Source organism: Marinomonas vulgaris (genome assembly GCF_018145875.1).
Classification (GTDB): Bacteria; Pseudomonadota; Gammaproteobacteria; order Pseudomonadales; family Marinomonadaceae; genus Marinomonas; species Marinomonas vulgaris.
Genome location: NZ_JAGSSV010000019.1, coordinates 1 through 53,027 on the forward strand (window position 1 = coordinate 1; position 53,027 = coordinate 53,027).

The window sequence follows — 53,027 nt, forward strand, 5'->3', positions numbered from 1 at the left end:
GGGCTATCGCCACAGAAGGCTGAAGAAGAGTTCTTTAAAACTTATAACGAGGTGGCCAGTTTTAGTTGACCACCACAATGTGGTTAAATTGGTTGCCACCAAAGCTGTTTGGGTAAATGTCACCGTGGTTATTTTGTCGACGACCATCAACAAGGATTAGAGTGTAATCCGATCCCATGCCACGCATAGAGATAGTACCTTGCCCTGTCTTGTCACGTGTCTCCCCAACATCAACCCCCTCAAGGTCACTCACTGCATCTAAAAGAGTCGTATAAGGTCGAGAAGCTATTTTTTCTTTTGTAATAACCGAAATACTTGCAGGCGCATCAGTTAGTTTTTGCTCAAATCCTGCAGCGGTAACAACTAGTGTCTCTAAAGAAGCCATGTCGACAGTTTCTTCAGCCGATACAGCAGCAGAATAACCGGAAGAACTGATCATGATAGCCAGAGCGGTACGTTTAAAGTGATGTTGGTAAGGGCGCATTATGTGTTTTCTCCATTTTTAATTGAACCTTTCAACTATAAATATGTCTTTAAAAAGTAATGATAATACTTATTGTTTGCATTATCTGGCAAAAACGATCCCATTTGTTGGCACATGTCGTTCCTCTTTGTGCAACAAGCACAAAGAGGAACGATCCAATGCTGTTGAATTGTTTCTAAATAATTGATTTTTATATATTTATTTTTACTCTTGAGAAGAGGGAAAGGAATGTACGATCTGAACGAAGTCAGAATGTTTGTCTCTGTCATGGAAACGGGAAATTTAAAAGAGAGTGCGTTGCGCTTAGGGGTATCAAAATCCACATTAAGTCGACGAATCAGCCATTTGGAACAAGCACTGAGCCAACCTTTACTGCGTCGACAAGCGAATAGGTTGATTGCGAATGAAGCGGGAGTAAGGTTTTTACCCTTTGCGCAGAAATTATTGCGCACCGCCGATGAAGGTCACAAAGCTGTAGAAACTTTGAAAGAAGAAGTTAGTGGTTCGATTGTGATGTATGTGCATACTAGCTTGGCACAAAGCTGGTTTTCGAAGTTAGTTGGAGATTTTTTAGTGGCTTTTCCACATATTCATTTAGACATTCGTGTTGGTCAGCAACCTTTAAGAGAAGTAAAACACCACAATCTCTGTCTTTGGGTTGGAGACGGCGTTCATGATCAACTAAAGTCGGAAAAAATCGCCACAATGAGTCAGAGTTTATACGCCGGGGCGAGTTATTTCGAGCGTATAGGATCGATTAAAGACCTTAATACTCTGAAGCGCTGCTCCTGGGTAAACAGCTTTCATGGCCATCAAGATGAGGTCCTTTTAGAGCATGCTGAGCTGGGCCGCGTATTGATCCCATTGCCACCTTCTCGGCTATTGGTGAATCAATATGAACTCTACGTGGAAGACATTATTCAAGGCAGGGGGGTTGGTTTATTGCCAAATTATTTCGTCACACGACTGCTACAGCAGCGGCCTGGAGCCGTCTTACCGGTATTGTCAGAATGGACTGCGAATCCGTTGCCCGTGTATTTGCAGTATCCTTTTGGCAGCATGTCGAAAAAACTGCACACTTTTATTCAGTACTTAAGGCGTCATGCACAAGCCTTGGGTTAACAATCGTCGAGGGTAACTAAAGCTTTACCATATGAGTTAAAAGTCGCAGTAGAGAGTGTCTTATTGGTGGTCAACATAACGTTACCATTAGCGATTTCGGAGCCTGACACGCGAATGTTGCCGTACTCACTTTTTACCAAGGTATCGTCTACATCTATAGTGAAACTGACCGAACCCTTAGGATCTATGGTCTCAATCATCAATGAAAGGCTGGAGTCACCATCTTGGATATTGCTTGCAGACAAAAGTGTTAATTCCCCCTTTCTGACTTCAAATGGCTGAAAAACTTCCACACCAGCGCCGGTTGCGGTGGTATCGAAAATTAACCGACCAACACTGTTTGATAAATCCAGAGTCAATTCCACATTATTCAGCACGCATTCGCCCATATTGGTGATGACGAATCTGTCCTTGGGTGCACTGTCGACAAAACTCACCTCAATATCCGCGTGTGCCGCTTGCGCTGCTAATAAAATAACAGACGCCGTAATAGGGGCTAACAATTTGAACATGGTGATTTCCTCGAAAAGTGGGGCGGGTGAGCGCGGTTGTTAAGAATTAAACGTATTCAACTTGGTTTTCAGATCATAAAAAAGCCTTCTTGGTAAAAGAAGGCCCTTGGTATGGGCATAAAACGGATATTTACGGCCAAATTAACCCGTTCGACCATAAAAGGTTTTGCTTGCCGCTGCTGAAAGCGCAATGCCAGGCTGTGAGTTGTAAGCTAAAACGGCGAGCATGCGAGTGGTGTTGCCTTCGGTCGGTGTGACTCTATGGATGGCGTTGCGTCCCCGAAACATAACCAAGGCGCCTGGGTCCATGGTTAATTCTTTAACAGCTCTGTTGCCTGCAAGTACCTCGCTGACGCCTTGATAATTCATTTCCCCTGCATCCGCATCACGCATGTTTTCTATGTATTCAAATACGCCGCCCGCGTCGGGCTTTTGAATCAAAAGAGTAATGGCAAAAGAGGAGTTGTCAAAATGCCAACCTAGTTCTTGGCCTTCACTGGCGTAATGCAAATTGATCGACGACAGGGTGTCGGCGTAATTGTAAAGCGCTTCTTCTTCTAGAACACTGGCGAGAAAAGCTCGAAAGTCAGCGTCGTCGTAAAGCTGTCTTAACGGGGAATCAGCGCCGATACAATCGTCAGTAATGCAGCCTTTAGACGACTGTACTTGTTGGTTTCTTGCATGATCTGGGGCGAAATGGTCGTCTTTGTCGGTTAAGTAAACATTATGGGTAGACTGGGTATACCAAGCCAATGACTGCTTCGCTTCCCCTTCTTCAATAATGGCTTGAATAGCGGCTTTGTTGAGAAAATTCGGCAAAACCAAGGCACCATTCTCAGTCAGTGTTTTTTTGCATTGAGCTCTAAAATCAGCAGAGCTGATAGGGTAAGCAGTATCATCAATCAAGTGTGACAGTGGCATGGACGTTTCCTTTGGTGTCATCTTTTTGTCGTATCGACGATAGTAATCATATTCACAGGGTGATTGAAGTCTCTAGATCAATGAATCTTATGGGGTTGCATATCAGTAAGGGTTCTCTTGTGGCATAACGTGTAGAAATTTTTACCTAAATGGCTTTTTAATACTGTTTAAGCGCATAAAAATACACATCGCTGATGTGACATTTTTATGCTAATTGTCATTAAAATACGTTAAAAGTGTTGAAAAAGGCAACAATGGTCATTGTGTCTGTGGGGCGTTGTCTTGTAGATTTTTTGCCTCTACCATGGGTTCCTTACTTAGACGCTTTTAGATCTAAATGTATCGCTGATTAAGGACAATATAGCAATAGGCTTTGATCATGATATGAAGGCATTTATTAACCAATGTAGTTTTAAGGTAATGCGTTCATGAATGAGAATTTGGTCGTACCTCGTGAGAAGTTGGAGTGGAGTTTATTTGGGCTTCGCTTAGGTGTGTTCACTGTGTTGATAATGTGGACACTGGATAAGTTTATTAACCCAGATCACGCTGCGCTTGTGATGAAAGTGTTTTATTCGATTCCAGCCTTAAGTTCAGGTGTTTCTTACTTGTTGGGCGGGTTGCAGCTGATTTTGATCGTGAGCTTTTTAGTTGGCTTTCAGAAACGTTGGGTGACTCTGATTATTTTGGTCATGCATTTTGGCTCCACTTTAGTTTCCTTCGGTCGTTATATGGACCCTTGGAGTGGATCAAACCTGTTGTTTTTTGCCGCTTGGCCTATGTTGGCCGCCATTGTTACCTTGTATTTACTGCGTGATTTAGATCGCAAGTGGTCGTTAAGTAAGTAATTTGTTATTCCCCTTTATTTTGGTGGTGTCTCTTCATTGAGGCGCCATTTTTTTTGCTTTTCTGTTTGTGCCTTTAAATCATGTCTAAAAGCTCGTCATAAAAAAAGCAGAACAAGACTCTGTTCTGCTTTGTATTACTTCGTTGTTATAGTCTGTTGAATAATGACTTAAACGAGTTCGCCACGAGCTGGGTAGTTTTTTGTCACGGCGAATTCAATTGCACCAAGCACTTCTTTAAAGTGTGGGCGGGCAAACGGCATTGTGCTGATGTTGCTCCAGTATAGTGTGCCGTCTGGACGAACAAGGAACAAACCTGGTTCGGTGAACTCTGCTGGTTCTTCAATGCCTATGCTGGTTACACCACGGCCAGCGCTGCGGTGCAATCCCCACGCTTGCGATTGCTCCACACTTAGGCCGTAGCCCATGGTTAGATTGCTGATTTCCCATTCGGTCGACGCGTGTTCGGCTCTTTCTTTAGTATCAGAACTTAGCACAAGTACATTGACACCTTTTGCGGTGAAATCGTCAGCCAGTCGGCTCAATTCTTTCAAGTAGTTTTTACAGATTGGGCAATGTAAGCCACGGTACACCACGATCATGGTGAAGTTTTCAGGAGTTTGCTCTGTGAGTGACCAAGCACCTTGTAGGGTGTCAATATTTAACTCTGGCGTGGCGATTCTAGGTTTTAAAACGACCATAAGACTGTCCTTTATATAGTTGAGTTGTGTTCAGTAGAGACAGTGTATGATATAAAATGATACGATTGATGATAATTAATATCTAAAATATTGCAGATCGTATCAAAAGGAGTGCTATCTTATGGATCGACTTTCCTCCGTGTTAAATGCGTTTCGCCCTAAAACGTCTTCGGTAGATTGTCTTTGCTTAGACGACTTGAGTAGTGGCTTATTTTTGTCTGCTGAGTTTAGTTATTGGGTGTATATCGTCTCTGGTGATGTCACCCTTTGCTCTAAAGAAAACGGAGACATCCGGTTATATAAAGGTGATGGGGTTTGGTTAGCCACAGGTCAAAAATTGGATGTACTGATCACACCGGATCATCAACAGCAAGTAAGTTTATTATTGTGTGAGTATGACTTCGGTACTAAAGCCTTAAATCCCTTGCTTGATTTAGAATGGCAATGGGTGCTGGTGAGCCACGATGATGTGATCGCTCAGCAGTTAGCACCGCTGAATACGTTGTTATTAGGAGAAAGTTTGCAGCCTCGTTGCGGCTCCCAAGCCGTAGTGGAGCGATTAGCCGAAGCTTACCTAGTGCAATTGTTACGCTTATTTTTACAAACTCAAAAAATTCAGCTGGGACTGATGGCAGGCCTAAGCGACATCAGATTAGCCAAAGCTATTGTCGCCATACACGAACAACCGCAACAAGCTTGGCAGGTAGCCAGTCTTGCTGAGAAAGCCGGAATGTCACGATCTGTATTCAGTGGTGCCTTTAAAGCGACTATGGGAATGACGCCAATGGCGTATTTGACCTCATGGCGCATGCGCTTAGCCGCCCAAAGGATTAAAAATGGCGATAAAAATATTGCCATGTTAAGCGATCAGCTTGGTTACCAAAGTGAAGCGGCTTTTAGACGAACTTTTAAAAAAGTTATCGGTGTTGCGCCTGGGGGGATGAACGAGTAAATAAAAAGCATCGACTTCTTGGCAACACTCCCGCATACCTATATAATTCACTCCGCTTTTAGGGCCTGTAGCTCAGTTGGTTAGAGCATCCGACTCATAATCGGCAGGTCCCCAGTTCAAGTCTGGGCAGGCCCACCATATAAAATAAGCCTCTAGAGTGTTAGTGAATGCTAACGTCTAGGGGCTTTTTTATTGTCTGATATTTCCTCTATGTTGTTTTCTTCTTTTCTCGAATAAATTCTGTGGTTTACCTCGTCGCAATAGGTAAAATGGTTCTCATTTACTTTTGTGCGCTATGGCATTTTGCTATTACGCACTAAATTTATATGAGGAACATTATGACAAGCATTCCGGCAGGTGTGTGTTCGCTAAGCGATTATGAACATCGTGCACAGCAGGTGTTAAGCGAGTCTGTTTGGGCGTATTTATCGGGTGCGGCGATGGATGGTCATACCCACCGACGTAATCGTCAAAAGCTAGACGATGTTTTATTGCAGCAGCGTATTTTATGCGAAGGCATGGGGCAAGGAAGTTGTCAGCAAACCTTGTTTGGTCGTACCTTGGCTTTGCCTCTACTGATTGCTCCTTTGGCGTATCAAAAATTAGCACACCCTATGGGGGAGTTGGCGTCGGTACAAGCCGCCGCGGCTCAGGGTGTTGGCTTTTGTTTGTCGACTTTGGCTAGTAGCACGATTGAACAAGTGGCTGAGGTTTCTGGTCAAGCGGAGCGTTGGTTTCAACTGTATTGTCAGCCGAGTCGCGAAGAGACGTTACGCTTGGTGCGTCGAGCCGAAGCAGCCGGATACAGTGCGATTATCGTCACGGCGGATGCACCCATTAATGGCGTGCGAAATGCAGAGCAGCGAGCAGGATTTGCCTTGCCAGAGGGTGTGTCGGCGGTCAATTTGGACGCTTTGGCCAAGCCACAACAGGGGGACTCGGTATTTGCCTGTTGGATGGGGCAAGCGCCAGATTGGCAAACATTAGAGTGGCTGCGCGGGCAAACCGACCTGCCTTTATTATTGAAAGGAGTGATGCACCCAGACGATGCCATTCGAGCTATTGCCCTGGGAATCGACGGTTTGGTGGTGTCCAATCATGGCGGACGAGTACTGGATAGCCAGCCTTCTACTATTGAGGTGTTGCCACGCATTCGACAAGCTATAGGGCCAAACTTACCGATTTTGCTAGACAGTGGCATTCGTCGTGGTAGCGATATTTTCAAAGCCATCGCGCTTGGTGCCGATGCCGTTTTGTTAGGGCGTCCGGTGTTTTATGCTTTGGCTGTTGCGGGCCCTTTAGGTATCGCCCATTGTTTGCGTATTTTACGCGATGAATTAGAAGCGACCATGGCTTTGTGCGGTTGCGCTAGTATCACTGACATTGGACGCCACACACTTTTCCACAATGATTAAGCCGCTAGTTGGTTTCTGACCATTGGCGGAGCAGGTTGTGATACACCCAAATCAAGTTTTGTACCCGCTCGTCATCGGGCAAATCCTGCCTTAAGGCTTGAATGCTCTGATCCAGTTGATGCAGGGTTCGGCGTTGTTCATTGTCTTTTACTAAACTTTGTAACCAAAAAAACGCACTGACTCTGGCACCTTTTGTCACCGGAGTGACCTTGTGTAGGCTGGTAGATGGGTACAACACCATATCGCCAGCGGGCAGTTTGATTTTTTGCTGACCGAAAGTGTCTTCTATGACCAATTCACCGCCTTCGTATTCATCCGGATCACTGAAAAAAATGGTCATTGATAGGTCGGTACGAATCTTAACCGGTGTGTTGGGGACTTGTCTGATGGCGTTATCCACATGAAAACCAAACGCACCGCCACCTTGATAACGATTAAACATGGGTGGAAAAATTTTTGCGGGTAGCGCCGAACTCATAAAATCTTCACGTTGACCAAGGGTTTGTAAAATATAATCTCCCAACTTAATCGCCAATGGATCGTCTTGGGTTAGCTGTTGATTGGTTTTTTGATCTCTAGAGGCATTGCCAGCGGTGAGCTTGCCATCTGTCCACCTTGCTGTATCTAGATGTTCTCGAATGCTTTTTACTTGCTCAGGCGTGAACACTTGTTTTAGGTGTAATAGCATGTGTTTCCTTATCTTAACGAGTTCAATTTCTGCTGGCTAAACCAAAAAGAAAGCAGCCATGGAGTATACATAGCTGCTTTTGGAGTGCGAAGAAAAGGGAATAACTTCGCAACGAACCTAGCTTGAGTAATTAGAAATCGTATTTAACAGTTGCTTTAGCGTTACGACCGTAACCTGGTAGGAAGTGGCCTTTGGCACTGTAATCAGTGATATAGGTTTCATCAGTTAGGTTGCTAATGTTCAGCTGTGCCGATAGGTTCTCAGTAAACTGATAGCTGGCCATGGCGTTGAATAAAGTAACTGAATCAGTTGTGAAATAGGCTTTACTTTGTCTCCAGTAGGTGATGCCAGAATTGTATTCTGCGCCTATGCCCAGGCCAAGTTTTTCTTTGTTGTAGGCAAACCATAGAGCCGCAGACTTTTCTGGTGCTGAGCTTAAGCCATCGCCTTCATTATCAGCGTCGTAGTCTTCTGTAACTTCTGTGTCTTGTTTGGTGAAGCTAGCAGTCACGCTGATGGTCTCTGTTAGCTGGCCTGTCGTCGATAGCTCAATACCGGTGCTTTGCTCCTCACCGAAAATCAGATTGTCATCATCATCAGAATCATAAGTATCTGTTTTTGTGTCAAATATAGCGGCGCTAAGTAATAAGCGATCGTTAAAGAAGTTCCATTTTGTACCTACTTCGGCCGTGGTCGACTCTAATGGGTCTAAGCTAATATACTCTTGAACTTGTGCAACGGAACTACCATTTAGTGATAAATCATCACCATTAGGTGATTGGTTATTTGCGTAGGCCAAATAAATACTGCCATTTTTAGCAGGCTTAAAGTTAATCCCTGTATTCCAACTAATTAGATCAGCATCTGATTTCTCAGAGACATCGGCTATAAAAGTGCCGCGACTCGTTAGTGTTTGATCAGCATCCAAGCGGTATTTCTCCAAACGAAGCCCGCCACTTAATTGCACTTTATCGTTTAACGTAGCTGTGTCACTAAAATATGCAGCCAAACCTGTTGCTGTAGCGTCTTTGGAGTAACCATCTGTCGTGTAAGAACCCGTGATTGTGTTTGTTGATGGGTCTAGAGGATCATAAGTTGCAGTGCTATCAGAATAAGTAACTGTTACATCGGGGGTTTTTTGAGTTTCTTGATAAATTTCTGCCCCTATAACTAGGTTATGTCGAACTGCTCCTGTGTAAAGTTCACCAATGAAATCAAATTGTGAAACGATCAGTTCGTTTTCGCTAAAGTCTGTTTTAGCGTTGTTGCTATCAAATGTACCATCCCCATTATCATATGGGCGTGAAATGATACTTTTTACATTTGTTTTTCCAAAACGAGTTTGGTTGCGAAAAGCCCATTCATCGTTAATTTGATGGTTTAGGATGGCAGTAATGGTAGTGGCTTCCACTTCTTCAAAGTCAAGGCCTTCAACGCCGTAGTAATCGTCCCAATATGATTCACCGATAGGTCCTGCAGATACTCCAAGTATTGCAGCTGATGCTTCGCCAATATAAGGCAAGCCGATCACTGGGGTGTTGTCTTGCTGCATGTGCATGAAGTTAACCGTCAGGTCTGTTTTCTCACTGAGTTTATCAAAGTAAGAAATAGCGATGGCTTCGGTTTCGTAGTTTTCTTCGCCATTGTCCCAGTAATCACCGCCAGTTTGTCCAACGATGTTTAATCGAATCGCGCTGTCTTCTGTTAATACCTTGTTGAAATCGCCGGTGATACGAGTCATGTCTGCCTCATCATAAGACGCGGTCACACTGTTTTTATCACCGCGAAGGTGAGCGGTTTTAGTCACTAAGTTGACCGAGCCGCCCGCAGAGCCTTTACCAGAAATCGTGCCATTAGCGCCTTTGGCAACCTCGATGGATTCGGTATTAAACGTATCGCGGCTGTAACCTGCTACATCGCGAATACCATCGGTATAAATACTGCCGTTGGCATCAAAACCACGAATCGTTACGTTGTCGGCTGTATTGATATTACCGCCGCCTTCACCGGCACCAAATGTGGAGACACCGGAGACATTTCGCAGAGCGTCTTCTAGGGAAGTGACACCCTGATCTTCCAGTACCGCTTCGTTAATCACGTTTACGGTTTTAGGGGTATCAACTAATTTTTGTGTGTATTTAGGGCTGGATAGGTTATCTACCGTGTAGCTTGCTTCGGCTGAGTCAACGATTTCAATTTGCTCTAACTCAATATTAGCGTCTTCAGCAATGGCAGGCTGTGCCATCAATACAAGAGCGGAACTGATCGCTAATGTGAGTGGGGCAAGGGGGAAACGAAACGAGTGAGTGTTGTGTGTGTGAGCCATCTTTAAACCTTTATTGAGTGATTAGCAGCAAATTCAATTGTGTGTATTGAGATGCAGATGGTAAATGATAATTGTTATTATTCAAGTGTTAATTAGTTTTTTTTATCCATTATTTTTACGGCGGGGTGACATATTGGTGAGCTGATCGGGTGGTTTTTATGCGTTATATAAGAAAAATATTTTGCAAACACACAAAATAACAGAGCCTTATCTTATGTGTTTGCGATAATTTAAAAGCTATTGCAGTGAAATAAGGTTATTTAAATTTTGTTGCCAACGATCAATAAACTCTGTTTTTTTATGGCGTGAGAAATCATCTATAAGCCATTGGTTTTTATTGTTTTTTGTACTGACGATGAGCGTATTAAGCGGCATTGTCCCTGTTATTTCTTCTAGTGTGTATGTTGGTAACAGCAAGCCTTTGGTAAAAGGCTCAGTGCTGTCGTTGGCATTTTGTAATCCTTCATAGCCTGACATGAGTAGGGTATCGTCAATAGTGAGTGCTATTTGACGCAAAGATTGACTTACTACTTGATACCTTATTGTGATGTCCTTCTCATACTCGGGCCATAGTAAGGACAGGTCACGTTTAAGAATACCTAGCATCATGAGGGCGTTATTGGGGTTGAGCCAAAAATATTCACTGGGCTCTTGTACGGCAACGCGTTCTCCGCCGGGAAGCAGGGCCTCAGCAATGTCGATAGGAACGGCGCGAATGTTGGTGCTGCGTACTGAAGTATAAAAGGCCAGATCTGGTCGCAGCGCACTGATGTTCACAATGGCGTCGAAAGGGTCCAGTGGCTCGGTTCGATTTTTGTTGAGCCAACTTGGAATGCGGTTAATAGGCAGCCGAGTGGGTGGCAAATAAGTCACCTTGACGGGAGTTGTGCTTAGCAATGAGCGAGTCATGCTGTCTGCAATGGGGGTGACGGTTACCACGCTGGCCGCCACCACATTGAGAGTAAAAGATAGGCCTAACATTGCCAGACCAACCAATAAGGTTAAGCGCATACAAGGGTACTCCGTTTACGAAATGAATAGGTGCAAATAGCGACAATGAACCAGATGCACGCAGCTAAAATGATCGCAGGACCTGTACCGATCGACCATTTCATGTGCATAGGTAACAGCACCCCGGCGAGAGCACTGGTGGTGGCGATAAACATAGAGTAGCCCACCATGCCGCGTAGGTTAGTCGCCATTAATCGGGCACTAGCAGCAGGGATAAGCAACAAGGCACCCACCAAAATAGCGCCAATGATTTTCACCGCGGCCACAGTGATCAAGGCAATTAAGAGTACGAAGCCATAGTCGTGTAAGGTCACACGAATGCGTCGCGATTTTGCGATATCAGGGCTTAAGGCATTGAGAAAGGCCTGATTACTGGCGGTAAAGGCGAGTATGAGCACAGTGAGGCTAATCACGCTCAAAATCACCAAATCGTAGATGGAGGCGGTGAGAATGGAGCCAAATAGTACCTGCTCAACCAAGTGGGCGTTAATTTTCTTGGCAACAAACATCAATAGTGCTGCCCCCAAAGCGAGGGCAAAGGCGAGGAATACCCCGATCAGGGCATCGTAGGGAACCGTGGTGCGACCACGAACCCATTGTAACGTGAGAGCAAACAGCACAGAGAAAGCAAATAAGCTAATCCATGGTTCTGTGACGGGCTCGCCCATTAGTATGCCGATGGACACGCCAGTTAACGCACTGTGTCCTACGGCTTCAGACAAAAACGCCAAGCGTTTGACGACCACTAATGTGCCCAGAGCGCCCAGTAAAGGGCCTATCATTAGGCAGGCAATAAAGGCGTTAACGACAAAGCCGTAGCTAAAAATCGACGGTAACATGCCGGCATCTACGGCCATTTGAAACCAAGCGTGTAGACTAGCTAACATGTTTCAGCTCCGTCACATTAGAAGGGAATGCGCTCAGATGAGCACTTTTTAGTTGTTCAAACACGACAGAGGGGGCGTTGTGATCCTTCAGGCCACCGTCGATCCAAGCCAAAGAGTCACAGCAGTCTTGAATAATTTGCCAGTCATGCTCAATCATAATCAGAGTGCCGCCTGAGTTTTTAAAATCCTGCAGTAGTTGAATGATTTGCTCTCGTCCCTGCTTGTCGACACCGGCCATGGGTTCGTCGAGCAGTAACATATCGGGTTCATTAAGCAGTGCACAGGCGAGCAATACTCGCTGGCGCTCTCCCGTTGATAGGGTGCCAATACGTTTCTTTAATAAAGCTTGAATGCTTACCTTTTCTATTGCCGCTTCAATTTTTGGGTCTGTTTTGTAGCGTTGCCACACAGGTTGCTTGTCGCTGTGTAAGCGAATAAAGTCCGATACCGTGATGGGCAAAGACGCATCAAAGGGCGACAACTGAGGCATATAGCCCACTTCCCCTTTACCTTTAGGCCATTGCAGAGAGATGTTGCCACGATGGTTGAGTAATCCGGCAATGGCTTTGAGTAAAGTACTTTTGCCCCCACCGTTGGGGCCGGCGATACCATGCCATCCGCCACCAAAAAACGTCGCGGACGAGGGTGTCAATAAAGGGTTGTTTTGAACGACAACCGCCACCTTGTCGAGTAACAAAGTTGGTCCCCTCATTCCTGTAATGCCTCTGCCAGTTTGTTTAAGTTATGACGCATTTCATTTTCCACCATGTCTTTGTTGTACGCCCCATGGGTCATGTGACTGAAGTAATAAATCTTGATGCCGGTTTCTCGCTCAATCAAATCGACGTATTTGTTCTCCATATTTAATTCGGTAAAAAGCACGTCGATATTGAGTTTGCGAATGGTTTGAATGGTGTCTTCAAGTTGCGATGCGCTGGGCGCGACTCCATGGGCGGGTTCGATAACGGCTGAGACGGTTAGACCAAACTCTTGTAATAAATACGCATAAGCGCCGTGGGTGCTAGCGATACGAATATGGCTGACGTCTTTATTTAACAAGGCTTGCTGTACGGGTAACTTCAGGCTGCGAAGCGTTTTTGCGTATTCTAAGGCGTTGCGAAGAAAGTAGGTTTTGTTGCTTGGGTCTAATGCGCTCAGACCTTTGGCGATGGTATACACTTGGCGAATCGCGGCATCAATTGAGACAAATGTGTGCGGATTGACTTTTTCGTCGTGGCCAATCAGGGGAACATCTTGATTGGCGTAGATAACGGTTAGGTTTTTAGGTTGTAAGCGATCGACGGTGTCGGTGGCAAATAAATCATGACCAATGCCATTCACCACTAAGGCATCAAGTTTGTTAAGACGATCAATGTCAGCCGGGTTTAGCTGATAATTATGAGGATTAAAGCCGCTGGCAATGAGAGGCAACACATCGGCTCTGTCTCCTACGATATTGCTTACATAAGCATAATAAGGATGAAGTGTTACGCCGACTTGTAAACGTGTTTGCGCGTGGGTTTGGAAACTGACTAAAAAAAGTAGGCCCAGCAGTAAAAATTTCATTTTACGTCCTTTGATGAATTAGCGGTTTAATGGGTGCCAAACGAGAGAAGCATGACAATCAAGCTCTTTGTCACTTTGTGCCCAGTGAGCGGCCCAATGCTGTGCTTCGCGTTCAACCGCGAAGAGAATGCCTGCCTGATGCAAGGTGAAGCAGTGTTTATCTTGCTGTGCAAACGCCGTTTGCCCAATAGTTGGCAAGGGGAGTTGCTGTAATTGATAAGGGGGCGAAATCATGTCGGCTTCTTCTAAAAGCGCAATCTCTTCCAGCGCGTTACTGATTTGGGTCGCCATATTACTGTGTGATACGGGTAGCTCTGGCAGTGTTTGCTGGGAAGGGCTGTGTAGCAGAGACAATAAAACGCCAGCCAATAGGAGTGTTCCCACACAAATGCTTAAAAAGTAGCGCGTTTCGCCACGGCCATCAGCAGGCTGGATAATCTCAATTTCCAGCCCATTGTGGCTTGCGTTTGGCGATTGGTTATAGCTCGGCATAATCAAACTCGGCAGGGTCTTCGTGACCTGGGTTAAACACCAGGTAGTATTCCCCTTGAGGGCGTGATGTGGTGAATTCACCATTGTCGTCTGTGGTGAGGGTTTCGATCAGCTCTTCTGAATAGGTTTTTATTTGCACCGTTTCGTTGTAAGCGACAGAGCCATCGCTGTATCCAGCTATGCAATGCAGATTTCCAGCAAGGGCTTCACAATCTAGAGTAGGATAATGCGCAAAGGCTTTGCTCGAAAGCAAAGCCAAGGCACTTCCTACTAATAAGGAAGATTTCAACATTATTCGTATACCACCTCAAATGAATAGAAAACAGAGTTTACTTCTTTGTCTGCCTCTGGATCTTGGCTGGCGGCTTCGTAGTTAAACATAGCGGAATAGCGACCTGCTTCTTCAAGTGTGACAGAGGCGATACCAGCTTTGTTGGTGCTCAGTTTAATGGGCTCTTGGTTGCCGGTGTAAATGCCAGATTCCGATTTAATCGCAATAGAAACGCCTTCGACTGGCTTGCCATTCATTAGTACTTTTAGAGCAATTTCTTCACCATTGACGTAATCAGCGGGGTGGGTAACAGGAATAACTTCGAATCCTTTATTGCTGGGTGTTATTACGGCATCCGTTGGCATTTTCGAGGTGATAAACGCCATGCTGTAGCGATTCATCTTGATGGTTTCAACGTTTTTCGCCCCTTCAGGAATTTTACCGGCTAGCTCGCTTTTACTTAGACGTTCACGTTTATGGGTATCGCGAGCACCAATGGTGTAAGTGGTCATGTAGCCACCACGAGAGGAGCCATAAACGATTTTGTAGGTACCATCGGTTTCAATGGCTAAATCAAAAGAGGTACGAGTCGCACTTTTTACCACAGTGCCAATATCGCGCATGTGTTTGCCATCGGGGCCGTAAACCATGATGCCATCAACCGACACTGCTTTGTCGTAACGATACACACCGTGTGAAGCGCTGATATCAACGGCCACATCAGCCGGTGCTTTGGTAACGATTGATTTAGCCGGCATAATCATTAGATCGTGTGCAAAGCTGCTGCTGGCCGCCACGATGCCAAGTGCGCATAGAGAAAGTTTTAACATGTTCTTTCCTTTAAGTTTGAGGGTGTAAGTTGAAGGTTGAAAATTTTACGTTAAGCGTCAATGTGAACATCAGGGTGTTAGAGTAATGACGATGTCGCCCAACTCTGTGTCCGCCGGAATACGGTATTCTGTGACCCTGTCTTGGGTGTTGATCTTGGTTTTCACCAGTGAGTGACCACCGTTTTCACGAGCTGCTTCTACGTACAAGGTGAAGTCGTTTAAGTCGCCTAAGGCAAAGGTTTCTTGGTAGTGACCAGGGCCCTTTGTGGCACCGGTTAGAGCGTCAACATGGTTGTCGTAACGACCTAATTTGCGCCACCAACGGCGCAAGTCAGACAGCCATTCATCGTCTTTTTTCTGCAAATGCCACACTAGGAAGGGGGTAGATTCACCGCTGTGTTCCGCCCAAATTGCCACATAGGGGCGAGCGTATTTTTCGGTACTAATACGAGGGATTTCAAACGCCACATCCATGCTGGCGGCGTACGAAACAGACGATAGCCCCAAGCTGGCGGCAAGCACGCATGAAGACACTAAAACGCGCATTAACTTCTCCTTAATGCATTAAAAAAATGGTGAAAACCATGACAACAGACCCTATCCCGACCCAGCTTAAGCTGTGACGACGCTTCAAGGTGTTAATGGTCAGCAGCCAAAATCCAGACAAACAAAACAACACCATGCAAAGCGCTGACAAATCCGAGAGCCAACGCCATAAGCCACTGACGTGTTTGCCCCTGTGTAAGTTGTTGAGCATTTCCAGCACAGGCAACTGGCGACGGTATACTTCGGCGCTCGCTTCTTCGTAATAGGCTTCCACGGCATAACTTCCCTGCGGACCGTCCAAATACAGTAAAAGCAGCTTTTCTTCGCTTTCCCATTCAAACGACAAATCCACTCCGCGAACTTGGTGTTCGTGATCCAGCCAATGTAAAACGGCCAACGCTGTGGTGCTGGATTCATGGTCCCAATCCAACGACATTAAGTCGGTTGGCAAAGGCAATGACAAATCCGATTCTTGTGTTTGACCAAGTGACCAGTTGCTGTGATTGAGAAACAATCCAGTGCCCGCAAAGAACACCATAAGCAGTAAAACAGGGGCAGCGCTGTAAATGTGTACCCAGCGTGCCCAGCGATTAAAAGTTGTCATGGAAATCATCGATCAATGTCACAAAAGCGTATTGTTAATCCATACTAAATGGTAATTATTCTCGTATGATAATCGCTAACGTAAGGTTTTTGCAATATAATGATAACTGTTCTCATTATTTTCTTTGAATATGGACTGGCATAACAATGGGAGGTGACTTATTACGGCTTTGACTTTTTGGATTACGCGGTTGGCAACGGTCTTTTTTGCCTTGGGCGTGTTTGCCGCTGCTTATGTGTTTGCCATTCTTGTATTTGCTCAACCTATTTCTGCAATAGAGTCTGGCGTTGTGTGGGCATCGAATGGTTTGACTGGGTTTCAACACCAGTTACAGCATTCCAATGAACTGGGATATTTAGTCTTACAGCAAGATGCGTCCCAGCAAAGGGTGTTGTATCGCTTTTCGTCTTTAGACATGGTCATGTTCCGCACTTTGGCTTGGGTGATGGCTATTTTGGCCGGTGTGTGTTTTCTCTTGTCGTTAGCGCGTTGGCCTTTCAAACGACTGGTTATAATGCAATCAAAGCAAAGCGAAGAGCCGGCATCGAAAGGTGTTCTGTTGGCTTACGCCTCTCAAACGGGCGGTGCTAGACAGCTGGCTTTGCAGTTCCAAAAGGCGGCCGACGCTTTGATGGACGTGCATTGTGTCTCGACGTTAAACGTGGCGCAGATGCGTCAGTATCAGCGAGTCTTTTTTGTTGTCAGCACCTATGGGGAAGGCGAGCCGCCGGACAGTGCTCATCGTTTGGTGGCAGATTTGCATCGTCAGTCGTCCACTTCTCCTCCTCCTTCCTCCTCGTCATCAACTTCCTTTGCTGTATTGGCACTAGGGGATCGTACTTATCGTACTTTTTGTGCGTTTGGCCATTCGTTGACAAATTTATTAGAGCAGGTGGGTTTTACCCGAGAACAAGCTGTGCACGAAGTGGATCGTATGGACATGGCCAGTGTGTCGGCTTGGTGGCAGCGAATTGCCCATTCGATAGGCCTTCACAATACGACCATCCATCAGGATTTAAGCACTTTTACCGTGTGTGAAAATCAACACCTAAATGCACCAAACCACGACCGCGCCGCCCATTACCTGCGCTTGCACTGTGACGGAGTGCGCTATCAAGCTGGGGATTTAATCGCCGTGACACCCAAGGTGATACCACCGACTCATGAGCGCTTGTACTCGATTGCCTCTTGCGAAGAACACTATGTCGATTTGCTTGTGCGTCAGCACAGACGAGAAGATGGAACTTTAGGCACGGCGTCGAGTTTTTTATGCAAGTTAGCCAAAGGGGACACAGTAGAGGCACAAATACGCGTACACGAATCGTTTCGACTGCAGGGTGATCGTCCATTGATCATGATTGGCGCCGGCACCGGCGTAGCGCCTTTTCGTGGTTTTTTACAACAAAAACAACAATGGCAGTCGACCAGTGAACATTGGCTGATATTTGGTGAGCAATACGCCGAGTACGACGATTACTTTCATGCCGACTTTACTCGCTTTCAACAAGATGGCCTATTAACCCGCATCGACAAGGCTTGGTCACGGAGTGAACAGAGGTACGTGCAAGCCATCTTGATCAAAGAATCAGAGCGTTTGTACAAATGGGTGACACAGAAGGGCGCGCAGATTTACCTATGTGGCAGTCGGGTGGGTTTTGGCGAGATGGTACTCGAACAGCTGACCGTGATTCTTGGCGAAGATACGCTGCAGCACTGTTTGCACAGTGATCTATATTGACCATGTTGTGGCAATGGTTACTATAATTGGCTGAATATGTGATTTTTTTCCTTGTTTATTACACAGGTGGTATGGTTAGAGTCTATTTCAATATTCGGAGGCGCTCATGCCGATATTTTCTAATCTTAAGGTATCCCACTCGATTGCGATCGTGGGCATTCTACCTTCCTTGTTCGCCATTATTATCGTGTCGTTTTTAGTGTCTGATCTAAATCAGAGGGTTAAAGAAGGACTTTTATCCGACGACATGGTCAAGCTATCCACTATTTTAGATGGCGTTGCCCATAACTTTGCTGTAGAGCGTGGTTTGAGTGCCGGCTTCTTAGGCAGCAAGGGAGCAAACGGTAAAGACGCACTGATCGCTCAACGCAAAGCTGCCGATGATGCTGAGCGTGCTTTAAAAGACCTTTCTGTTGATATGTTTAATGTATTAGATGCGGAGCAGTTAAAGAATTTGACCGCCCCTGTTGTCACGCAGTTAAAAGGCAAAACTCAGGTTAGGCAAAGCGTTGATAACTTGGCGGCGAACAACGGTGCTTTTGATTTTTACTCTGAGGTCAATCGCCAGTCACTAAATGGCATTCAGCGGATTATTTTAGACATTAGAAATCGAGACATTGCCAAGGCGTTAGAATCTCGGCTGAGTTTGTTATGGATGAAAGAGCGCGCTGGTCAGTACCGTGGTGCGTTAAATGGCGTGTATGCTGCTCAAACGACGACCCCAAAGCGACAATCACAGATTGCGGTGTTTGTAGACGATGAAGGCTATCAACTTGAGCATTTTATGAAGGTGTCGTCTCGTCGCGAGATTGCGATGCTTGAATCCATCCTTCAAGACCAACAATGGCTAATGGTCAGCCAAGCAACTAAGAGCTTCTTGGCCATGGAAGATCTGTCTGACGTAGAAGGTCCTAACAATTGGTTTGCACTGGCAACCGCTCGCATTGGTTTAATCAAAGGAGTAGCGGATAAAATCAGCACCGAGATTAGTGTGTTAAGTGCCGACCTAGTTTCCCAAAGCAAATGGTATCGAAATGGTCTTATTATCGGTTTTATCTTGCTTATTTCTCCTGTTATATTATTGGCTTTTTCTTTGTCTCGATCTTTAACTAAGCGTGTTAAAGACATCAGCAATGCCTTGTCTAATGTGTCGTCAAACCGCAATTTGGTAGGGCGAATTGACAATACATCCCATGATGAATTAGGCGAAATCATTCAATACTTAAACATCCATTTGGACCATTTACGTGGCTCATTTGGTTTGATGGTTGAGATGGCGTCTGAATCAAAAGAAAGCATGAGTGTGCTAAGTGGCTACTCTCGCAGTGCATTACAAGAAACCAAAGACCAGTTCGATCAAACTGACTTGATGGCGTCTGCCGTGGAAGAAATGTCGCTAACCAGTAATACGATTTCGCAAGATATGCAGTCGTCAGCGCAAGCGACAGAAAGCATTCGAGAGCAAAGCACTAAGGGCTCAGAACGCATGCAAACCATCTTGCATTCTATTGCCGGTTTGTCTTCAGAGGTCGCGGGTGGACACAAAGCAGTTCAATCTGTGACGGCGCATACCGAGGAAATCAGCACCATTTTGCAAACCATCGAATCCATCGCCGAGCAAACCAATTTATTGGCTTTGAATGCCGCAATTGAAGCGGCGCGTGCTGGCGAGCAGGGTCGAGGCTTTGCTGTTGTGGCAGATGAAGTGCGAACTTTGGCGCAACGAACGCAAAACTCAACGGTAGAGATTCGTGCCATGATTGAATCATTAGTGGATTCAGGAAAAAGTGCCCTTAGTTCGATGGGGCAGTGCGCCAACATGGCGACAGATACCTCTAACGTGGTCAGTGAAAACGTCAGTATGATGCAAGGCTTATTCGATGCGATTGAAGAGTTAGCACAAACCATAGAGCGCGTCGCGACTTCATCGGAAGAACAATCGCAAGTGTCTGAAGAAATTAATAAAAACATTCAAAACGTCAGTGTGCGTTCGGAGCGAATTTTAGATTTGGTTAACAAAACGGATGAAGGTTCGGAGCAAGCCAAGCAACGCTTTGAAAATGTGCTCAAAGAAATATCGTCATACACACTAAGATAGAAATAAGCTAGCAATGTAAAAAACGCCATTAAACTCTTAATGGCGTTTTTTAATACCTATTTCGAAGGCGACAACTGCTCTTAGGTGTTATTTCTCTTGAGTAGCCGGTCTGCGGTTACGGCGAGCAGGAGCAAGTGGTTTGCTGCGCAAGCCTTGCCCCGGTGTCACGTCGGCTTTGGCCGGTTGGCTCTTATCTTCTGAGCGACGGCCGTCTGTTGGGCGACGGTTGCCGGATTTTGGCGCGTTGCCCTGTTTGCCACGTGGACTATTGCCTTGACGAGGCGCGCCGTCGCTTTTGTTTCTTTTTGGCTTATTCGGCTTAATTGGGCGTGTGTCCAGAGTGGTGTCTGGCAGCATGTGCGTTGGCATGAAATCGTCTTCGTAACGACGTTCGATCAGCTTTTGCGTTAAGCGTTCGATGGCGCGAAGTTGGTCTAACTCGTCCGCCGCCACAAGAGAGATCGCTTTGCCCGTCGCACCGGCACGACCAGTACGACCGATACGGTGCACGTAATCTTCTGCCACATCAGGAAGGTCAAAGTTGACCACGTGAGGCAGTTGCTCGATGTCTAAGCCGCGGGCAGCAATGTCTGTTGCCACAAGAATGCGAATACGACCATCTTTAAAATCAGACAAAGCACGAGTACGAGCGCCTTGGCTTTTATTGCCATGAATCGCACTGGCGCGAATGCCAGCGTCTTCCAATTGCTTGGTGATCTTGTTGGCGCCGTGTTTGGTGCGAGAAAACACCAAAGCTTGATCCCAACGACCATCTTTGACTAGCTTAATCAACAATTCGGTTTTACGCTTTTTGTCCACAGGATGCAGCCATTGCTCAACCGACACTGCGGTGGCGTTGCGTGGCGTAACGGAAATCTCAACAGGATTGTTCACCAAGCCTTTTGCCAGTTGACGGATCTCTGGAGAAAAGGTCGCAGAGAACAGCAGGTTTTGGCGTTTTTTCGGCAAGATCGCTAAGATCTTTTTAATATCATGGATGAAGCCCATGTCTAGCATGCGGTCGGCTTCGTCCAATACCAAGACTTCGAGCTTGTCAAAACGCACGGCTTTTTGGTTGTACAAATCCATCATGCGGCCAGGGGTCGCAATGAGAATATCCGCGCCACGGCGTAAGGCCATCATCTGCGGATTGATTTTTACTCCGCCAAATACCACGGTAGATTTAAGAGGCAAATGCTGACCGTAATTTTTCACACTTTCAGCTACTTGAGCGGCTAATTCACGGGTTGGTGTAAGCACAAGGGCGCGTACTTGATTGCTCTGTGCCAATTCGCCCTTACTTAAGGTTTCTAACAAGGGAAGAGTGAAACCAGCGGTTTTGCCTGTGCCTGTTTGGGCGGCTGCCATCACATCTTGACCATCAAGAATAGCGGGAATGGCTTGAGCCTGAATGGCGGATGGCTCTGTATAGCCTTGATCTTCAATGGCTTTTAAGATGGGGGCAGAAAGCCCAAGTTTGCTGAAACTCATAGATGTTCTCATGTTTTATAAAGGCAGGTGCAACGCTGAAAGGTCAGGATATGCAAGAATTTCGCGAAGCTTACCCTATATCGACCTTACATGCTACGCGCGCGGTGGGTTGTGCAATAAATGTACGAATAAAAAGGCCGAGACGCAGAGCGTCTCGATCCTAGTGGCGGTATAAGCGATAGTTTATAAGCGACGAACGTCGACGGAGACTGCAAGTTGCTGGGAACCGCCGCCTTCGAAAATCACGCCTTGTAAGGGCGTGACATCCGCATAATCGCGACCCCATGCGGTTACTATATGTTGATCATTCGGCATAATGTCGTTGGTAGGGTCAAACTCTACCCAGCCCAACTCCGGTATGAAGATCGCAAACCAAGCGTGGGACGCATCGGCACCGACAAGTTTTTCTTGCCCTGGCGGTGGCAAGGTTTCTAGGTAACCACTCATATAACGAGCCGGAATGCCCACAGAACGCAAGCAACCAATGGCCAAGTGGGCAAAATCCTGACACACACCGCTGCGTTGTTTCAGTACCTGTTCGAGCGGCGTCGCGACCGTGGTAGTGGTCGGATCGAACTTGAATTCGGTGAAAATCTTATGAGTAAACGCCAGAGCCGCTTGCAACAAGGGTTTGTCGTCGGCAAAGGTGCTGTCGGCATAAGCTTTCAAGTCAGCGGATCGGCGTATTTGCGGGGAATCGAGCAGATACTCTTTTGCCATGCGCAGCTCTGGTGTATCTGGTGAGGCCAGTAAGGCGCGCAATTGGCCACACGTGGTGGTGTTTTGCTGCTGCCATTCGAGGGGATTGAGTGGCGTGATTTCAAAATCCGTTGTCACATCAATGACCAGTTTTTTATGAGCTTCCTGAATGGAAAAATAAAAAGTCTGATTACCAAAATAATCTTCCCCTTCACTTTGATACACAGGAGGGGGATTAATTTGGATTTTCTGATTGAGGCAGCGTTGATTCCGCGTGTCTCGCGGCAGTAAATGGGCCATGTTGTAGCACAAGCTGACAGGCGCGCCGTAGCTGTATTCTGTGATATGGCGAACGCGGTATCTCATAGGTTGGATTCCCCAAAAGCTTTCATCAACGATTGTGGACCATCGGTATGGTCAAAGTACTTGTCACTGATCAGAATCGTAAATTGCTCCAAATGTTCCAAAAGTTCCGTCATGAGTGACTCAAGCTGGTGGCGAGTTTGGGTGTCTGGATCGACTTTCGCCAGAGTTTCCAAATCCGCCAGCTGAATCGCATACAGAGATTTCAAAATGACTTTATTTTCTGGACTGAGCCCCGCTGAAGATGAATCCGTTCTGGGCAATTCCTGAATATACCGACGTAACTGATCCACTTGGTACAGCAAGGAACGGGGGTTGGTGCTGTCGATCATCAACAAATCCAAACCGTAAGCGATGCGTGCTCGGTTGCGATAGCGACGACGGAAAGAAATCAACGCCTCCACACTTAATAACACAGATTCCAAAATCTGCTGTTGCTGCACGGCAGGTAAAGATGTCGTGAGGGCGGAGCGTAAGAGAGTTGCCGTTTGTAGGGCGCGTTCGGTGCGTCGGCCTATCTCTTGGAAAGTCCAATCAAGACCACGCAGCATGCTTTCGTGATTCAAGCCAGATAAGGCGAGTAAAGAGGTTACCAAGCTGTCTAGAGATTCTTCCGGTGCGGCTGGTAAACCATTCGTGTAAGCGCGATCCAGCTCGTGAATGTAGTCACGTAATTCATTAATGATGATACGTGTATCCGCAGACAGCATTTCTTTAACTTGTTCGCCGCAGCTTAACATGGCTTGCAAATTGGCTTTGATGGAGCCTGGGCGATTACCATCGATAATAATAGACACTAACTCTTCTTCGGGATTGGCAAACATTTCCTCATCGGCTTCCATAAAACCGGGTAAACAACCTGTTTGAGTCGAGGCCATTTCCAGCAGCAAGCGTTTGCATTCTTCGGGCAAGGGGTCAACGCCATTCATTTGTTTGAAAATGGTACGCAGTAATCGCATGCTGATCTCAGCACGCTCGGCGTAGCGTCCCATCCAAAACAGATTTTCCACTACTCGACTGGGTAAATTCGACTGTAAGGCTTCGTCTTGCAGTAGGGTGTTCTCGTTTGAGAAATGTATCGGTGGCTCTTGCTCGGCGGCCAATACCCAGGTGTCTTTACTTTTGGAATGAGAAATATTCGACACTATGGCTTCGGTTGTTGATTCCCCCGCGCGGGACAGCCCACCCGGCATGACGGTGTAACCTTCAGATGAAGAAAGGGTAAACGCACGTAATATACTGGGTCTGGCTTGAATTTCTCCATCAGACCAAATGGGGGTGATTGAGCCTGGCACGTAGGCTTGAGCCACATAAAGGTGCGGGTTCTTTTTGATTTTTTCTATGATGCTGAGAATCTGCTTGTCGTTTAACGTGTGGCCATACACACTGCTGTTGTCGTGATTGCGAATCGCCGGTTTGATAATGAGCTGAGCCAGATTTCTGATCACATAGTCCAAATCGTTTTTGTCACCACACCACCAGGTAGCCACCGATGGTAGAGTGAGTTGTTCGCCCATCAAAAATTCACTAATGGCAGGTAAGAATTTGATTAAAGCGGGAGCTTCTAAAATGCCGCTACCCAGAGGGTTAGCGAGTACGACGTTACCCGCTCGGATGACTTCGAGTAACCCAGGTACACCTAAGAAGGAGTCGGCGCGCAGTTCGGCTTGATCGCAATAAGCGTCTTCGACACGGCGTAAAATCACATCAACACGAGCTAAGCCATTGAGAGATTTCATCCACACAGCGCCGTTACGTACTGTTAAATCACTGCCTTGAACTAGAGGGAAACCCAAATAATTCGACAAGTACGCTTGTTCGAAATAGGTACTGCTAAAGGCGCCAGGAGACAGCATGACAATGCGTGGTGTGTCGGTCCATCCGCTTGCCAACCCTGACAGCATGTCTTTAAAGGACTGAAAAAAGCCAGCCAAACGGCGTACTTGGCTATCGCGAAAGCTGTTTGGAATAACCCGAGACACCACGGTACGGTTTTCTAGCGCGTACCCTGCGCCGCTAGGAACCTGTGTTCGATCGCCAATGATTTGGAATTGACCAGAGCTATCACGAACCAAGTCCACCGCGTGTTGCAATAAGTGATGAGCGCCAGGAACATTAACCCCATGACATTGACGTAAAAAACCAGGATGACTAAAAATAATCTCGGAAGGAATTATGCCGTTTCTTAATAATTCCTGAGGGCCATAAAGGTCTTTTAAAATCAAGTCGAATAGGTGAGAACGTTGAGCCAAGCCTTGTTCAATGGCCTGCCATTCTTGGATCGGAATAATATTGGGGATAAGATCCAGCGACCAAACGCTTGGCGTGAGAGGGTCGCTGGTTAAATTGTAAGTGGCGCCGTCTTCACGAAGAATTCGCTGAGCGCGGCGCTGTTTGTCAAGGATCTCTTCTTCCGTGAAGGTGGCCATGTTGCGCAATAAGACTTCCCAGTGAGTTCGCGGTTGGCGATCTTCTGTGAAGGCCTCATCATAAGCATTCAATGGTGTTTCGTAGGTGGAAGATAACGCCGGTTTTTGCTCGACTACCGGCGCTATAAAGTTCCCTGTTTGAAGTTGCATAAGGTTACTGAGCCTAAAAAATTAATTATTAGAGCACAGTATACTGCTTCCTTAGATCTAATGTATGAGGATATTCATTCATTGGCTCTTCTGCCGGTGGCGACATGGCTCTTGGGCCCTCGTCATTCGGATAAAAAGCGCGCAATGCACTGAATTCTGGTGGTGGAGACAAAGGCCCTTGAGTAAAGCCATGATCCCAGAAACGATTCACCCGACGCGCTTCGGCTTCGTTGCTGTTCACCGGTACATTGTCATAAGTACGACCACCAGGGTGCGACACATGATAAGTACAACCGCCAACCGACATGCCATTCCAAGTATCGATCAGATCAAATACCAATGGTGTGTCTGTGCCCAGTGTAGGATGCAAGGCAGACGGTGGTGCCCAGGCTTTATAGCGCACGGCGCCCACATATTCGCCTTTACGGCCGGTTGAACGAATCGGTACACGACGGCCATTACAGCTCAATACATAGCGATTGTCAGTTAAGCCTGACAATTTAACTTGCAGACGTTCCACCGAAGAATCCACATAGCGAGCCGTACCTGAACCAGTAATTTCTTCACCTAATACGTGCCAAGGTTCAATCGCCCAACGCAGTTCGATCTCCATGTCGTCGATTTGCTGGCGACCGTAATGAGGAAAACGAAACTCTTCAAACGGCGCGAGCCATTCGAGTTTGAATGGGAAACCATGACGCTGAAGATCCGCCACAACTTCTTTCACATCTTGCCAAACAAAGTGCGGCAACATGAATTTGTCGTGCAAGCTGGTGCCCCAACGAACCAAGGGTTTCTTGTAGGGTTCTTTCCAGAAGCGGGCGACCAAACAACGCAACAACAGCATTTGCACTAAAGACATATGCGGATGAGGCGGCATTTCAAAACCACGGAATTCCAACAAACCTTGACGACCGCTGGCACTGCCGGCGGCGTATAGCTTGTCGATACAGAATTCTGAACGGTGCGTGTTACCTGTGATATCCACCAGCAAGTTGCGCATCAAACGATCGGCTAACCAAGGCTCGTCGACCAAACCTTCTGGCATGTTTTGGAAAGCAATTTCCATTTCATAAAGTGCTTCGTCGCGGCCTTCATCTGGTCGTGGTGCTTGGCTGGTTGGGCCAATGAACATGCCAGAGAAAAGGTAAGACAAACCAGGGTGATGTTGCCAAAAAGTCACCAAGCTTTGCAGCAATTCAGGACGACGTAATAAAGGGCTATCCGCTGGTGTACGTCCACCTAGCGTGACGTGATTACCACCGCCGGTTCCCGTGTGGCGACCGTCTAGCATGAATTTCTCAGCGCCTAGGCGCGACAAATAGGCTTGGTGATACAAGGTTTCGGTGTTGTGAACCAGTTCTTTCCAGCTGGCCGCTGGGTGAATGTTCACCTCGATCACACCTGGATCTGGAGTGATTAAGAATTTCTGTAAACGTGGGTCTTTAGGCGGTTCATACCCTTCGATAACGATCGGCAATTCCAGCGTTTTAGCCACGCTTTCCAGCTGAGCTAACACGTCAACGAAATGCTCTAAATGCGTCATTGGCGGCATAAAGACATGCAAGCGTCCATCCCGTGGTTCGATACACAAGGTGGTACGAATCACGTTTTTGAAGGTCTTCTCTGGTGCTAAAACAGGCGCTGGCGCGACCGGTTTTTTAGCAAAATGCTGTTTCGCCACACTGTCGAGTACCGGGTGATCTTTCTTGTTAGCCAACGGCTGACGAGGGTCGAAGGGGTCACGCTCAGGAATACGGTCTTCTTCTGCTTGCGCAGGCAAAGAATTCAATGGCAAACGATAACCCATCGGGCTGTCGCCTGGAACCAAAGTGATTACATCGCTGCGCATGGGCCACAGTGAACTGTTCCAGCGCTCGTTGATAGTGTCGAATTCCAGCGGTAGCACATAGCCTGTGGTGGTGCTTAGGCCACGGTTGAGCAATTTCGCTAAACGACGACGTTCTAGGTCGTCTTTTAGGTCGGCTTTGGTTGGATCAGCATCGGCCGGCAGGGATTGCTCCATCCACAAATAATACAAAGTATCTTCGTAGGTGCTTTGCAAATACCGCTTATCTAGCGCTAGCTTGTCACACAACAACTCACCAAAGGCTTGTGCGTCTTTGATGGTATGCTGGTAGTTTTTATCGACACGGGCGAGGTATTTTGGATCGTCCCATAGGGCTTCGCCATCGGTGCGCCAAAAACAACCCAGTGCCCAGCGTGGTACTTCTTCTCCTGGGTACCATTTACCTTGACCATAATGGAGCAGGCCATTGGCGCCAAACTCTTGCTTCATTTTCAGCAATAAGTCTTTGGCCAGTTTGAGTTTTTCAGCTCCCAGTGCGCCTGTGTTCCATTGCTCGGAATCCATGTCGTCGATGGACACGAACGTCGGCTCGCCACCCATAGTAAGGCGAACATCGCCGTCTTCGAGCTGCTGATCAACCGCATAACCGAGCGCTTTAATGGTGTCCCATTCGCCATCGGCATAGGGTTTGGTAACCCGTGGATCTTCGTGAATACGCGTGACAATATTGGTGTAGCTGAATTCGCATTCGCATTCGTCGATAAAACCCGTAATCGGTGCGGCCGAGGCCGGTTCTGGTGTACAGGCCAAAGGAATATGACCTTCACCGGCGAACAAGCCAGAAGTTGGGTCTAGACCCACCCAGCCTGCGCCCGGTAAATAGACTTCACACCAAGCGTGCAAGTCGGTGAAATCTTCTTCTGGACCCGATGGGCCATCAAGGGCTTTTACATCCGAAGTGAGCTGAACAAGGTAACCGGAGGCGAAACGCGCCGCCAAGCCAAGACTGCGTAAAATTTGCACCAACAGCCAAGATGTATCGCGGCACGAGCCTTTTTTCAGTGTCAGAGTTTCTTCGCAGGTCTGTACGCCCGGTTCAAGACGAATGCCGTAACCAATGTCTGCGGCGAGACGGCTGTTGATCGCCACCAAGAAGTCGTTGATCGGCGTACTTTTGCGATCGACCGTCGACAGCCATTTGTCTAACAACGGGCAGGATTCGGTGACTTGCAAATAAGGGTCGAGTTCTTTTTTGAGCTCTTTTTTGTAAGCAAACGGAAACTCTTCCGCGTAGCTTTCTACGAAGAAGTCGAACGGGTTGATTACCGTCATGTCGGCGATGACTTCCACGTAAAACTCAAGTTTGTTGGTTTTTTCTGGGAAGACTAAACGCGTTTGAAAGTTTCCAAATGGGTCTTGCTGAACATTGATGAAATGCGTTTCCGGCAAAACTTGCAATGAGTAAGCATGAATCTTTGTACGTGAGTGGGCGGCGGGTTGCAGCCTAAGTACATGAGGAGCGACGTTAATAAAACGATCGAACTCATAAGTAGTTTTGTGCTGTATCGCGACTCTAATGGTCATGCAGCGTCTCCTTGCCGAAAATGAAACCAGTTTTCGGTGATTTGGTGATTTATTTCAATAATGGCGATTTGAATGTCGTTTAAATGATCGTGGAAGGCTTCGTTTAAATCTTCAGAGCTGTCCAACGGATAGTTAAATTCGAGCACTTTATCGATTTGCGCCGTGATGAGCCCTGCTCTTGGTAGCTTGGTGGCAGACTCTCCGATTTGCCCAAAGCAATAGGCCAAACTTCTCGGGAAGAACTCGTCGTTCATCAAAAACTTGGTGGCTTTTGCCCCGTTAATAGAGGTTCTCACCGTACGTCGGTAATCAAAATAGGCACTTTGTGATTTGAGGACTTTCGCCCAAGTGACTTGGCCGAGCTGGAGTCGTGTGTCTGGATCGGATTTCAGCATCAAGGACACGGCGGCGTCGAGTATACGCGTTCCCATGTCGGCGCGCTCTAAATAACGTCCCATGATTAAAAAGTGCCAGCCGGAATTTCGACTCATGGCGCCCGCCAAAAGCCCAATAATTTTCTGACAACCTTCAATAATGGTGTTCAAGAACAAATGGCGCTCGGAGCGATTGATGCCAAGCTTGATGTTTTGCTGGGCATATAAGCCGAGTTCGTTGACCAATTCCCACGTTTCTTTGGGTACGACATCGCGAGTAGTACGAATGTTTTCGCGCACCATTTTTAGCGACGACAACATGGAATTTGAGTTGGTGTCGTCGGCCAATAAAAATTTCACCACGTTGCGTTCGTCTTTGACTTTATAGCGTTGCTCAAAGGTTTCTTCACCGCGGATGATTTCGATTAAGTTGAACCAAGACATTTCAATGTCTTTGGGCAAATCAAACAACAAATCGTCGTACACACTGACCAAACGGGCGGTATTTTCCACACGTTCTAAGTAGCGAGCACTCCAGTATAGGCGTTCTGCGACTCTAGATAGCATCATTCTTATTCCCCTTCGTATCCACGATCCACGTATCTTTACTACCACCACCTTGTGACGAATTAACGACTAAGGAGCCTTTTTTCATTGCGACGCGAGTTAAGCCACCGGTGGTCACATAGGTGTCTTTGGCCTGCAAAATGAAAGGACGTAAATCTAAATGTCTTGGTTCCAACAGCCCCTTTGAAATCAGCGTTGGGGCGGTAGACAGCTTCAACGTCGGTTGGGCAATGTAATTACGAGGGTTTTTGGTGATCAACTCGGCAAACAGTGCTTGCTCTTTTTTGGTGGAATGAGGGCCAACCAGCATGCCGTAACCGCCAGATTCGTTCGCTGGTTTCACTACCAACTTGTCTAGGTTGTCTAATACATAGGCCCGTTGCTCTGGGTCATCGCACAAGAAGGTTTCGACGTTGTTTAGAATCGGTTCTTCGTTTAAGTAATAACGAATGATGTCTGGCACGTAGGCGTAAACCACCTTATCGTCGGCCACACCGGCGCCCGGTGCATTGGCGAGGGCAACGTTGCCATTACGCCAAGCGCGCATTAAGCCCGCGACACCCAAGACGGATTCTGGGTCAAAGGCTTCAGGATCGATGAAAAGATCGTCGATGCGGCGGTAAATAACATCGACACGTTCTGGGCCATCGATGGTTTTCATGTACACACAGTCGTCAGAATCGACAAATAAATCGCTGCCTTCGACCAGTTCCGCGCCCATTTGTTGGGCAAGAAAAGCGTGTTCAAAATAGGCTGAGTTATAAATGCCAGGCGTTAAAACGACAATTTCCGGCTTTTCAATATCTCGTGGCGACAAAGACGCTAGGGTATCGAACAGCTGCGAAGTGTAAGAATCGACCGGCAAAATGGCATCGTTTTCGAATAATTCAGGCAAGACGCGCTTGGTAATAGCGCGGTTTTCCAGCATGTAGGACACGCCAGATGGCACGCGTAAGTTGTCCTCTAAAACAAAAAAATCGCCGTTTTCATCACGAACCAAATCGGTACCACAAATGTGTGCCCACACGCCGTAAGCAGGGGTGACGCCAACACACTCAGGTCGGAAGTTTTTAGAATCTTTAATGATGTGTTCTGGGATGATGCCGTCTTTGATGACGTTTTGGTCGTGGTAGAGATCGTTAATGAAAAGGTTTAAAGCGGTAAGGCGTTGTTTCAAGCCTGCTTCGGCTATTTTCCAGTCAGACGCTTCAATGGTTCTAGGAACAATGTCGAAAGGCCAAGCTCTGTCTATATTGCCTTCTTCGGTGTAGACGGTGAAGCTGATGCCCATTTCTTGAATCGTGGCTTCTGCTGTAAGGCGTCTTTTTTCGAGCTCTTCTTCGGAAAGGCTGTCCAAATACCCTAAAAGTTGTTTGGCCGGTGGCCTTGGTGCGCCTTTGTCATCGATCAGTTCATCAAAAAAAACAGATGATTGGTACTGGCTCGTTAGTTTATCCATGTATACCTCATTCTCTTTATCAAGCCGGAGGTGGGTGCTTTAAATTTGCACACGTCACTGCGCCCTTTTTGTGCATCCGCCCCACATTGGGGAGACTTATTAACTTTTAAGGTGGAACCTAGTGAGATCATCACTTTATTGGCTAGGTTATGCATAGTGTTGTCGCACTACTGAGTCAATAAAGCAAGGATCGAGCCATACTATTTGCATAATTGGTCGGCCATTTTATTTGGTGCGAACTGATCTGAGTCGGTTTTATTTACAACCAAATTCGCTACTATATTGGCCTAGACATTCTATTTACATTGTCCGTTTTGGCGTCTGCTGCAATGTCTTTAAAAGAAAAAAGGAAGTGGTGTGAATCAGGTAAGTCGTGTTGTTGTGGTTGGCGCTGGTATCGGCGGTTTGTGTGCGGCGTTGGCGTTGGCGAAACAGGGCGTGCAAGTGGTGATGTGTGAACAAGCCACCAGGTTGGGTGAAGTGGGCGCTGGCTTACAAATCAGCCCAAATGCCTTTAAAGTGCTGCGCGCTTTGGGGCTTGAGTCTGCACTGCAACCGCTCGCTTTTGTTCCTCAAAACGCCGCGATTCGCGACTACAAAACCGGTGAATATTACTTAAAAGCGCCTCTGGCCGATCAGGCCGAAGCACGCTATCGCGCCCCTTACTGGCATTTGCACCGTGCGGATTTGCATCAGGTTTTAGTCGATGCCTGTTCTGCCGCCGGTGTGGATATTTGGCTTGGGGCTGCTCTATCTCATTACAACGATGATCCGCTATCGGGGCGTATTTGTGCTGTTATGGAAGATGGTCGAGAATGTTGGGCAGAATTGCTGATCGGCGCCGACGGTATTCGTTCTTCCGTTCGCGAGCAGATGCTTGGCCCTGAACAGCCTACGTTTATGGGGCAAGTAGCGTGGCGTGGCGTTATTCCTGTCAGCGACTTGTCCATTCATGTTCAGCCCGATGCCTGTGTGTGGGCGGGGCCGGGTCGTCATCTAGTCAGCTATTATTTGCGTGGCGGCGAGTATGTGAACTTTGTCGCGGTGGAAGAACGTCAAGATTGGCGGTCTGAATCCTGGCGTGAAGAAGGCGACGTGAAAGAGTTACAGCGAGCGTTTGCTGGTTGGCACCCTGAAGTGAGTGAACTACTGAGCGCTGCGAGCAGCACGTTTTTATGGTCGCTAAACGGACGAGATGAGCTGCCACGTTGGCATCAAGGTCGAGCGGTTCTATTAGGCGATGCCTGTCATCCTATGTTGCCATTTATGGCGCAAGGAGCGGCCATGGCCATCGAAGACGCCTACGCCTTGGCGCACTATTTAACCCGTTTTGCGTTACCCGATGCTTTGCGACAGTACGAACAGTTGCGCAAACCTCGTGCGACCAAGATACAAAACATGTCAAAAGCCAATGCGGGCCTGTATCACATGCACGGTGGTGTTCTCGGCAAAGCCAAGCTGCGTGCGTTAAAAACCGTTTCACGGGTGTTTCCTCAGTTTATACAAAGCAAATTAGACGCCGTGTATGGCTATGAACTGCCGTTGTGACAAAAGAAAGATATATTCTTTTATTTCATAAAAAGATTAATTATTTTTTGTTTTTGTTATAACGATTTGCGTCAACGTCATCGCGAATTATTATTAGCCTAGGCATTTTGTTTTGCTTATCATCTGCGCCTCTTTTTTCAAAGACCACATTCCCCCACGATCATAAGTTGTGGGGCTCATTTATTCTGGAAACCTCAGACGTTATGACTTCTAAATCTCCTGTGGCTTTATTGCCACTGTTACTTTTTCTTGTGTTGTTTGTCGGCAGTGGCCTTTGGTATCAATCCCAAGGGGTCGACTTTGCTTTTTATCAAATTTCTGCGCCGGTGGCGATTTTACCTGCCATTGCCTTGGCTATTTTCCTGGGCAAAGGGCAGTTTAATGAACGCATTGAAGTGTTTATTAAAGGCGTGGGTGACAACACCATTATTACTATGATCTTAATTTATTTGTTGGCAGGGGCGTTTGCCAGTGTCGCAAAAAGTGTGGGCGGCGTGGACGCTACGGTCAACTTTGGCTTGAGCATCATCCCCGCTTCTTTGTTGCTGCCGGGGTTATTTGTGATTACTGCCTTTGTGGCGACGTCCATGGGCACTTCCATGGGGACGATTGCGGCGATCGCGCCAATTGCGATTGGTGTGTCAGAAGCAGCAGATTTGCCGCTCTTGCTGACAGTGGGTACCGTGATCGGTGGCGCCATGTTTGGCGATAACTTATCGATCATATCGGATACCACCATTGCGGCGACGCGTACCCAAGGCTGTGACATGCGCGATAAGTTTCGCATGAACTTCAAAATCGCCATGCCAGCGGCGTTGTTAACCTTGGTGTGGTTGTATTTTCAAAGCAGCAGCGCAACCATTACTGACATTCAAGAATACGAATTGATTCGCGTTTTACCGTACGTGGCGGTTCTGGGGTTAGCAATTGCTGGTGTGAACGTCATGTTAGTGTTGTTCAGCGGTATTGTATTAGCGGGTGTGATTGGCCTTACTATGCAAGCGGATTACTCTGTCGCGTCTTGGTCGACAGACATTTATGCCGGTTACACTGGAATGCAGGAGATTCTGATTCTGTCCTTGTTAATAGGCGGTTTAGCGGCGCTGATGAAAACTCAAGGTGGGCTAAATTGGCTGGTGGGTGCCATTGAAAAAATCGCCAGTGCGCTGGGCGCAAAAGCAGGCTCAACCCGTGCGGGTGAGTTGAGTATCAGTGCCGCAGTGGCGCTGACGAATTTGTGCACGGCCAATAACACGGTATCGATTTTGATTAATGGCTCCGTCGCCAAGAACATTGCCCAGCGCTACAACGTTGACCCGAAGCGCAGCGCCAGTTTATTGGATATTTTTTCTTGTGTGGTGCAAGGCATCTTGCCTTACGGTGCGCAAATTTTATTGGCGTCGTCATTGGCCAGTGTGTCGCCTTTGGCGCTTGTGGGATACGTGCAATACAGCTGGCTGCTGGCGGCTGTGGGGTTATTGTCGATTGCTTTTTCTTGGCCTAAAGTCGCAAAATAACCGATAACGTCACACTGATTGTGTTAAAAAGACCCGCTTAACTGGAGATGACTCTGGGTAAGTGGGTTTTTTGCATTATGGCATGTGGTTTTAATAAATAGGTCATCTAGTTTTAATGAAGGACGTGATATGAAACAGGGAATGCACGGTAAAGCCGAGTTGGCTTTGGTTATGGCGAGTATTTTCGCTGGGCTAGGCTGGATCTTCTCCAAGGAAGTGTTGATCGGCTTACCTCCTTTATTTTTCATGGCGGTGCGCTTTTTATTAGCCGGCTTTGTGGTGTTCTTGGTCGGCATGAAGTTTTTCAAAGGCCTGAATTGGCAAGATGTGCGACAAGCCAGCTTTGTGGGTGTGGTAATGGGCATTGCCATGATGTTCTGGGTCACGGGCTTGGATAAGAGTACGAATCTAGGTGTTGGAGCTTTTATTTCCAGTTTGGGGGTCGTTTTGGTGCCTGTGGTTGCACGCTTTTTGTTCGCCCAGCGTCCCCCTTTTAGCGTTTGGGCAGCCTTGCCATTCGCCATTGCAGGTTTGGCCTGTTTGGCTTTAACCAACAAGCTTGGCTTTGAAGTCGCTCATTTATTTTTCTTTAGTGCGGCGTTAAGCCTGGCTTTGCAGTTTAACCTGTTGTCGCGCTTTTCGATGGGCATGCATCCATTGGTGCTTACGGCGATACAGTTGTGTGTGGCGGGAAGTTTACTGCTGCTGTTGTCGATGTTCCTCGAAACCATTCCTTCTACTATTAGTTTAGAGGTGGGTGGCTGGTTATTAGCCAGTGCATTTATTGCGACTAGTTTGCGCTTTTTATTGCAGACCTATGGCATGAGCCTGACGCCGGTAAGCCATGCGGCAGTGATTATGAATTTAGAACCCGTGTGGACGGCCATATTTGCGGCGTTTTGGTTTAGTGAATCCATGGGCACAGGGCAAGTGATCGGTTGTGGTTTGATCTTTTTTGCCATGCTGGTCAGTCGTTGGCCACAAATTAGGGTGATTTTCAAATCCTCAAAAAAGTAGCATTTTCTACAAATTTTTAGTGCTATGGCACCAAATCTGCATCGTTTTGCTGAATATGACTGCTTCTCATTTCTTTGCACGTTTGAACGTGTATTAGGGTGAGTGATTAGATTAGAGTGCGTATAACTGACTATTATCAATATTTCGAAAGGAAGTCTCCTCAATGTTGTCTAAATTTAAATATGCTTCAAGTGCGTTACTTGTGTTGTTGCTGGCTGGCTGTCAAGAGGAGACGTCTAAGTCTGCTGCTGCCGCATCTCCCGCTCCCAAAGTCGAGGTGGGCATTGTGGTGATTGAGCCACAAAAAACCAACTTAATGACAGAGTTGCCGGGTCGAACGACTTCAAGCTTGGTGGCGGAAATTCGTCCTCAAGTGGGTGGCATCGTCAAAAAACGTTTTTTTGAAGAAGGCCAAGACGTTGCTATTGGCGATGTTTTGTACGAACTGGATGACTCCACCTATGTTTCCTCTTATAAGCAAGCGCAGGCGGATCTTGAGTCGGTGAACGCGGGGTTAAAATCCGCTCAACTTAAAAACGAACGCTACACGGCGCTGCGCAAACAAAACAACGTATCACAACAAGATTTAGACGATGCTCGAGTGGCTTATTTAGAAGCCGTTGCTAAACAGAAGGGCTCTGAAGCGGCACTTGAGAGTGCAAAAATCAATCTAGGCTACACCAAGATAACATCGCCTATCGACGGTCGAATCGGTATTTCTCAAGTCACTGTGGGGGCCTTGGTAACCGGTAGCCAAGCAACGGTGATGACCACGGTTCGTTCGTTAGATCCTATTTTTGTCGATTTGGCGCAAACCAGTTTAGACCAACTGAAGCAGCGTAACTTCCTCGCCCAAGAAGGGGTGGAGAAAGGCTCCAATACGGTGTCTTTGGTGTTAGAAGATGGCACACCTTATGAGTACAAGGGAACCTTAAAAGCGCGCGAAGTCAGCGTAAACGAATCCACCGGTAGTGTGACCCTACGAGCTGAGTTCCCTAACCCTGATAACCTATTATTACCAGGTATGTTTGTCCGCGGTATTATCCACGAATTGACGCACAATGCGGCACTTTTAGTGCCGCAACAGGGTGTGTCTCGTGATGTGAAAGGCAATCCGATTGCCTTGGTCGTGAACGATAACAATGTGGTAGAAACGCGTCGTTTAACCGTAGAGCGTACCATTGCAAATCAATGGTTGGTTTTATCGGGTATTGAGCCAGGCGACAAAGTGGTTGTGGAGGGTTCGCTTAAAGTACGTACCGGCAGCGAAGTCACCACGGTTAAGATGAAACGTGACAGCCAAACCGGCGCCATTGTTGCTGACACGGCAAACAGCGCTGCAGCGCAAGGGAACTAAATTATGTTGGCTAAATTTTTCATCAACCGACCGGTGTTTGCCTGGGTTATTTCCATTGCCATCATGTTGGCGGGTCTTGGCTCTATTTTAAATTTGCCGGTGGCTCAGTATCCTGACGTGGCACCGCCGACGATTAACATCGAAACCACTTATTCGGGAGCTTCTGCAGAAACAGTGGAAAACAGTGTCACGCAGATACTGGAGCAACAATTAACCGGTTTAGATGGTTTGTTGTACTTCTCTTCTTCGAGCAGCTCGACCGGTAAAGCCAGCATTGACGTGACCTTTGAACAAGGCACTGATGCCGATATTGCTCAGGTTCAAGTACAGAATAAAATTCAGCAGGTGACGTCCAATTTGCCCACATCGGTTCAGCAAAACGGTGTGACGGTAAAGAAATCGAACTCCGACTTCTTAATGGTGGCTGCGTTATACGACGAAACCGACACGGATGCGGCGAACGACATTTCCGACTATCTGGTATCGAGCGTGCAAGATGCGGTGTCTCGAGTAGAGGGTGTGGGAAGTTTGCAGGTATTCGGTGCGGAATACGCCATGCGTATTTGGCTCGATCCGCTCAAGCTCGCGTCTTATAAATTGATGCCTTCCGATGTGTCGTCTGCTATTTCAGCACAAAATACCCAGGTCGCGGCCGGCAGTTTGGGGGCGTATCCCGTCGAGCAAGGTCAAGAGCTGAACGTGACAGTCACGGCACAATCGAAACTGCAAACCGCGGATCAATTTCGCGACATCATTTTGGCTTACGACGACAGTGGCGCTACCGTGCGTTTAAGTGATGTGGGTAAAGTAGAATTGGGCAGCGAATCGTATTCTTACATTGCTCGTTTGAATGGCCACCCTGCATCGGGTATGGCGGTCATGTTGGCACCGGGCGCCAATGCCTTGTCTACTTCTGAAAGTGTGAAAACCGTGCTCGATGGGCTGGTGCCGAACCTTCCAGATGGTTACAAATTGTCTTATCCCGTTGATAACACCAGCTTTATTCGCATCTCCATTGAAGAGGTGGTGAAGACACTGTTTGAGGCCATCGCTCTTGTTATTATCGTGATGTTTATCTTCCTGCAAAACTGGCGTGCTACGCTGATTCCAGCGATTGCTGTACCGGTTGTGTTGCTGGGTACCTTTGGTGTGTTGGAGCTATTTGGCTTTTCGATTAATACCTTGACCATGTTCGGTATTGTTTTGTCCATCGGTTTGCTGGTGGATGACGCCATCGTGGTGGTGGAAAACGTTGAGCGTGTGATGGCCGAAGAAAAGCTGTCGCCTAAAGAGGCGACCATCAAGTCGATGAAAGAAATTACCAGTGCTCTTATTGGTATTGCCGTGGTGTTGTCGGCGGTATTCTTGCCTATGGCGTTTTTCAGCGGCTCGACAGGGGTTATCTATCGTCAGTTCTCCATCACCATTGTGGCAGCAATGACCTTGTCTGTTGTGGTGGCTTTGACCTTGACTCCCGCCTTGTGTGCGACTTTTTTAAAGCCTAACCACCATGGTGGACAAAAAGGTTTAGGCGGCTGGTTTAACCGCACGTTTGATCGTGCGACCAATAAATATTTTGGTGGCGTTAGTGGCATGATCAAAAAGCCGCTGCGTTGGATGCTGGGTTACGGCGCGATAGTGGCAGGTCTTAGTTATCTGATGACGTCTTTGCCGTCGGGCTTTTTGCCGACCGAAGACCAAGGTCGTGTCATGGTCATGGTGTCTTTACCCGAAGGGGCGGGCATGTCTCGTACCGACAAGGTAATGCGCGAAGTGGAATCACACTTTATGAACGCCGAAAAAGACAACGTGAAAGCCGTGTTTACGATTTCTGGTTTTAACTTCATGGGTAGTGGCCAAAATGCCGGTATGGCTTTTGTTGCTTTAAAAGACTGGAGTGAACGTATTGGGCCGCAAAACAGCGCCGGCGCGATTGTTGGTCGTTCTTATGGGGCATTTGCTGGCATTCGTGATGCCAGAATGTTCTCTCTGATTCCGCCTTCTATTCGTGGCTTGGGACAAAGCAGTGGTTTTACTTTCCAGTTGCAAGCATCGGGTAACACCAGCCGTGCTACCTTGCTTGAAATGCGCGATGCTTTGCTGCAAAGCGCCAACGCCAGCCCATTGTTAACAGGGGTGCGTTTGGGATCTAACTCAGAAGCACCACAGTTGCACATCGACATTGACCAAGAAAAAGCCTCGGCTTTGGGCTTGTCTATGTCTGACATCAGTGCGACGTTGAGCAGCGCTTGGGCTGGGTCGTATGTGAACGACTTTATCGATCGTGGTCGTGTGAAAACCGTTTACATGCAAGGTGAAGCCAAGTACCGCTCGTCGCCAGAAGACTTGCAACATTGGTATGTGCGCGGCAGCGACAACACCATGACGCCGTTTTCTGCTTTTGCGCAAAGCGAATGGACTTACGGGCCAAAAAGTTTAACGCGCTTTAATGGCTTGGCTTCCTATGAAATTCAAGGTGCAGGCGCTACCGGCGTTAGCTCGGGGGCGGCGATGGACGAGTTGCAACAGGTGGCCGATGGTATGTCTAACGGCGTGATGGGCTCTTGGAGTGGATTGTCTTACCAAGAACGTTTGTCTAGCGGGCAAACGCAAATGCTTTACGCCATCTCCATTTTAGTGGTGTTCTTGTGTTTGGCGGCCTTGTACGAAAGCTGGACCGTGCCTTTCTCGGTGATTTTGGTAATTCCGCTTGGTGTGATCGGTGCGGCTGCAGCGGCACATTTGCGTGGCTTAGAAAACGACGTGTACTTCCAAGTGGCCTTGTTGACGACCATTGGCTTGTCATCGAAGAACGCCATCTTGATCGTCGAGTTTGCTGAAGCGGCTTATCGTCGTGGGCTTAACGTGTGGGATGCGGCCGCGCAGGCCGCGCGCTTGCGTTTGCGTCCTATTATTATGACGTCTATGGCCTTTATGGTGGGAACCTTGCCATTGGCTTTGTCTTCTGGTGCTGGGGCAAACAGCCGAATTTCGATCGGTTCTGGCATAGTTGGTGGTACGCTGACCGCCACTGTATTGGCGATCTTCTTTGTGCCGCTGTTCTTCGTGGTGGTGCGTCGTATTTTCCCAAAACGCCCTGATATTACCTCGGATCAAGACAGTGCTGAGTAAATAGAATCAGAACAAGAGCAGCGACGATGAACTCGCGCTGCGAAATAATATGTAAATAAAAAAGCCGATATTTCTTCTATAGAAATATCGGCTTTTGTTTTATTAGCGTGGCTAACTAGGCAGTAAGCGCTTCTGGTTCGCCGATCAAGGCTTGCATTTGCTGGGCAATGTCCGGGTTGTGGTACAGCGTTTCCAACATAGGCAGGTAAACTTCGGTGAAAGCAGTTTTACTGGCAAGATCACCGAAAATACTTTCGATTTTCAGAAATGCTAATCCATCCACTTGGCTTTGTATGGCGGCTTGGTGCAGTTCGGCCTTCATCTCATCGACGATATCCAATGCGACGCCGTCTTTGCTCATTCCTTTGTCTGAGTAGTAACACCAAGCGGCGATGACCAAGGCTGCATAGTGAACGCTGCCGCCTTTTTCTAAGTTTTCCATGATGGTAGAAATCAAGAACTTCGGCAATTTAGACGAGCTTTCTAGGCAAATACGCGCCAAGTTGTCTTTCACATTCGGGTTGCCGAAGCGTTCGATTAATACGCTTTTGTAAGCCTCCAAATCAATGCCTTCCACAGGCGCTAAAACGGGCGTGGCTTCGATGTCCATAAAACGGCGCAAATAGGTCGCGAATAGGGGGTCGGCAATGCAGCCATCGATCGTTTCATGGCCATGGATGGAGCCCAACAAGCCTAATACAGAATGGCCTGCGTTTAGCAAACGAATTTTCATCGTTTCATAAGGCGTGACATCCGCTACGAATTGCGCACCCACGTCTTCCCACTGAGGACGACCATTGGCGAAAGTGTCTTCAATGACCCACTGGGTGAAGGGTTCGCACACCACAGGCCAAGCGTCGGTGATGCCAGAAGTTTCAAGGGCGGCAATATCGCTCATGGTCGTCACAGGTGTAATACGGTCGACCATGGCGTTGGGGAAGCGCACTTCGTTTTCAATCCAGCGAGCAAGCTCGGCGTCTTGCTGATAAGCAAATGCCAACAGCATTTTGCGTGTCATGTTGCCATTGTGTTGAATGTTGTCGCAGGACTGGATGGTAAAGGCCGGCAAATTGTTGGCGCGACGACGACGTAAGGCTTCGGTTAAGTAGCCGAACACCATTTTGGGTTGCTGAGGATTGGCTAAGTCGTGCTGCACATCTGGGTGAGTGAAATCGAACTCGTTGGTCGCAGCATTGAAATGGTAGCCCCCTTCGGTAATGGTGAGCGATACGATGCGGGTAGATTCGTCGGCCATTTTGTTGATCACCGCATTGGCATCGTCGGCGGCCAACATAAAGTCGACGATGGAGCCGATGACACGATGCTCGACCTTACCATCCGGGTGTTTGATGATCAGGGTATAAAGGTAATCCTGCTGTTTTAGTACGTCGGCGATTTTACGGTCTGCTTCGCGTAAGCCTACTCCGCAAATTCCCCAATCGGTTGCGCCAGTTTGGGCCAACAACTCATCGGTGTAAAACGCTTCATGGGAGCGATGAAAACCGCCCACACCGATATGAACAATGCCTGCAGTTAGTTGGCTGCGGTCATAGGTCGGACGATCAACACCTTCGGGTAGATGCTGAAGATTGTTTTGATTCAATAACATGGATTGTTTCATAGTGCATTCTCGAGTTGTTAATTACGCCGTTTGAAGGGCTTTTTTACGGCGTAATACCCAGTAGGCTGCAACGAAGTAAACCACGGTGCAGATAAAACCATAAAGGTAAAAAGTGTCACGATTATCTAAATAGCTGGCCATGTCAGGGCTACCAAACATAGTGATAGATGCTAAGACAAAAGTGATGGCCAAGCTGATCCAGCTTAGTGCTTTTAGAGCGTTTGATAGAGCGGAAGTGTCTTCTACAAATGGATCAGTGTTATTGGCTTGTTGTTCGTGGTACGCCTCAACCAATTGATTGTGTTTTTCCATTTCAGCCTTTTCTTTGGGGTAAGCTTTATCCGCGCCGTAACGTTTGGCAAGTAAGGTATACACCACAATGGTCACGACCCAAGTGGGTAAGAATAGGTAATAAAAAGAAATCACATCCATGGCGTTTAAGCCAAAACCAAATATTAAGCCAATTCCCCAAGACGCTACAGCGGGCGTGCTGTGAGTCAGTTTTTGGTAGCTCACCCAGTAACGGCTGTAGCCAATTTTTGGAAAGATAACATGCTCGGCAAAAACGATGGCACCCACAGGCACAACCAGTAAGCCCGCGTAAGTTAGCAGCGGCAGCATTTTACTAAACACAAAGGGGAAGCAAGCCACGATGACAGTAACGACACCGACAGCGAGTGTGGTTTGTCGTCTTGAGTAGGTGTGGAAAATGGCCTGAGCGGCCAAACCTGCACGGTATAAGTTGGCGTTGGCGGTTGTCCAACCGGCGATGATCACAATCACAAAGCCAGATAAGCCAAGGGCCTGAAACGCCACGTCACCCGGGTCAAGCTCGATAATGGATTTCTTTACCAACACGGCTGTACCTGCACCCATGATGCCAGCAGAGATCCATGCGACAAAGTGGCCAAACAACATACCCGAACTGGTACTTAAACCATAAATGGGTTTCTTGGCATAGCGGAACAACGCCATGTCAATTAAGCCGAAGTGAGTAATGGTGTTGGCCGCCCAAGCAAAACCAATCACTTCGACAAGACCGATGCCCGGCTCACCTTGGGCGTTGACGCCGGTCCAGATAGACTGATCGCCAATAACAATAAAGTCTTTGAAACTGCTTAGCACAGTGGTGCCTAATACGGCATCCGCCAAAGCGGGCATCATCACCAGCGCGCCAGAGGCAAACATGACAAACAACCATGGGCCACAAATACCGGAAAACTCAGACACGGCTTTAAAGCCATACATGGCAACAAATACCACTACAATGCCGACGGCCAATACCACCAGAACAAACCAGGGATCGGTCGGGTACCAGTCAAGTTGCGCTGGAATATTAAATAGGTACCGTACCGCGGTACTGGATACTGTGATCATGGCCGCGGATATCACAGTGAAAATCAAAACGTTGGCCCAGTTATAGAGCTTAGTCATGGATTTACCGGCGATCTTGTCCAAATAGGTGTACAAGCTCAAACGGGTTTGGGTGGCAATAGGGGCAGTGATCAGCGTCCAGCTTAAAATCGCCAATATGTTACCGATTAAGAGGCCTAACAAAATGTCTGTGGTTTTTGCGCCTAACGCTACAAAAGTCGCCCCGATAACGAATTCCGTTGCGGCAACGTGTTCTCCTGCGAACAAACCTAAAAAGTGCTTCCAGCCATGACGTTTGTGTTTGGCGATCGGCAATTGCTCTTCGCTGACATTGTCCAGTTTTTCGAAGTTCATCTTTTATTTTCTCGTTGTTTTAAGCATGGGTTTTGCGTAGCAAACTGCTGTGTGTTTCCTTAGGAAGTGATGCGCTAGGAAATACGGCTCTTGATGAGCGTTTAGTATCACTTGGCGAGCAAAGAAACCGCCAAAATGGATTGACGCGGACTTTAGCAGCCATCAGAGAGCGTGAAAACGACAATTTAAGGAGTTATATTGCATGAAACGTGCAAAAAAGTTGTATTTTACGGGGCTTGATACGGATAGTTCAAAAGCTGATATTTATTTGCTGTGTCGCGTTTTTGTATTTGTTGTTGATGCAATATCTAGCACCAAAACGATGAGGTTGATATAAATCAATTTTCTTGAAACTTACATAACATAACGAGTCTAAACAGACGTTTTAGAAGTTTATGGCGTATTATTTACTTATAATTGATTTTTTAAATCGCTGCGTAATTTATTAACAACACTCTCAGATTGGAAAATTATTTCTATGTTTAAATCGTTGAAATTAAGAATTTACTTACTTGCATTCGGGCCATTCTTACTCATCGCTTTTGTGAGTGCGCTAACACAAGTTCAGACATTGAATACCGTCAATAAAGATGTATCAAGATTAGTGGCTGAATCGACTATCGAGACAGAGAAAAACAGATTGGTGACTGTGATGGATTCGGCTATTAGTATGATCCAGTCTGAGATCAATAAGCCCGGTCAAGAAGGCATGATGACAGGGTTAAACATGTTAAACCAATATCAATTTGATGGTGGTGATGGGTACTTGTACGCCTACAAGACAGATGGTTTGAGGTTGCTGCATGGCGCTGGTGGTGAGTTGAACATCAATTTGTACAATTTGCAGGATGCCTATGGCAATTACCTACTGCAAGACATAATCAACGCGGCGGTGAAAGGCGATGGTTTTAGTCAGTATTATTTCCCTAAACCGGGTGAAACCGAAGCAAGCAAAAAATATGGCTACGCAGTGTATATTAAAAAGTGGGATGTGGTGCTAGGAACCGGTTTTTACATCGACAGTGCGGATAAAATTGTCGCGGACATTACGGCAGAAGTAGACGAAATCCAAACCACTAGTCAGTGGTTTGGATTAATGGTGCTGGCATTTTTCTTCGGTGTATTGACCTTGATTGTTTTGTTGTCCTCTCGTTCTGTATTGACGCCTCTTATTACTCTAGGCTCGGCGGTTAAAAATCTTGCCAGTGGGCAAGGAGATTTAACAAAAACATTGCCAAACAGCTCTATTGATATTTTGAATAACATTGCCCAAGACTTTAATGTGTTTTTAAAGTCGATGGCGCAAGACATTGGTTATTTGAAGCAATCTAGCAGCAGCCTCTTGTCTATTTCTGTAACCTCGAATGATCAGCGTAAGGCTCTCACCGACGCATCAAATCGACAAATCAGTGAAACCGATTTAGTTGCCAGTGCTATTGAAGAAATGAAAGCGAATTCTAATGAGATCGCCAGCCACGCCGAGTCAACTAAGCGTTCTGCTGAAAACACTGAGCTTGAAATTCAAGAGGTGTTGCATCAGGTGCAGCTATCCAGCAAGCAGCTTGACGAGTTAAGTTCTGTGCTCACTACGGTTGAAGAGTCGATTAATGTGTTGGGTGGCAATGTGGGCGAGATCAACGTTGCTCTTGGTGTTATTCAAGGAATTTCAGAGCAAACTAATTTGCTTGCTCTGAATGCAGCCATCGAAGCGGCACGAGCCGGTGAACAGGGTCGTGGTTTTGCTGTAGTGGCCGACGAAGTTCGTGGCTTGGCCCAGCGCAGCCAGAACAGCACGGTAGAAATCAAAGACATTCTTGAAAAGCTTCAAGTGAGTGCGGTGAAAGCCACTGAAGACATGCAAGGGTCGTTAGAGCGTCGCGAGCGCGTACTCAATGCTATGTCTAAAATTAGCGAAATTATCAACTCCAGTACTGAGTCCATTAAGAACTTAACGCAAATGAATGTGCAGGTTTCTACTGCTGCTCATCAGCAATCGGATGTGGCCAGCGACATTGCACAAAACGTTGTGGGTATCGCTGAATTGGCCAAAGACATTGGGCAAGATGCAGACAAAACGGCCACTCAAATGCAGTTGCTTGAAGAGCAGGCTCAAGTCATTAAAAGTATCAGCGATAAGTTTAAAGTCTAAGCTTGTCGTCCCTCTTAATTGCTTTTTAGTCAATACGCGTCCTTTGGTGAGGTCGCGTATTGTATTTGTTCAAAGTCAAACCCTCGGTATTGCAAATAGCGAAACTGTTTGGCTTTTTCTTTGTAATCCGTCACAACGTCTTCTCCAAAGCGTCTCTCTTTTAATTGCTTAGCCAATTCAAACCAATCTGCGTCCGCTTCTTCTATAGCTTGCTTTGCAATGTCGCTGTTAATGCCTTTTTGACCCAATTCTTGCATGATGCGTTTTGACCCCAAAGGTTTGCTTATTCGGCTTCGTACGAATATTTCAGCAAAGCGTTGGTCGTTTAAGTAGTTCATTTCCTGCAATCTAGCAATGGTCTCTGCGATGTCCTCTTCGGGGTGGCCTTTACTTTTTAACTTGGTGGCCAGTTCTTTAGTACTGTGTTCACGGTGACTTAAAAACGACAATGCGTGGTCAAATATTGAAATAGGAGTGCCTGGCATGTTTGAACCTCTGTATAGGTTAGCGATGTGGTTATTTTAGCAAGCTAAGAGAAGGCTTTCTTGTTATTCTAAAAAAACTTAAAAATTGCCATTATTAAGGTTTTTATTCTTATAAAATAAAATAAATAAGATGATAAAACTGTATATCTTGTGTGATTATAGGCGATATGACTTTGTCTTAATTTGGAGTGTTGTTATGCGTGTTTGCGTTCTTGGAGCGGGTGTTGTTGGGTTAACGTCGGCGTATTATTTGGCGAAAAAAGGCTTTGACGTGACCGTAATGGATCGTCAGGAAGGGGTGGCGCTGGAAACCAGCTTTGCCAACGCCGGTCAAATTTCCCCTGGCTATTCTGCCCCTTGGGCGGCGCCAGGCATTCCATTTAAGGCGGTAAAATGGTTGATGCAAAAGCACGCACCATTAAAAATCAGTGCTGATCCAGAGCTGAAAAAATTTGCCTGGATGAGCAAAATGCTCGCTAACTGCACAGAAAAAGCCTATGACGTGAATAAGTCCCGCATGGTGGCGTTGGCAGAATACAGTCGTGACCAGTTTATTGCGATGCGTAAAGAAATTGGCATTCAATACGATGATGGGCAGGGCGGCTTGACTCAATTGTTCCGCAAAGACGAGCAAGTAGAAGCCTCAGAAAAAGACATTAAAGTACTGAAAGCCTTGGGTGTTCCTCACCAAGTACTAACACCTGCGCAGATTCTTGATGTTGAGCCGGGGCTTGCTCCTGTCATTGATAAGTTTAAGGGTGGCTTGCGTCTAACTGGCGATGAGACGGGCGACTGCTTTATCTTTTGCCAAGAGTTGAAGAAGCACTGTGATGAATTAGGGGTGAAATTCCAGTTTGGTTTGTCTATTGACCGACTTGTCATTGGAGGCGGCAAAATTCGTGCGGTGAAAACCAATCAAGGGGACTTCGAATTCGATACCGTGTTGGTGTCTATGGGTAGTTATTCCAAGGAGTTGTTACAAACCATTGATATTGCTATTCCCGTATACCCAGTAAAAGGCTACTCATTGACCGTGCCTATCACAGATTCCAGTTATGCTCCTGCATCTACTGTGATGGATGAGACCTATAAGGTGGCCGTAACGCGATTGGGTGACCGCATCCGTGCTGCAGGCACCGCAGAGCTAAATGGTTACAACCTCGATTTACCAAAAGTACGCACGGAAACCATTACGCACGTGGTACGTGACCTATTTAACCAAGGCTGTGACTTGTCGCAAGCGGATTATTGGACTGGATTGCGCCCAATGACACCAGACGGCACGCCAGTAGTAGGGCGTACCGGTGTTGATGGCTTATATCTGAATACTGGGCACGGGACTCTTGGTTGGACAATGAGTTGCGGTTCTGCTGCAGTAATTGCTGATATTATGGCGGGCGATAAAGCCGATATCGAAACCAAGGATTTCTCCGTAGAGCGCTACCGTTAACAGCAAGATGATTAACGGGCGTTATTTGGTCAGTGAATAAAACCTATTAAGGGGTAATAATGGCAAGGCCACTCACGGCAGCGGTAGATCTAGAAGCAATTTTGCACAATTACCGCTATGCGAAAAAACTGCAACCCAGCTGCAAAGCCTTTGCGGTAGTAAAAAGTAATGCGTATGGACACGGCGCGGTTGAGGTGTCTCGTTATCTAGACAAAGAGGCCGATGCTTTTGCCGTAGCGGCGATTGAAGAAGCAATCGTCCTTCGTGAAGCTGGCATAGAATCGCCCATTTTGTTGTTGGAAGGGGTTTTTGAGGGCGATGAATGGAGTTTGTGCGAGCAGCACGGCTTTTGGGCGGCGCTGGAAAACGCACAGCAAATGGACGAACTTATTGCGAGCCAAGCGAAAATTGAAAAAGTGTTCTTGAAATTGGACTCGGGTATGCATCGTCTGGGTGTCGACAAAGAAGCCGCTCCAGGGTTCGTTGAAGCGTTAAAAGCGACAGGGCAAGTGGGCGAAGTGGTGTTGATGACGCATTTTGCTTGCGCGGATGATTTGTCTGATTTAATCACCATGCAGCAGTTGACCTATTTCGAGCAAACACGCCAGTCAATTGGTGAGATTGAGGCCAGTGTGGCCAACTCCGCTGCAATCATGAAATGGAGTGTGCCGGAAGGGGGGTGGATTCGCCCTGGTATCATGTTGTACGGCATTTCACCTTTTGCTGAAGTCAGCGGTCGAGCGCTGGGTTTACGTCCTGCGATGACCTTATCGACGAAAGTGATTTCTACTCGTCAGCTCAAGAAAGGCGACAAAGTCGGCTATGGTTTAGGTTATGAAGCGGAGGAGGATCATGTATTGGCGACCATAGCAGTAGGCTACGGAGACGGTTATCCTCGTCACGCGCAAAACGGCACGCCATTGCAAATCAATGGTCAAGAAGCGTGTTTAGCGGGGCGCGTATCCATGGATATGCTCACGGTACGCATGCAAGATTATTCCGTGGCGCCTGCGATGGGGCAAGAAGTTGTGCTTTGGGGTGGTGATGTGCCTGTCGAAGAAGTTGCCGATTACGCTGGCACCATTGGCTACGAATTGGTGACGCGCATGACGGCTCGCCCTCATTATCGTTACCTTCGTGGGGACGATTCCTAGTAGTCTTGTCATTTGCACCTTGACGTCTTTCTATGGCAATTAGAAAGACGTCAAGCAGGTGAAAGTCGATATATATCAGTAAATCGTACTTTTGCTTAGCTCGCACACAAAATAAGCGTCGAATTGCGACGGTTTCTTTTGAAAACACCTATCCTTTGCGTGTACTATTTTGTGCTTTTCATTGCATCGAATAGGCGCCTGCTGCTCTTCAGTATGGATTTGCCTTTCACGCAATTCAATTCGTCCAGACATTTAGAGATAGAGACTCATCCCATTATGAAGAGTTCTGAGTTACGCCAATCGTTTTTATCGTTTTTCGAAAGTAAACAGCACCAGATCGTGGAATCCAGCTCCTTAATTCCTGGAAATGATCCGACCTTGTTGTTCACCAACGCTGGTATGGTCCAGTTTAAAGATGTGTTTTTGGGTGAAGATGTTCGCCCTTACACCCGAGCGACAACTTCTCAGCGTTGTGTTCGAGCCGGTGGTAAGCACAACGATTTAGAAAATGTCGGTTACACGGCGCGTCACCATACTTTTTTCGAAATGCTGGGTAACTTTAGTTTTGGTGATTACTTCAAAAAAGAAGCCATCAGCTACGCGTGGGAGTTTTTGACCGACGTGCTTAAGCTGCCAAAAGAGAAACTCTTGGTAACTGTGTACGCTGACGACGACGAAGCCTTCGATTTTTGGCACGAGATGATCGGTGTACCGAAAGAAAAAATCATTCGAATTGGCGACAACAAAGGCGGTCGTTATCAGTCGGACAATTTCTGGGCGATGGGCGACACTGGGCCCTGTGGTCCTTGTTCTGAAGTGTTTTACGATCACGGCGAACACATCTGGGGCGGGCCTCCAGGTTCTCCAGAAGAAGACGGCGACCGTTTCATCGAAATCTGGAACGTGGTTTTCATGCAGTTCAATCGTTCTGCCGATGGCACCATGGCGCCTTTGCCTAAGCCTTCCGTTGATACCGGTATGGGCTTGGAGCGAATTGCAGCGATTCTGCAAGGTGTTCACAGTAACTACGAAATCGATTTGTTCCAAAACTTGATCAAGGCGGCTGCCAAAGTAGTGGGTACGGACGATTTAAGTGCTCAGTCGTTGCGCGTGATTGCCGACCATATTCGTTCCTGTGCCTTTATGATTGTCGACGGCATCATTCCTTCTAACGAAGGTCGTGGTTATGTGTTGCGACGTATTGTTCGTCGTGCCATTCGTCACGGTAACAAATTGGGACAAAAAGAGGTCTTTTTCCACAAGTTAGTGGATGCACTGGACGCTGAAATGGGCGAAGCCTACCCAGAATTGACCAAGCTAAAAGATCGCATTGCGTCTATCTTGTTAAAAGAAGAAGAGCAGTTCGCTAAGACCCTTGATCAAGGGATGAAAATTTTAGAAGAAGCCATCGCGAATTTGGGCGATGCGAAAGTGATTCCTGGCGAAACCGTATTTAAATTGTATGACACCTACGGTTTTCCAGCAGATTTAACCAACGACGTAGCCCGTGAAAACGATTTAGAAATCGACGATGCCGGTTTTGAAGCGGCGATGGAGGCACAGCGTGCTCGTGCACGTTCGGCCAGTAATTTCTCCATGGACATGTCTGGTGGCGTGAAATTAGAGTCTGTGACCGAGTTTACCGGCTACGACAATTTAAGCGGCGAATGCGAAATCGAAATGATCCTTGTAGACGGTGCGCCAGTAGATGTACTAGAGGCTGGGCAAAGCGCGGCGATTCTATTGAAATCAACGCCATTCTATGCGGAATCTGGCGGTCAAGTGGGCGATCAAGGTTGGTTGCGCGGTGTGGGCACATTTAAAGTGTCCAACACCACGAAACAAGGCAAAGCCCATTTGCACCTTGGTGAGCTAAAAGAAGGGCGTTTGTCCGTTGGTGATGCTGTTACTGGCGATGTTGACCGTACCTTGCGTATGGCGACAACCTTGAATCACTCGGCGACTCACCTTATGCACGAAGCATTGCGTCGAGTGTTGGGCGATCATGTGACACAAAAAGGTTCCTTAGTGAATTCAGAGCGTCTACGTTTTGATTTCTCGCATTTTGAGGGCGTTACGGCAACTGAAATTGAACAAATTGAAGACATGGTAAACGAGCAAATTCGTTTAAACCGTGCCGTTGAAACCGACATCATGGATGTGGAATCAGCGAAAGCCAAGGGTGCGATGGCCTTGTTTGGCGAAAAGTACGACAGCGAAGTGCGTGTGCTGACCATGGGCGCGGATTACTCCATTGAATTATGTGGTGGAACGCACGTTAATCGTACCGGTGATATTGGTTTCTTCAAGATAGTGACCGAAAGTGGTATTGCTGCGGGTGTTCGTCGTATTGAAGCGGTCACAGGCAAAGTGGCTATCGATACCACACGTCAAACAGAGTCTGTGCTAGACAGTATCGCCAGCTTGGTCAAAGGCAACAAAGACAGCGTGTTGGATAAAGTTGTGTCGCTAAACGAACAAGCTCGTGGTCTGCAAAAAGAGCTGGATGCCCTAAAAGGAAAAATGGCGGCCTTGGCTGGGGCGGATTTGGCGTCTCAAGCGTTGGCGATCAATGGCGGTAAGTTGTTGGTAGCGCAGGTTGAAGTAGAAGATCCGAAAGCTTTGCGTGATTTGCTGGATGAGCTGAAAAGCAAGCTTGAGTCTGCGGTGATTTTGCTAGCAGCGGTGAACGATGGAAAAGTCAGTCTAATTGCCGGTGTGACCAAAGAGTTGACCAAACAGGTAAAAGCGGGTGATTTGATCAAAATGATTGCCCCCTTGGTTGATGGTAAAGGTGGCGGTCGTCCAGATATGGCGCAAGCTGGTGGTAACAATCCAGAGGGGTTGCCTGCCGCGCTTGCTTTGGTGCCAGATTGGGTGGCCGAAAGGGTATAAATCGATTAGCCCGTTGAGGGCTGTTTGATTTTGGCTTTTTGATTTGAATAATGGAAAGATTATGGCGTTGTTAGTTCAAAAATACGGAGGCACCTCAGTCGGTACAATAGAACGGATTGAGGCAGTTGCGGACCGAGTGTTAAAGCACAAACAGCAAGGTGACGACATCGTAGTAGTGGTTTCTGCTATGAGTGGTGAAACCAATCGTCTTATTGAATTGGCTAAAAGCATCAACGCGTCACCTAACTCACGTGAAATGGACGTGCTTTTGTCGACAGGGGAGCAAGTGACTATTGCGCTTTTGTCGATGGCCTTGATGAAGCGAGGCCTAGAAGCGCGTTCTTATACAGGTTCACAGATTCGTATTACGACGGACAGCGCTCATGGTAAAGCACGTATTCAAAAAATCGACACAGAGGCCATGCGTTCTGATTTGGGCGCGGGTCGTGTGATCGTAGCCGCGGGTTTTCAAGGAGCAGACGAGCATGGCAACATAACCACCCTAGGTCGTGGCGGCTCCGATACCACTGGCGTAGCCCTGGCGGCGGCATTGAAAGCAGACGAGTGCCAGATTTATACGGACGTGGATGGCGTTTACACAACAGACCCAAGAGTGGTCGACAGCGCTCGACGTTTAGAGAAAATTACATTTGAAGAAATGCTGGAAATGGCCAGCTTGGGGTCTAAAGTGCTGCAAATCCGTTCAGTCGAATTTGCGGGTAAGTATCAAGTGCCATTAAGAGTGTTGTCGAGTTTTGTTGAAGGTGAAGGTACATTAATTACCACTGAGGGGAGTAACGGTATGGAGCAGCCAGCAGTATCTGGAATTGCGTTTAATAGAGATGAAGCTAAGCTGACTTTAAAAGGAGTGCCTGATATTCCGGGCATTGCCTCTCGAATTTTAGGGCCTATCAGTGACGCAAACATCGAAGTGGACATGATAGTGCAGAACGTTTCCGTTGATGGTACGACAGATTTTACTTTCACGGTACACAGAAATGAATTTGATCAAGCTCTGTCAACTTTGAACGCAATAGCGCAAGAACTTGAGGCGAAGGATGTGATCGCCAATGCGAAAATTGCTAAAGTTTCCATCGTGGGTGTGGGAATGCGCTCTCATGCCGGTGTGGCGAGCACTATGTTTCGAGCATTGGCGGCAGAGTCGATCAATATTCAGCTTATCTCTACATCAGAAATTAAGGTGTCAGTGATCATTGATGAGAAATACATGGAGTTAGCGGTGCGTACTTTACATTCGGCATTTAAATTAAGCCAAGCAGATACACTAGTGCAAGAAGTGTAACAATAGAACACATAAAGCCTGTTTTTAGTGATGGTTAAATATTTTTTGAGAGGCTACAATCAATTTTTGTAGGAAAATTCCTACAAAGTTTGTATGATAATCTGACTAAATAAAACTATAAAGCAATTACAGGGAGAACTTCTTATGCTTATTCTTACTCGTCGTGTTGGTGAAACATTAATGGTTGGTGACGAAGTGTCTGTTACCGTTTTGGGTGTAAAAGGTAATCAGGTGCGTATTGGTATTAACGCCCCTAAAGACGTTTCTGTTCACCGTGAAGAGATTTACCTTCGTATTCAGAAAGAGCAAGACGAACAAATTTCTGAAGATTAATTTTAAAAAAAACTTTACAAGGCGAATGAGTCGTATATAATGCGCTCCACTTGTTACGGAGAGTTGGCCGAGCGGCCGAAGGCGCTCCCCTGCTAAGGGAGTATGGGGTGAAACTCATCGAGGGTTCGAATCCCTCACTCTCCGCCATTTCAAGTTTGTTTTTTTAAAGACTTAGGTCTGAGCAAAAAAAACAATTAATGGTAATGCACCAGTAGCTCAGCTGGATAGAGTACTCGGCTACGAACCGAGCGGTCAGAGGTTCGAATCCTCTCTGGTGCACCATTTCATAGAACATCTCAAAACAAAACGATCACGTTATTCAATGCACCAGTAGCTCAGCTGGATAGAGTACTCGGCTACGAACCGAGCGGTCAGAGGTTCGAATCCTCTCTGGTGCACCATT

General features: G+C 47.1%; 41 protein-coding genes and 4 tRNA genes. 21 read left to right on the forward strand and 24 right to left on the reverse strand.

The features are described 5' to 3' along the window. Window positions 1-61: 61 nt before the first annotated feature. Complete coding sequence (locus J9B83_RS12480; protein WP_236037284.1) at window positions 62-484, reverse strand: TonB-dependent receptor plug domain-containing protein; 423 nt, start codon at window positions 482-484, stop codon at window positions 62-64. 228 nt (window positions 485-712) lie between these two features. Between J9B83_RS12480 and J9B83_RS12485 the strand changes: the two genes are divergently transcribed. Then, window positions 713-1,606, forward strand: coding sequence for a LysR family transcriptional regulator (locus tag J9B83_RS12485; RefSeq protein WP_211537199.1), 894 nt, complete (start codon window positions 713-715; stop codon window positions 1,604-1,606). Here the strand turns inward: J9B83_RS12485 and J9B83_RS12490 are convergent. Both J9B83_RS12490 and J9B83_RS12495 read right to left on the reverse strand, forming a co-directional pair. After that, entirely contained in the window at window positions 1,603-2,118 is a 516-nt protein-coding gene (locus J9B83_RS12490; RefSeq protein WP_211537200.1) for a hypothetical protein, read from the reverse strand. The genes J9B83_RS12485 and J9B83_RS12490 overlap by 4 nt on opposite strands. A gap of 141 nt (window positions 2,119-2,259) precedes the next feature. After that, window positions 2,260-3,039 (reverse strand): HalD/BesD family halogenase, encoded by a 780-nt coding sequence (locus tag J9B83_RS12495; protein ID WP_211537201.1) that lies wholly within the window; start codon window positions 3,037-3,039, stop codon window positions 2,260-2,262. A 428-nt stretch (window positions 3,040-3,467) separates the two neighbouring features. Here J9B83_RS12495 and J9B83_RS12500 point away from each other — a divergent pair, with 428 nt between their 5' ends. Continuing rightward, window positions 3,468-3,887, forward strand: coding sequence for a hypothetical protein (locus tag J9B83_RS12500; protein WP_211537202.1), 420 nt, complete (start codon window positions 3,468-3,470; stop codon window positions 3,885-3,887). A 167-nt stretch (window positions 3,888-4,054) separates the two neighbouring features. Here the strand turns inward: J9B83_RS12500 and J9B83_RS12505 are convergent, their stop codons facing one another. Next, the gene (locus J9B83_RS12505; RefSeq protein ID WP_211537203.1) at window positions 4,055-4,585 is read right to left on the reverse strand and encodes a peroxiredoxin-like family protein; all 531 of its coding nucleotides are present in this window, start codon (window positions 4,583-4,585) and stop codon (window positions 4,055-4,057) included. Between the two features lie 121 nt (window positions 4,586-4,706). On the opposite strand from J9B83_RS12505, the gene J9B83_RS12510 reads away from it, so the two are divergent. From J9B83_RS12510 to J9B83_RS12520, 3 genes are all read left to right on the forward strand, one after another. Next, window positions 4,707-5,537, forward strand: a complete 831-nt coding sequence (locus J9B83_RS12510) for a helix-turn-helix transcriptional regulator (protein ID WP_211537204.1) — start codon at window positions 4,707-4,709, stop codon at window positions 5,535-5,537. Between the two features lie 61 nt (window positions 5,538-5,598). Further along, window positions 5,599-5,675 (forward strand) — tRNA-Ile (locus J9B83_RS12515). 200 nt (window positions 5,676-5,875) lie between these two features. Beyond that, on the forward strand, window positions 5,876-6,952 hold the full coding sequence (locus J9B83_RS12520) for an alpha-hydroxy acid oxidase (protein WP_236037285.1): 1,077 nt from the start codon (window positions 5,876-5,878) through the stop codon (window positions 6,950-6,952). Between the two features lie 4 nt (window positions 6,953-6,956). On the opposite strand, the gene J9B83_RS12525 is transcribed toward J9B83_RS12520, so the two are convergent. The 11 genes from J9B83_RS12525 to J9B83_RS12575 all read right to left on the reverse strand — a co-directional run bounded on the left by J9B83_RS12525 (window position 6,957) and on the right by J9B83_RS12575 (window position 16,173). Then, on the reverse strand, window positions 6,957-7,640 hold the full coding sequence (locus J9B83_RS12525; RefSeq protein ID WP_211537206.1) for a Fe2+-dependent dioxygenase: 684 nt from the start codon (window positions 7,638-7,640) through the stop codon (window positions 6,957-6,959). A 130-nt stretch (window positions 7,641-7,770) separates the two neighbouring features. Further along, a complete protein-coding gene (locus J9B83_RS12530) occupies window positions 7,771-9,966 on the reverse strand; it encodes a TonB-dependent receptor (protein ID WP_211537207.1) in 2,196 nt (731 codons plus the stop codon). A gap of 237 nt (window positions 9,967-10,203) precedes the next feature. Next, the gene (locus tag J9B83_RS12535) at window positions 10,204-10,977 is read right to left on the reverse strand and encodes a hypothetical protein (protein ID WP_211537208.1); all 774 of its coding nucleotides are present in this window, start codon (window positions 10,975-10,977) and stop codon (window positions 10,204-10,206) included. Beyond that, the gene (locus J9B83_RS12540; protein WP_211537209.1) at window positions 10,968-11,864 is read right to left on the reverse strand and encodes a metal ABC transporter permease; all 897 of its coding nucleotides are present in this window, start codon (window positions 11,862-11,864) and stop codon (window positions 10,968-10,970) included. The genes J9B83_RS12535 and J9B83_RS12540 overlap by 10 nt, the downstream gene beginning before the upstream one ends. Next, window positions 11,854-12,561 carry a metal ABC transporter ATP-binding protein gene (locus J9B83_RS12545; protein WP_211537210.1) on the reverse strand — a complete coding sequence of 236 codons (708 nt, stop codon included), beginning with the start codon at window positions 12,559-12,561 and terminating at the stop codon, window positions 11,854-11,856. Before J9B83_RS12545 ends, J9B83_RS12540 begins: the two co-directional genes overlap by 11 nt. A gap of 11 nt (window positions 12,562-12,572) precedes the next feature. Next, window positions 12,573-13,430 (reverse strand): metal ABC transporter solute-binding protein, Zn/Mn family, encoded by an 858-nt coding sequence (locus tag J9B83_RS12550; RefSeq protein ID WP_211537211.1) that lies wholly within the window; start codon window positions 13,428-13,430, stop codon window positions 12,573-12,575. An 18-nt stretch (window positions 13,431-13,448) separates the two neighbouring features. Further along, the gene (locus tag J9B83_RS12555; RefSeq protein ID WP_211537212.1) at window positions 13,449-13,922 is read right to left on the reverse strand and encodes a hypothetical protein; all 474 of its coding nucleotides are present in this window, start codon (window positions 13,920-13,922) and stop codon (window positions 13,449-13,451) included. Then, window positions 13,909-14,214 carry a hypothetical protein gene (locus J9B83_RS12560; protein WP_211537213.1) on the reverse strand — a complete coding sequence of 102 codons (306 nt, stop codon included), beginning with the start codon at window positions 14,212-14,214 and terminating at the stop codon, window positions 13,909-13,911. The genes J9B83_RS12555 and J9B83_RS12560 overlap by 14 nt, the downstream gene beginning before the upstream one ends. After that, entirely contained in the window at window positions 14,214-15,023 is an 810-nt protein-coding gene (locus tag J9B83_RS12565) for a DUF4198 domain-containing protein (RefSeq protein ID WP_211537214.1), read from the reverse strand. Before J9B83_RS12565 ends, J9B83_RS12560 begins: the two co-directional genes overlap by 1 nt. Window positions 15,024-15,092: 69 nt before the next feature. Further along, window positions 15,093-15,569: a DUF2271 domain-containing protein gene (locus tag J9B83_RS12570; protein ID WP_211537215.1), complete on the reverse strand. Its 477-nt coding sequence runs from the start codon at window positions 15,567-15,569 to the stop codon at window positions 15,093-15,095. Window positions 15,570-15,579: 10 nt separating this feature from the next. Beyond that, window positions 15,580-16,173 (reverse strand): PepSY-associated TM helix domain-containing protein, encoded by a 594-nt coding sequence (locus J9B83_RS12575; RefSeq protein ID WP_211537216.1) that lies wholly within the window; start codon window positions 16,171-16,173, stop codon window positions 15,580-15,582. Window positions 16,174-16,363: 190 nt separating this feature from the next. Here J9B83_RS12575 and J9B83_RS12580 point away from each other — a divergent pair, with 190 nt between their 5' ends. Both J9B83_RS12580 and J9B83_RS12585 read left to right on the forward strand, forming a co-directional pair. Continuing rightward, window positions 16,364-17,911 (forward strand): flavodoxin domain-containing protein, encoded by a 1,548-nt coding sequence (locus tag J9B83_RS12580; RefSeq protein ID WP_211537217.1) that lies wholly within the window; start codon window positions 16,364-16,366, stop codon window positions 17,909-17,911. 106 nt (window positions 17,912-18,017) lie between these two features. Next, the gene (locus tag J9B83_RS12585) at window positions 18,018-20,009 is read left to right on the forward strand and encodes a methyl-accepting chemotaxis protein (protein ID WP_211537218.1); all 1,992 of its coding nucleotides are present in this window, start codon (window positions 18,018-18,020) and stop codon (window positions 20,007-20,009) included. A gap of 87 nt (window positions 20,010-20,096) precedes the next feature. Here J9B83_RS12585 and J9B83_RS12590 read toward each other — a convergent pair whose 3' ends face one another. The 6 genes from J9B83_RS12590 to J9B83_RS12615 form a co-directional block, all read right to left on the reverse strand. After that, window positions 20,097-21,500, reverse strand: coding sequence for a DEAD/DEAH box helicase (locus J9B83_RS12590; RefSeq protein WP_211537219.1), 1,404 nt, complete (start codon window positions 21,498-21,500; stop codon window positions 20,097-20,099). Between the two features lie 183 nt (window positions 21,501-21,683). After that, window positions 21,684-22,565, reverse strand: a complete 882-nt coding sequence (locus J9B83_RS12595) for a transglutaminase family protein (protein ID WP_211537220.1) — start codon at window positions 22,563-22,565, stop codon at window positions 21,684-21,686. Continuing rightward, window positions 22,562-25,141 carry a circularly permuted type 2 ATP-grasp protein gene (locus tag J9B83_RS12600; RefSeq protein WP_211537221.1) on the reverse strand — a complete coding sequence of 860 codons (2,580 nt, stop codon included), beginning with the start codon at window positions 25,139-25,141 and terminating at the stop codon, window positions 22,562-22,564. The genes J9B83_RS12595 and J9B83_RS12600 overlap by 4 nt, the downstream gene beginning before the upstream one ends. Window positions 25,142-25,169: 28 nt before the next feature. Beyond that, window positions 25,170-28,535: a transglutaminase family protein gene (locus J9B83_RS12605; protein WP_211537222.1), complete on the reverse strand. Its 3,366-nt coding sequence runs from the start codon at window positions 28,533-28,535 to the stop codon at window positions 25,170-25,172. After that, window positions 28,532-29,479, reverse strand: a complete 948-nt coding sequence (locus tag J9B83_RS12610) for an alpha-E domain-containing protein (protein ID WP_236037286.1) — start codon at window positions 29,477-29,479, stop codon at window positions 28,532-28,534. Before J9B83_RS12610 ends, J9B83_RS12605 begins: the two co-directional genes overlap by 4 nt. Beyond that, window positions 29,466-30,935: a circularly permuted type 2 ATP-grasp protein gene (locus J9B83_RS12615; protein WP_211537223.1), complete on the reverse strand. Its 1,470-nt coding sequence runs from the start codon at window positions 30,933-30,935 to the stop codon at window positions 29,466-29,468. The genes J9B83_RS12610 and J9B83_RS12615 overlap by 14 nt, the downstream gene beginning before the upstream one ends. Before the next feature lie 357 nt (window positions 30,936-31,292). Between J9B83_RS12615 and J9B83_RS12620 the strand changes: the two genes are divergently transcribed. From J9B83_RS12620 to J9B83_RS12640, 5 genes are all read left to right on the forward strand, one after another. After that, the gene (locus J9B83_RS12620) at window positions 31,293-32,483 is read left to right on the forward strand and encodes an FAD-dependent monooxygenase (RefSeq protein ID WP_211537224.1); all 1,191 of its coding nucleotides are present in this window, start codon (window positions 31,293-31,295) and stop codon (window positions 32,481-32,483) included. A gap of 203 nt (window positions 32,484-32,686) precedes the next feature. Beyond that, entirely contained in the window at window positions 32,687-34,000 is a 1,314-nt protein-coding gene (locus tag J9B83_RS12625) for a Na+/H+ antiporter NhaC family protein (protein WP_211537225.1), read from the forward strand. A gap of 129 nt (window positions 34,001-34,129) precedes the next feature. Further along, a complete protein-coding gene (locus J9B83_RS12630) occupies window positions 34,130-35,017 on the forward strand; it encodes a DMT family transporter (protein ID WP_211537226.1) in 888 nt (295 codons plus the stop codon). Window positions 35,018-35,180: 163 nt separating this feature from the next. Next, a complete protein-coding gene (locus J9B83_RS12635) occupies window positions 35,181-36,374 on the forward strand; it encodes an efflux RND transporter periplasmic adaptor subunit (RefSeq protein ID WP_211537227.1) in 1,194 nt (397 codons plus the stop codon). Window positions 36,375-36,377: 3 nt separating this feature from the next. Beyond that, complete coding sequence (locus J9B83_RS12640) at window positions 36,378-39,506, forward strand: efflux RND transporter permease subunit (protein WP_328797736.1); 3,129 nt, start codon at window positions 36,378-36,380, stop codon at window positions 39,504-39,506. A gap of 115 nt (window positions 39,507-39,621) precedes the next feature. On the opposite strand, the gene J9B83_RS12645 is transcribed toward J9B83_RS12640, so the two are convergent. Together J9B83_RS12645 and J9B83_RS12650 are read right to left on the reverse strand one after the other, a co-directional pair. After that, on the reverse strand, window positions 39,622-41,127 hold the full coding sequence (locus J9B83_RS12645; protein WP_236037287.1) for a mannitol dehydrogenase family protein: 1,506 nt from the start codon (window positions 41,125-41,127) through the stop codon (window positions 39,622-39,624). Between the two features lie 21 nt (window positions 41,128-41,148). Beyond that, entirely contained in the window at window positions 41,149-42,855 is a 1,707-nt protein-coding gene (locus J9B83_RS12650; protein ID WP_211537228.1) for a purine-cytosine permease family protein, read from the reverse strand. Window positions 42,856-43,333: 478 nt separating this feature from the next. Between J9B83_RS12650 and J9B83_RS12655 the strand changes: the two genes are divergently transcribed. Beyond that, window positions 43,334-45,004 (forward strand): methyl-accepting chemotaxis protein, encoded by a 1,671-nt coding sequence (locus tag J9B83_RS12655; RefSeq protein WP_211537229.1) that lies wholly within the window; start codon window positions 43,334-43,336, stop codon window positions 45,002-45,004. A 29-nt stretch (window positions 45,005-45,033) separates the two neighbouring features. Here J9B83_RS12655 and recX read toward each other — a convergent pair whose 3' ends face one another. Further along, on the reverse strand, window positions 45,034-45,489 hold the full coding sequence (gene recX / locus J9B83_RS12660; RefSeq protein WP_211537230.1) for a recombination regulator RecX: 456 nt from the start codon (window positions 45,487-45,489) through the stop codon (window positions 45,034-45,036). 196 nt (window positions 45,490-45,685) lie between these two features. Here recX and J9B83_RS12665 point away from each other — a divergent pair, with 196 nt between their 5' ends. From J9B83_RS12665 to J9B83_RS12700, 8 genes are all read left to right on the forward strand, one after another. Beyond that, window positions 45,686-46,939: a D-amino acid dehydrogenase gene (locus J9B83_RS12665; protein ID WP_211537231.1), complete on the forward strand. Its 1,254-nt coding sequence runs from the start codon at window positions 45,686-45,688 to the stop codon at window positions 46,937-46,939. A 59-nt stretch (window positions 46,940-46,998) separates the two neighbouring features. Continuing rightward, entirely contained in the window at window positions 46,999-48,093 is a 1,095-nt protein-coding gene (gene alr, locus J9B83_RS12670; RefSeq protein WP_211537232.1) for an alanine racemase, read from the forward strand. Between the two features lie 276 nt (window positions 48,094-48,369). Then, window positions 48,370-50,988: an alanine--tRNA ligase gene (gene alaS, locus J9B83_RS12675; RefSeq protein WP_236037288.1), complete on the forward strand. Its 2,619-nt coding sequence runs from the start codon at window positions 48,370-48,372 to the stop codon at window positions 50,986-50,988. 61 nt (window positions 50,989-51,049) lie between these two features. Then, window positions 51,050-52,291 carry an aspartate kinase gene (locus J9B83_RS12680; protein WP_211537233.1) on the forward strand — a complete coding sequence of 414 codons (1,242 nt, stop codon included), beginning with the start codon at window positions 51,050-51,052 and terminating at the stop codon, window positions 52,289-52,291. 144 nt (window positions 52,292-52,435) lie between these two features. Continuing rightward, the gene (csrA, locus tag J9B83_RS12685) at window positions 52,436-52,624 is read left to right on the forward strand and encodes a carbon storage regulator CsrA (protein ID WP_072840609.1); all 189 of its coding nucleotides are present in this window, start codon (window positions 52,436-52,438) and stop codon (window positions 52,622-52,624) included. Window positions 52,625-52,681: 57 nt separating this feature from the next. Further along, a tRNA-Ser gene (locus tag J9B83_RS12690) sits at window positions 52,682-52,771 on the forward strand. 58 nt (window positions 52,772-52,829) lie between these two features. Beyond that, window positions 52,830-52,906: transfer RNA gene (locus tag J9B83_RS12695), tRNA-Arg, on the forward strand. Between the two features lie 42 nt (window positions 52,907-52,948). Next, window positions 52,949-53,025: transfer RNA gene (locus J9B83_RS12700), tRNA-Arg, on the forward strand. Window positions 53,026-53,027: the final 2 nt, after the last annotated feature.

Excerpts from the sequence above, each read along its gene's own strand:
- J9B83_RS12505 (WP_211537203.1), bottom strand. The coding sequence starts at position 4,585 with ATGGTCGTTTTAAAACCTAGAATCGCCACGCCAGAGTTAAATATTGAC.
- J9B83_RS12490 (WP_211537200.1), bottom strand. The coding sequence starts at position 2,118 with ATGTTCAAATTGTTAGCCCCTATTACGGCGTCTGTTATTTTATTAGCA.
- J9B83_RS12535 (WP_211537208.1), bottom strand. The coding sequence starts at position 10,977 with ATGCGCTTAACCTTATTGGTTGGTCTGGCAATGTTAGGCCTATCTTTT.
- J9B83_RS12550 (WP_211537211.1), bottom strand. The coding sequence starts at position 13,430 with ATGAAATTTTTACTGCTGGGCCTACTTTTTTTAGTCAGTTTCCAAACC.
- J9B83_RS12610 (WP_236037286.1), bottom strand. The coding sequence starts at position 29,479 with ATGATGCTATCTAGAGTCGCAGAACGCCTATACTGGAGTGCTCGCTAC.
- J9B83_RS12655 (WP_211537229.1), top strand. The coding sequence starts at position 43,334 with ATGTTTAAATCGTTGAAATTAAGAATTTACTTACTTGCATTCGGGCCA.
- csrA (WP_072840609.1), top strand. The coding sequence starts at position 52,436 with ATGCTTATTCTTACTCGTCGTGTTGGTGAAACATTAATGGTTGGTGAC.
- J9B83_RS12600 (WP_211537221.1), bottom strand. The coding sequence starts at position 25,141 with ATGCAACTTCAAACAGGGAACTTTATAGCGCCGGTAGTCGAGCAAAAA.
- J9B83_RS12605 (WP_211537222.1), bottom strand. The coding sequence starts at position 28,535 with ATGACCATTAGAGTCGCGATACAGCACAAAACTACTTATGAGTTCGAT.
- J9B83_RS12650 (WP_211537228.1), bottom strand. The coding sequence starts at position 42,855 with ATGAACTTCGAAAAACTGGACAATGTCAGCGAAGAGCAATTGCCGATC.
- J9B83_RS12485 (WP_211537199.1), top strand. The coding sequence starts at position 713 with ATGTACGATCTGAACGAAGTCAGAATGTTTGTCTCTGTCATGGAAACG.
- J9B83_RS12575 (WP_211537216.1), bottom strand. The coding sequence starts at position 16,173 with ATGACAACTTTTAATCGCTGGGCACGCTGGGTACACATTTACAGCGCT.
- J9B83_RS12680 (WP_211537233.1), top strand. The coding sequence starts at position 51,050 with ATGGCGTTGTTAGTTCAAAAATACGGAGGCACCTCAGTCGGTACAATA.
- J9B83_RS12645 (WP_236037287.1), bottom strand. The coding sequence starts at position 41,127 with ATGAAACAATCCATGTTATTGAATCAAAACAATCTTCAGCATCTACCC.
- J9B83_RS12665 (WP_211537231.1), top strand. The coding sequence starts at position 45,686 with ATGCGTGTTTGCGTTCTTGGAGCGGGTGTTGTTGGGTTAACGTCGGCG.
- J9B83_RS12595 (WP_211537220.1), bottom strand. The coding sequence starts at position 22,565 with ATGAGATACCGCGTTCGCCATATCACAGAATACAGCTACGGCGCGCCT.
- J9B83_RS12555 (WP_211537212.1), bottom strand. The coding sequence starts at position 13,922 with ATGCCGAGCTATAACCAATCGCCAAACGCAAGCCACAATGGGCTGGAA.
- J9B83_RS12570 (WP_211537215.1), bottom strand. The coding sequence starts at position 15,569 with ATGCGCGTTTTAGTGTCTTCATGCGTGCTTGCCGCCAGCTTGGGGCTA.
- J9B83_RS12630 (WP_211537226.1), top strand. The coding sequence starts at position 34,130 with ATGAAACAGGGAATGCACGGTAAAGCCGAGTTGGCTTTGGTTATGGCG.
- J9B83_RS12500 (WP_211537202.1), top strand. The coding sequence starts at position 3,468 with ATGAATGAGAATTTGGTCGTACCTCGTGAGAAGTTGGAGTGGAGTTTA.
- J9B83_RS12525 (WP_211537206.1), bottom strand. The coding sequence starts at position 7,640 with ATGCTATTACACCTAAAACAAGTGTTCACGCCTGAGCAAGTAAAAAGC.
- J9B83_RS12520 (WP_236037285.1), top strand. The coding sequence starts at position 5,876 with ATGACAAGCATTCCGGCAGGTGTGTGTTCGCTAAGCGATTATGAACAT.
- J9B83_RS12615 (WP_211537223.1), bottom strand. The coding sequence starts at position 30,935 with ATGGATAAACTAACGAGCCAGTACCAATCATCTGTTTTTTTTGATGAA.
- J9B83_RS12590 (WP_211537219.1), bottom strand. The coding sequence starts at position 21,500 with ATGAGTTTCAGCAAACTTGGGCTTTCTGCCCCCATCTTAAAAGCCATT.
- alaS (WP_236037288.1), top strand. The coding sequence starts at position 48,370 with ATGAAGAGTTCTGAGTTACGCCAATCGTTTTTATCGTTTTTCGAAAGT.
- J9B83_RS12625 (WP_211537225.1), top strand. The coding sequence starts at position 32,687 with ATGACTTCTAAATCTCCTGTGGCTTTATTGCCACTGTTACTTTTTCTT.
- J9B83_RS12585 (WP_211537218.1), top strand. The coding sequence starts at position 18,018 with ATGCCGATATTTTCTAATCTTAAGGTATCCCACTCGATTGCGATCGTG.
- J9B83_RS12640 (WP_328797736.1), top strand. The coding sequence starts at position 36,378 with ATGTTGGCTAAATTTTTCATCAACCGACCGGTGTTTGCCTGGGTTATT.
- recX (WP_211537230.1), bottom strand. The coding sequence starts at position 45,489 with ATGCCAGGCACTCCTATTTCAATATTTGACCACGCATTGTCGTTTTTA.
- J9B83_RS12510 (WP_211537204.1), top strand. The coding sequence starts at position 4,707 with ATGGATCGACTTTCCTCCGTGTTAAATGCGTTTCGCCCTAAAACGTCT.
- J9B83_RS12560 (WP_211537213.1), bottom strand. The coding sequence starts at position 14,214 with ATGTTGAAATCTTCCTTATTAGTAGGAAGTGCCTTGGCTTTGCTTTCG.
- J9B83_RS12635 (WP_211537227.1), top strand. The coding sequence starts at position 35,181 with ATGTTGTCTAAATTTAAATATGCTTCAAGTGCGTTACTTGTGTTGTTG.
- J9B83_RS12530 (WP_211537207.1), bottom strand. The coding sequence starts at position 9,966 with ATGGCTCACACACACAACACTCACTCGTTTCGTTTCCCCCTTGCCCCA.
- J9B83_RS12495 (WP_211537201.1), bottom strand. The coding sequence starts at position 3,039 with ATGCCACTGTCACACTTGATTGATGATACTGCTTACCCTATCAGCTCT.
- J9B83_RS12480 (WP_236037284.1), bottom strand. The coding sequence starts at position 484 with ATGCGCCCTTACCAACATCACTTTAAACGTACCGCTCTGGCTATCATG.
- J9B83_RS12565 (WP_211537214.1), bottom strand. The coding sequence starts at position 15,023 with ATGTTAAAACTTTCTCTATGCGCACTTGGCATCGTGGCGGCCAGCAGC.
- alr (WP_211537232.1), top strand. The coding sequence starts at position 46,999 with ATGGCAAGGCCACTCACGGCAGCGGTAGATCTAGAAGCAATTTTGCAC.
- J9B83_RS12540 (WP_211537209.1), bottom strand. The coding sequence starts at position 11,864 with ATGTTAGCTAGTCTACACGCTTGGTTTCAAATGGCCGTAGATGCCGGC.